The organism is Aliivibrio fischeri, from assembly GCF_009727955.1.
Lineage (GTDB): Bacteria > Pseudomonadota > Gammaproteobacteria > Enterobacterales > Vibrionaceae > Aliivibrio > Aliivibrio fischeri_A.
Genome location: NZ_WOBR01000007.1, coordinates 1 through 57,671 on the forward strand (window position 1 = coordinate 1; position 57,671 = coordinate 57,671).

Below are 57,671 nucleotides of genomic sequence, written 5' to 3' on the forward strand. Positions count from 1 at the left end.
GCTGAGCTACTAGCGCACACTAAATCTTTTGTATCGTTGCTGATTTATATCAACAACAATAAATAATGGCGGTGAAGGAGGGATTCGAACCCTCGATACGGGATAAACCGTATACTCCCTTAGCAGGGGAGCGCCTTCAGCCTCTCGGCCACCTCACCGTCTTGTTTTTCTGATAGAAATTCTATCAATTAAATTAATGGTGCGCCAGAGAGGATTCGAACCTCTGACCGCCTGGTTCGTAGCCAGGTACTCTATCCAGCTGAGCTACTAGCGCACAATAATTCTTTTGTGTTTTTGCTAATAATAAATATCAACATAAACAAATAATGGCGGTGAAGGAGGGATTCGAACCCTCGATACGGGATAAACCGTATACTCCCTTAGCAGGGGAGCGCCTTCAGCCTCTCGGCCACCTCACCGTCTTGAGGAGGCACATATTACGGTTTACCAAAAATATGTCAATCACTTCTTAGTAAAAAATAACGCTTTTTCGTTTAACCGTCTATGAAACGACCAAAATGGATAAAAATAAAACGTTATACCGAACTTGTGTCTCTTATTTTGTTCATTTTTATCAATGAGTAAAAGACAAAAACAAACAAGGCTGACAATGTCAGCCTATATTCATACGAAATTAAAAGTTGCCTTGCGAAGCCGCAGGTGTACCTTTTTCCGCTTGAATGCGCATATAAATCTCTTCACGGTGAACAGATACTTCTTTAGGTGCATTTACACCAATACGTACTTGGTTGCCTTTAACGCCTAGTACAGTAACTGTTACTTCGTCACCAATCATCAGAGTTTCACCTACACGGCGAGTCAAAATTAGCATTCGAATGCTCCTTGAGTTATCTCAGTATTATAATAAATGTATGTATCGTCCGTTATCGCTTATTTTCATAAACGTCTTTGCTCAAGAAACAGCGACCAAAAGATCATTATCTTGTGATTGCTCTGTAATAACAAACGTTTTATGTAAAATTTCGGCCGCTCGGTGTAAATCAGCTTGATTTACGATAACCGACACACTTTTTGGCTCAATATCATATTGATGAACATCAATATCATTTGCCAATAGTTGATTGCAAGCAGACTCTGCCATCCCTTCAACATTATCTCCGACTAACGTCAGAATTGATAAGCTACTAATATTGCGTATTTTAGTATTAAATGCCAGCTTCAATTGTAAAAAAGTCGCTTTAGGTACAACAATTTGAAAACAATCACATCTTTCATTTAACACCCTATACTGTTTATAGAGTTCTGCTTGCTCTTCGACTGAAATATTCTCACATTCAACCAAAGATAAATCTTGTTTTAGTGCTAATCCAGTTACAGCTAAAGGTTGTTTTGGATTCTCACAAATTAGCGTTCCTTCACCATCCTCAAATGAGGACAATACTCTCAATGCTACCGATGAATTCCAAGCATGAGCTACTGAGTGCTCTTGAAGAACTTTGGCTCCAGATTTCGCTAATGCGTGCATATCAGAAAAAGAGACTTCTTCTAAACGACGCGTATTAGATACAAAACGAGGATCTGAGGTATATACCCCATCAACATCAGTAAAAATCTGACACTCATCCGCATCTAGTGCAGCGGCAAGTGCTACTGCTGTGGTATCAGAACCACCTCGACCTAATGTAGTGATATTACCTTGATCATCTCGACCTTGGAAACCCGCTACAATAACAACATACCCCTTATCAACCCATTGAGTGATAAGGTTCGTCTCAATATGCTTAATTGTCGCATCATTGAATGAATTATTGGTATGAATTCCTGCTTGGTCAGCGGTTAATGATATTGCTTTTATGCCCTTTTGATTTAAAGACATTGCCAATAATGCAATAGAAACTTGCTCACCCGCTGAAAGTAGCATATCCAATTCACGAGGCTCAGGCACCTCACTTATTTGATTTGCTAAATGCAGTAGTCGATTTGTTTCTCCTGCCATGGCAGAAACCGCAACAACGACATCATGCCCTTGTTGCAGTGTTGATATGATACGTTCGGAAACAGATTGGATCCGTTCAACGGATCCAACTGATGTACCACCATACTTTTGTACGATTAATGCCACTGATACGACCTATTACAGACGCTCAGTTAGCCAAGCTTCAACAGAAGCAAGTGCATTTGGTAATGCTTCAGCATCAGTACCGCCAGCTTGAGCCATATCTGGGCGACCGCCGCCTTTACCACCAACTTGTTGTGCAACCATATTCACTAATTCACCAGCTTTAACTTGGCCAATAAGATCTTTTGTTACACCAGCAATTAAACCAACTTTACCTTCGCTAACATTACCTAACATGATAATACCGCTACCGATTTGGTTCTTAAGTTCATCAACCATGCCACGAAGTGCTTTATTGTCAGCACCATCTAATTGAGCAACAAGCACTTTTGTACCTGCAATTTCTTGTACTTTATTGATAAGACTAGCACTCTCTTGAGACGCTAATTTATCTTTAAGTTGTTGAATTTCTTTTTCAAGTTGTTTTGCTTTTGATGCTGCTTCGTTCAGCTTTTTATCTGCCGCTTTTTGTTGAGCTTCGATTGCATCTAGTGCAGCCTCACCTGTAACCGCTTCAATACGACGGATACCCGCAGCAATACCACCTTCTGATGTGATCTTAAACAAACCAATATCACCAGTGCTTGATGCGTGAATACCACCACATAATTCAGTTGAGAACTCTCCCATAGAAAGAACTCGAACTTCATCATCGTATTTTTCACCAAATAGAGCCATTGCGCCTTTTTCTTTCGCCGCATCGATATCCATTAGGTCAGTTTCAATGGTGTGGTTTAAACGAATTTGTTGGTTAACAATACGTTCAACTTGACGTAGCTCTTCAGCTTTAACAGCTTCAAGGTGTGAGAAGTCAAAACGTAGGTTTTCAGCTTTAACTAGCGAACCTTTTTGCGTTACGTGTTCACCTAACACTTGACGAAGTGCTGCGTGCAATAGGTGCGTTGCTGAGTGGTTCAAGATAATTGCAGCACGACGAGTCTCATCAACTTGAGCCATCGCATGATCTGCTTTAGATAGAACACCTTCTACCAATTTACCATGATGACCGATCGCATTGCCGATCTTATGTGTATCTGTAACAACAAACTTACCCGTTTCAACCGTGATAATGCCGGCATCACCACATTGACCACCTGACTCAGCATAGAAAGGCGTTTGATCTAGGATAAGAATAGCTTCGTCGCCTGCTGATAAGGCATCAACTTCTTCGCCTTCACGGAATAATGCAACAACTGATGCTTTTGCTTCTGTTGAGTCATAGCCATGGAATACAGTTTCAGATTCTACTTTAATTACCGCATTGTAATCAGTACCAAATTGGCCTGCTTCACGAGCGCGTTGACGTTGCTCTTCCATCGCCTTTTCAAAACCATCTTCATCGATAGTTAATTCACGCTCACGTGCAACATCATTAGTTAAGTCAGCAGGGAATCCGTATGTGTCATACAGTTTAAATACGGTCTCACCATCAAGCACAGTACCTTCAAGGTTATCTAATGCTTCATTTAGAAGTGCCATACCACGCTCAAGAGTACGACCAAAGTTTTCCTCTTCAATCTTCAGTACTTTTTCAACAAGCGCTTGTTGTTTTTTCAGCTCTTCACCTGCTGTACCCATGATTTCAGCTAATGGGCCAACCAGTTTATAGAAGTAAGAACCTTTAGCGCCTAGCTTGTTACCATGACGTACTGCACGACGAATAATACGACGTAACACATAACCACGACCTTCATTCGATGGCATAACGCCGTCAACGATTAGGTATGAACAAGAACGAATATGGTCAGCAACCACACGTAAAGATTGGTTTGATAAATCATCGTAACCAATTACTTTTGCCGCTTCTTTAATTAGCGTTTGGAAAATATCGATTTCGTAGTTTGAGTGAACACCTTGCATAATTGCAGCAATACGTTCAATACCCATACCAGTATCAACAGAAGGTTTTGGTAAAGGCTCCATCGTGCCATCAGCATGACGGTTAAACTGCATAAATACGTTGTTCCAGATCTCGATAAAACGGTCACCATCTTCTTCAGGAGTACCTGGACGGCCACCCCAAATGTGCTCACCGTGATCGTAAAAAATTTCTGTACAAGGACCACAAGGACCTGTATCACCCATCTGCCAGAAGTTATCTGAAGCATATGGTGCGCCTTTATTGTCGCCAATACGTACGATGCGATCAGCTGGAATACCCATTTCTTTATTCCAGATTTCAAATGCTTCGTCATCAGTTTCATACACAGTAACTAATAGACGATCAGCAGGTAGCTCTAGACGTTCTGTTAAGAATTCCCATGCGTATTTAATAGCATCTTGCTTAAAGTAATCACCAAAGCTGAAGTTACCTAACATTTCAAAGAATGTATGGTGACGAGCAGTGAAACCAACATTTTCTAAATCGTTGTGCTTACCACCAGCACGAACACAACGTTGAGCTGTTGTTGCACGAGTATAGTTACGCTTCTCTGAACCTAAGAAACAATCTTTAAATTGGTTCATACCGGCGTTAGTAAACAGAAGAGTTGGATCATTTGCTGGAACTAGAGAAGAACTCTCAACAATTTGGTGTCCTTTGCTTTCAAAAAAAGCAAGGAACGCACGGCGGATCTCGTCAGTGCTCATATACATGTGGATATTCCTGATTGAATCGTAGTTTAACTCACTCTTGTACTCATTAGGACAAGCAGTGTTTTTTAGACAGAATTTCGCACATTGTATACGCAAATGAGAGTGAAATATAGATAAGTACAGCGATCAAATGAGGAATAAGGAAGGATTTACAGAAACGTCTTAAGAATACAAATAGCTAGATATAAAAAAGCCAAACACTAAGGTTTGGCTTTTAAAAAATATTATTGAAAAACTATAACTTAAAACTCTTCGTTTTCTTCAATTTCTGGAGCTGCATCAGTCTCTGGCTTTTCTTCTGCTGGAGTCAGTAGCATTTCACGTAATTTCTTATCTAGCTCTGCTGCTACTTCAGTATTCTCACGCATGAATTTTGATGCGTTTGCTTTACCTTGACCAATCTTATCACCATTGTAGCTGTACCATGCACCCGCTTTATCAACCAACTTATGTTTAACACCTAAGTCAATTAATTCACCTTCACGGTTAAAACCTTGGCCGTACATGATTTGAGTTTCAGCTTGTTTAAATGGTGCTGCAATTTTGTTTTTAACAACTTTAATACGAGTTTCGTTACCAACAACTTCATCACCATCTTTTACTGCGCCTGTACGGCGAATATCAAGACGAACTGATGCATAGAACTTAAGTGCATTACCACCAGTTGTTGTTTCAGGGTTACCAAACATTACACCAATCTTCATACGAATTTGGTTAATGAAGATTGCCATACAGTTTGACTGTTTTAGGTTACCCGTTAGTTTACGCATTGCTTGAGAAAGCATACGAGCTTGAAGACCCATGTGGCTATCGCCCATTTCGCCTTCAATTTCAGCTTTTGGTGTTAGTGCTGCAACGGAGTCAATAACCATTACATCAACAGCCCCAGAACGCGCTAACGCATCACAGATTTCTAAAGCTTGCTCACCCGTATCTGGCTGAGAAACTAATAATTCATCAATATTAACGCCAAGTTTTTTAGCGTATACAGGATCTAGAGCGTGCTCAGCATCAATAAAAGCACATGTTTTACCTTCGCGTTGCGCAGCTGCAATCAATTCTAGAGTCAGTGTTGTTTTACCCGAACTCTCAGGGCCAAAAATCTCAACGATACGACCCATTGGTAAACCACCAGCACCTAGAGCAATATCAAGAGATAAAGAACCAGTAGACACAGTTTCAACATCCATTGTGCGGTTGTCGCCCAATTTCATGATTGAACCTTTACCAAATTGTTTTTCAATTTGACCTAATGCGGCGGCCAGTGCTTTTTTCTTGTTATCGTCCATTTGATTCTCCAGATTTCTAGATCACTAAATCAGTTAATGACCAGTAGTATACTGTCTATTTGTACAGTGTCTATAGCTTTGCTATTTTTTTTCTGCTTTTTTCTGAGCTATCTCACTACACAACAAGCTAAATAATTGAATTAATTAAACTCTTCTAAACGATTCTTGATTGTAAGAAATGCAAATTCTATCGCTTTCATTCTAACTTCACTGCGTTCACCAGTAAAATATACAGTAGTTTCTTTGGTCCACTCATTTTTATCTGCAAAACCAAAACATACCGTCCCAACTGGTTTATCTTTCGTTGCTCCACCAGGACCTGCAATACCACTAATTGATACTGTAATATCAGACTTACTGTTTAATAATGCACCGTCAGCCATTTCTCTTACAACTTCTTCACTAACCGCTCCATAACGTATTAAGGTATCTAGTTTTACTCCTAATGAGTCTTGTTTTGCCTCATTGCTATAAGTAACAAAACCGCGTTCAAACCAAGCGGAACTTCCAGCATTTTCAGTTGCACAAAACGCAACACCACCACCAGTACATGACTCTGAACATGACATCATTTTGCCTTGGTCTACTAATAATTCACCCACTTTTTGTGCTAACTGTATATTTTGCGTCATATCCATTAGATTCTTCCTATCTTAGTTCGAAATTTATCTATTCTATCTTTGATTGCCGTCTCGATTCACGTATTCTTAGCTGCAAATATATTCTTCACTTATTAGGTCTCGTTGTGGCAACAAAATCAACTGAAAAACATACCCCAATGATGCAACAGTATTTGCGTTTAAAATCTGAAAACCCTGATATCTTACTGTTTTATCGTATGGGCGATTTCTATGAACTTTTCTATGATGATGCCAAGCGTGCTTCACAACTTCTTGAAATATCCTTAACCAAGCGTGGTTCTTCCGCTGGCGAACCAATACCAATGGCTGGTATTCCTTATCATGCGGTTGAAGGTTATTTAGCCAAATTGGTTCAACAAGGTGAATCCGTTGCTATTTGTGAGCAAATTGGTGATCCTGCAACAAGCAAAGGTCCTGTTGAACGTAAAGTTGTACGCATTGTTACTCCGGGCACCGTAACAGATGAAGCTCTATTGCCAGAAAGATTCGATAACCTTATTGCTGCTATTTATCATCATAAAGGGCAATTTGGTTATGCTACGCTAGATATTACATCAGGCCGATTCAAAGTATCTGAACCTAATACTGAAGAAGCCATGCTTGCTGAATTACAACGCACTGCGCCAACAGAGCTGCTATTTAGTGAAGACTTTGAACCTGTTCACCTACTTGAAAAACGCAATGGCAATCGCCGCCGTCCTGTATGGGAATTTGAACTTGATACTGCAAAACAGCAGCTGAACAATCAATTTGGTACTCGTGATTTAGTTGGCTTTGGCGTAGAAAAAGCAGAGTTTGGGCTTTGTGCTGCTGGTTGTTTAATTCAATACGTAAAAGATACGCAAAGAACCACTCTTCCGCACATTCGTTCTATTATTATGGATCATCAAGATGACTCTGTAATTTTAGATGCAGCAACTCGTCGTAATCTAGAAATCACTCAGAACCTCGCAGGTGGTTTTAATCATACTTTAGCAGAGATCTTAGATCACACCTCAACAGCGATGGGCAGTCGCTTACTTAAACGCTGGCTACACCAACCAGTAAGAACGCACGATGTATTAAACCAACGCCTTGATGCTATTGGTGAGTTAAAAGAGAGTGGCCTATTTGCAGACATAGCACCTCAACTTAAAAACATTGGTGATGTAGAACGTATTCTTGCTCGCCTTGCTTTACGCTCAGCAAGACCACGAGATCTTGCTCGCTTACGTAATGCATTGCAACAATTACCAGAACTATCTCAAACTACTCAAGAATTTCAGCAAGCTCATTTATTAACGCTTGCGGCATCTTCTCAGCCTATTGACTCTATTTGTGAGTTATTGGAGCGAGCAATTAAAGAAAACCCACCAGTAGTTATTCGTGACGGTGGTGTTTTAGCGGATGGTTACAATGAAGAATTAGATCAATGGCGTGATCTTGCGAATGGTGCTACGCAATACTTAGAGAAACTAGAGCAAGAAGAGCGTGAGCGCCATGACATTGATACCTTAAAGGTGGGTTATAACAACGTACACGGTTTTTATATTCAAATCAGTAAAGGTCAAAGTCACAAAGCACCTGCTCACTATGTACGCCGCCAAACACTTAAAAATGCAGAACGTTATATTATCCCTGAACTTAAAGAGCACGAAGATAAAGTGCTTAACTCAAAATCAAAAGCGCTCGCAATTGAAAAGAGATTATGGGAAGAATTATTTGATCAACTGCTTCCTCATCTAGAACAGTTACAATCAATGGCGAATGCAATTTCAGAGCTTGATGTATTAAGTAACCTTGCAGAACGAGCAGATACTTTAAATTACTGCCGTCCAGTACTAACCAAAGAAACCGGCATTAATATTGAAGGCGGTCGTCATCCAGTTGTTGAACAAGTAATGAGTGACCCATTCATCGCTAACCCAATAAAACTGAACCCAGATCGTAAAATGTTGATCATTACCGGTCCAAACATGGGCGGTAAATCCACTTATATGCGTCAAACTGCACTCATTGCATTAATGGCTCATGTTGGTTGTTATGTTCCTGCAGACTCTGCAAAAATTGGAACGTTAGATCGTATCTTTACTCGTATTGGTGCATCGGATGATTTGGCATCAGGTCGTTCAACTTTCATGGTTGAGATGACAGAAACGGCAAATATTCTTCATAATGCGACCAAACACAGCCTTGTCTTAATGGACGAAATTGGACGAGGTACAAGTACTTATGATGGTTTATCTTTAGCTTGGGCAAGTGCTGAATGGTTAGCAACAAAAATCAATGCAATGACATTATTTGCGACTCATTACTTCGAGTTAACAGAGCTGCCAAACCTATTTACCGGTTTAGCTAATGTTCACCTTGATGCTGTTGAACATGGGGATGAAATTGCTTTTATGCATGCGGTTCAAGAAGGCGCAGCAAATAAATCTTATGGTCTTGCCGTTGCTTCTTTAGCTGGCGTACCTAAAAGTGTAATTAAGAAAGCGAAACAAAAATTACAGCATTTAGAAAGTGGACAAGTATCTGTTCCTGCAACAAGTGCAACGGTAAAAGAAGAGCATCAACTCTCTCTTATCCCTGAAATAAGTGAAGTTGAAGAAGCATTAGCGAATGTTAACCCGGATGATTTAACACCTCGTCAAGCACTTGAAGAGTTATATCGTTTAAAAGCGCTTTTATAAATTTAGCCCCTACTTTAGACACAATATTCTATTCCTAAAAGCCTGCTTTTATATGCAGGCTTTTTTATACCTATCAATCATCAAACTTTAGTGTAAATACTCATTTATAAAGTTCTCATTATTTTGATTAAAATTTGACTGATCTAACAAAACGATATTTACTTAACATTATATTAACAACAAATAATAATAATCGCAGGATGCAGCCATGAATCAGCCATTTTTTGACCACAAAACCAATCCTCAACTTCCTCATGAAGCTATGCTCGAATGGGCAGAGAAAAAGCCACATGACCTATTTCTTCGCCAAATAAAAAACAGAGAATTTACAGACTATTCTTTTGCTGATGTTGTTGATAAAGCATTGCGCCTTGTGAGTGCACTGCAAGAGATGGGAATTAAACCAAAAGACAGAGTCGCACTAATATCTAAAAACTGTGCCGAATGGTTTATCACTGATCTGGCCTTAATGTTAGGTGATTTTGTAAGTGTACCTATTTTTCCAACTGCCGGACTCGATACCATAGAACATTGTTTAACTCACAGTGAAAGTAAAGTACTTATCGTAGGTAAACTTGATAATAGTGAAGCAACGCAACAAGCAATCACTAACTTACCCAATATATTAACCATCGCCTTTGATTATGATTCGGCTGCCGAATGCCAATATCAATTTGAAGTTTTATTGGCCACTCATAGCCCTTCTAATTTTAAAGCTGAGCATAATGACAATACATTAATGTCTATTGTGTATACCTCTGGTACTTCAGGTTTACCAAAAGGGGCAATGCTGACCTTTGGTGGATTCAGTCACGCTTCAAAACATTTAATTAATCACATTGGTATGCAGCAAGATGATAGGCTCTTCTCTTATCTTCCTTTAGCTCACATCACTGAGCGAGTATATATTTTAGGTTCAGCTTTCTTTGGAGGGATCCAAACCGCCTTTCCTGAATCCTTAGATACTTTTATTGATGATGTAAAAATGCACCGCCCAACTTTATTTATTTCAGTTCCACGTTTATGGACGGTTTTCCAACAACGTATTCAAGATAAGTTACCACAAAAGAAATTAGCTATTTTATTAAAAATCCCATTTGTCAGTGGATTAATAAAACGTAAGTTAGCAGATGGCTTAGGACTTGATAAAGCACGTGTACTAGGCTGTGGTTCTGCTCCTGTATCTGCAAGTTTATTAAAATGGTATGAGAGTATAGGTCTAAACATTACCGAAGCGTGGGGAATGACAGAAACTTTTGCCTATAGCACACTAAATCATCCATACCGTTCAGATAAAGTCGGTAGTGTCGGTGCCGCTGGTCCTGGTGTTGAATTAAAAATTGCAAACGATGAAGAAATTTTAGTTAGAGGTGACAGCCTCTTTGCTGGTTATTATAAAAATGATGAAGCAACTGCTGAAACCTTTAATAAAGATGGATGGCTTCATACAGGTGATATTGGATCTATTGATTCAGAGGGATTTTTAACTATCCAAGGTAGAAAAAAAGACACATTCAAAACAGCTAAAGGAAAATTCGTTGCTCCTGTACCAATTGAAAAACGAATCTTTGATTTAAGTAACCTTGAAATGATGTGTTTAATTGGCTCTGGTCTACCTGGTCCTATTTTATTAGCTGTACCTCATGCTTATCCTAATTTTGATCAAGCTCGTTATGAGAAAACCGCTCTTAAAAACCTTGAGACAATTAATGATGGTTTAGAGTCACATGAAAAGCTAAAAGGCATCTTAATGATAAAAGAGCCTTGGAGCATTGAGAATGGCATTTTAACGCCCACTTTAAAAATAAAACGCCACGTACTAGAGAAAAAGTACCATGACTTTGCATCTAGCTGGCCTCAAGATAAAAAAATAATCTGGGAATAATCAAATAAAATCAACACTTAACACGTAAAAACAAGATGATAACTAAATAAAAACAACAAAAGCCTTAAAAACAATACTTTAAGGCTTTTATTTTCTCTATACCATTTAATACTGGCTAATAGCTCAGCGTTTTCCATTCTAAACGATCAGCTTTCATTAAAATAAAAAGCATCCTCGCCTCTTTTATACCCACAAAAGACAAAAAACAGGGCCAACAATCCATTTTTGATAAAATAAGAAACAAGGCAACCGTTTAACAAAAAACATAACCAATAAATCAAAACCAATAAACCATTACAATACAAAGAGATAAATAAAAAACACTCTAAAATAAAGCTAAAACGAACATTACATTATTGACAATAATATAATTTTCTTTAGACTCTCGTCCGTTTGTCAAAAACCTGACCAAAATACATTCAATACAGACGAGGATTGCACATGTCTCACGACAATGATTACAGCTTAGGGCCTGTACCTAAGACAGCCAGAAAAGGCGTCGTTTCCTTAACTTTAGTTATGTTAGGACTCACTTTTTTCTCGGCAAGTATGTGGACAGGAGGTTCACTTGGAACCGGACTTTCTTTTAATGATTTTTTCCTCGCAGTTCTTATTGGTAATTTAATCCTCGGCATTTACACTTCTTTTCTTGGTTACATCGGCGCTTCAACTGGTCTCTCTACTCATCTCCTCGCTCGTTTTTCTTTCGGTTCTAAAGGCTCTTGGCTTCCTTCTCTACTTCTCGGTGGTACTCAAGTTGGTTGGTTTGGTGTTGGTGTTGCAATGTTTGCAATCCCAGTACAAAAAGCCACAGGCATAGATACTAACGCTCTCATCGTTATCTCTGGTCTATTAATGACCGTCACTGTTTACTTCGGTATATCTGCTTTAATGATTTTATCTATGGTAGCGGTTCCTGCAATTGCCATTTTAGGTGGATACTCTGTATTTAGTGCCGTTGATAGCATTGGTGGCATTGCTGAGCTTCAAAAAATCCAACCAGCAGAACCGATGGACTTTTCAGTCGCTCTTGCCATGGTTGTTGGTTCTTTTGTAAGTGCAGGAACCTTAACTGCTGACTTCGTCCGTTTTGGCAAAAAACCAATGGGGGCGGTTGCTATAACAATGATTGCTTTCTTTGTTGGTAACTCTTTAATGTTCATCTTTGGTGCTGCAGGCGCTTCTGTTACTGGTCAGTCTGATATTTCAGAAGTAATGATTGCACAAGGCTTATTAATCCCTGCAATTATCGTATTAGGCCTAAATATTTGGACGACAAATGACAATGCGCTATACGCTTCTGGGCTTGGTTTTTCAAATATTACTGGTTTACCGAGTAAATATGTTTCTATGCTAAATGGTCTAATTGGTACTGTTTGCGCACTTTGGTTATACAATAACTTTGTAGGTTGGTTAACGTTCTTATCTTTAGCGATTCCACCTATTGGTGGTGTTATCATTGCGGACTTCTTTAGTAACCGTAAACGCTACCTAAATTTTGATAACGCAGCATTCCAAACCATTAACTGGGCAGGTATTATCGCAGTAGCCATTGGTGTTGCCGCTGGTAAATTCTTACCGGGCGTTGTTCCTGTAAACGCTGTATTAGGCGGAGCGATTAGCTACCTATTACTAAACCCAATGATGAACAAAAAATCAATTTCTGAAACAGAAACAGTATAGAAGATACAGCAATGACTAATTTATTAATAAAAAACGTAGCTCTACGAGATCAAAAAGGTTTATTTCAGATCTTGATTGAAGATGGTCAATTCAAAACCATTACTGACAATGAGCAAGCACTCTCCTATTCTGGTGACATTCTTGATGCTGAAGGTGGTTTAGCCAACGCCCCATTTTGCGAACCTCATATTCACTTAGATACAACTCAAACCGCTGGCGAACCAAGCTGGAATATTTCAGGTACCTTATTTGAGGGAATTGAACGTTGGGCTGAGCGTAAAGAACTATTATCTATTGAAGATGTAAAAACACGCGCTAAACAAACATTAAAATGGCAAATTGCTAACGGTATTCAGCACGTTCGTACTCATGTCGATGTGTCAGACCCTACACTGATTGCATTAAAAGCGATGCTTGAAGTAAAAGAAGAAATGAAAGAATGGGTTGATATCCAAATCGTTGCTTTTCCTCAAGAAGGCATCCTCTCTTACCCTAACGGTAAAGAATTACTTGAAGAGGCAGTACAACTAGGCGCTGATGTTATTGGCGCAATTCCTCATTTTGAGTTTACTCGTGAATACGGTGTCGAATCTCTTCACTATATTTTTGAATTAGCGAAAAAATATGACCGTCTAATTGATGTTCACTGTGATGAAATCGATGATGAACAATCACGCTTTGTTGAAACTGTCGCAGCTCTTGCTCATAAATTTAATATGGGGGAAAAGGTAACGGCAAGTCATACAACAGCGATGCATTCATATAATGGTGCTTATGCTTCTCGCTTGTTCCGTTTACTTCGTATGTCTGGTATTAACTTTGTTGCGAACCCACTCGTTAATATCCACCTACAAGGTCGTTTTGACGACTACCCTAAGCGTCGCGGTATTACACGTGTAAAAGAGATGCTAGCAAACAATATTAACGTTTGTTTTGGCCATGACGATGTATTTGACCCATGGTATCCATTAGGCACAGCTAACATGCTACAAGTTCTTCATATGGGACTACATGTATGTCAAATCATGGGATACGACCAAATTAACCAAGGTCTTGATCTAATCAGCTATAAATCAGCTCGAACTCTAAATATTCAAGATAACTACGGTATCGAAGAAGGCAAACCGGGTAACTTAATTATCTTACCTGCTGAAAATGGATTTGATGCCCTACGCCGTCAAGTTCCAGTTCGTTTCTCTATTCGTCACGGTAAAGTAATATCAGAAACTCAACCAGCAACGACTACAATTACGTTAGATAAAGCTGAGACTGTTTCATTTAAACGCTAAGTCATTATCACCTTCAGCAATAAAGGGAGCTATCGCTCCCTTTTTTATTGTTACTATCTTCATAGTGATATACTTACTTTATATTCTTATTCAATGGCATTAATTATGACCCAACAAAATAACCCACTACACGGTATTACATTACAGAAGTTACTTACTGAATTGGTTGAACACTATGGCTGGGAAGAGCTAAGTTATATGGTAAACATTAACTGCTTTAAGAAAGACCCAAGCATTAAATCAAGCCTTAAGTTTTTACGTAAAACCGATTGGGCTCGTGAACGTGTTGAAAATATTTATCTGAAACTACAGCGCCATAAAGAACGAAACCAATAAAAAAAGCCCCGTAAGTTTGCACTTACGGGGCTTTTTAATAACTAAAAGATTTAAGTGCTAATTACTTAGCCGCTTTCTCTTCTTTAGCTTTAGCGATTACTTCTTCAGCAACGCTGTTTGGACATGGTGCGTAGTGAGAGAACTCCATAGAGAACTGACCACGACCAGAAGTCATTGTACGTAGAGTACCGATGTAACCGAACATTTCAGAAAGAGGTACATCACCCTTGATACGTACGCCAGTTAGACCAGCTTGTTGATCTTTGATCATACCACGACGACGGTTAAGGTCACCGATAACATCACCAACGTGATCTTCAGGAGTGAATACGTCAACTTTCATGATTGGTTCTAGAAGTTGAGCACCTGCTTTAGGCATAGATTGACGGAATGCGCCTTTAGCTGCGATTTCAAATGCGATTGCAGATGAATCCACTGCGTGGAAGCCACCGTCGAATAGTTCAACTTCAACGTCTAGTACTGGGAAGCCAGCTAGAGGACCAGTTTCCATCATAGATGCGAAACCTTTCTCAACTGCAGGCCAGAATTCTTTAGGTACGTTACCACCAACAACTGAAGATGAGAACGTAAAGCCTGTACCAGCTTCACCTGGTTTGATACGGTAATCGATCTTACCGAATTGACCAGAACCACCAGATTGTTTCTTATGCGTGTAGCTATCTTCAATTGCTTGAGTAATAGTTTCACGGTAAGCAACTTGTGGTTGACCAACAACTAGATCTACACCGTAAGTACGCTTAAGGATATCAACCTTAATGTCTAGGTGAAGTTCACCCATACCTTTAAGGATTGTTTCACCTGTTTCTTCATCAGTCTCAACTTGGAAAGATGGATCTTCTGCAACCATTTTACCGATCGCGATACCCATTTTCTCAGAACCGCCTTTGTCTTTTGGAGCAACAGCGATAGAGATTACTGGAACAGGGAAGATCATTGGTTCAAGAGTACATTCGTGTTTAACATCACATAGAGTGTGACCAGTTTGTACGTTTTTCATACCAACGATAGCGATGATGTCACCAGCTTGAGCTGAAGTTAATTCGTTACGCTCATCAGCTTGCATCTCAACCATACGGCCGATACGCTCAGTTTTACCAGTTGCTGAGTTAAGAACTGTATCGCCCTTGTTCAGTTTACCAGAGTAGATACGTACGAAAGTTAGAGCACCGAAACGGTCATCCATGATCTTAAATGCTAGAGCACGGAATGGTTCGTCTGCAGAAACGATAGCAACTTCGCCAGTCTCTTCACCAGTATCTTTATCAGTTAGAGGTTGAGGCTCAACTTCGTTTGGAGCTGGTAGGTAATCAACAACAGCATCTAGGATTAGTTGGATACCTTTGTTTTTGTACGCAGAACCACAGAAAGTTGGGAAGAACGCTAGGTCACGAGTACCTTTACGGATACAACGCTTAAGCTCTTCGATAGAAGGTTCTTGACCTTCCATGTAAGCTTCCATTAGGTCGTCGTCTTGTTCTACAGCTGTTTCAACAAGCTCTTCACGGTAAGCTTCTACGTCATCAACCATATCAGCAGGGATATCTTGGATTTCGTAGTTTTCAGGAAGACCAGTGTCATCCCATACAAATGCTTGACGGTTTAAAACATCTACAACACCAACGAAGTCTTCTTCGCGGCCGATTGGTAGAGTCATAACTAAAGGAGTTGCGCCTAGTACTTTTTTAACTTGGTCAACAACGCTGAAGAAATCAGCACCCATACGGTCTAGTTTGTTAACGAAGATTAGACGAGATACTTCTGATTCGTTCGCGTAACGCCAGTTAGTTTCTGATTGAGGTTCAACACCACCAGAACCACAGAATACACCGATACCACCATCAAGTACTTTTAGAGAACGGTACACTTCAACTGTGAAGTCAACGTGTCCAGGAGTATCGATAACGTTTAGACGGTGATCATTCCAGAAACAGCTTACTGCTGCTGACTGGATTGTGATACCACGTTCAGCTTCTTGCTCCATGAAGTCAGTAGTAGTTGAACCATCGTGAGTGTCACCAATCTTATGGATTTTACCAGTAAGCTTAAGGATACGTTCAGTAGTTGTGGTTTTACCCGCATCAACGTGCGCGAAAATACCAATGTTTCTGTATTTAGATAAATCAGTCATCGTTTTACTCTATTAATAGGATATAAAATGCGCGCAGAGTATAACACAAACTGTCAATTGGTATATGCTTTGTTCTATTTTTGCATAGAATTTTCTACCAAAATGGCTCTAATGTGGCCTCTGCCCCTGAAAATTATAGATGAATTTCTGCATTTTCAAATAAAATAATACAGAAATCCGTATTCAAACTCTCAGTTAAAGTTCATCAAAAGCATCAATTGCTTCAGATAACTTCTTAACGCCATGAATTTGCATTCCTTCTATGCCACCTTTTGGCATATTTGCGGCTGGTACAATTGCTTTTTTGAAGCCGTGTTTATACGCTTCCATTAAGCGCTCTTGTCCACTTGGTACAGGGCGAATTTCACCAGCAAGACCAACCTCACCAAAAACCACCACATCCTTAGCTAATGGGCGATCTTTAAAACTCGATAGTAATGCCATAATAAGAGCTAAATCCGCACTGGTCTCAGCGACCTTAACGCCACCAACCACGTTAACAAACACATCTTGGTCTGCCATTTGCAAACCACCGTGTTTATGTAAAACAGCAAGTAACATAGATAAACGGTTTTGGTCTAAACCAACAGAAACTCGACGAGGATTGGAAAGTTGAGAATAATCAACCAATGCTTGTATCTCTACAAGTAAAGGACGAGTCCCTTCCCAAACCACCATCACTGAGCTGCCAGACGTTTCCTCTTCTCCACGAGATAAGAAAATTGCCGATGGGTTATTCACTTCTTTTAAACCTTGGCCTGTCATAGCAAAAACCCCAAGCTCATTCACCGCACCAAAACGGTTTTTATGACTACGAAGGGTTCTAAAACGACTATCAGCACTGCCATCAAGTAACACAGAACAGTCAATAATATGTTCCAACACTTTAGGACCAGCTAAAGTGCCGTCTTTTGTTACGTGGCCAACTAAAAAAATAGCTACATTATTTTGCTTAGCATAACGAGTTAAAGCGGTTGCTGATTCACGAACCTGAGCGACGCTGCCAGGTGATGATTGAACATCTGCAACATGCATTACTTGAATAGAGTCAATAACCATGATTTTGGGTTGCTCTTTCTCTGCAACCTGACAAATCTTATCTATATTGGTTTCAGATAACATTTTCAGATTATCTTTTGGTAACCCAAGACGAGAAGCTCGCATCGCTACCTGTTGCAACGATTCTTCACCAGTAACATACAATGTTGGCATTTCTGCAGCCAAACGACACATAGTTTGTAAAAGTAAGGTTGATTTACCAGCTCCTGGATTACCACCAATCAAAATTGCAGCACCAGGAACAATGCCACCACCAAGAACACGGTCAAACTCTTTAAACGAACTACTAAATCGAGGAACTTCTTGCAAATCAATACTTGATAGGGTTTGAACTTCAGAATCTGTAGTGGAGCCCGCATAACCACCAGATAAACGCTCATTACGAGCAACTTGTGGAGAAGCAGCCAAACGAACCTCTGTAATCGTGTTCCATGCCCCACAAGCATTACACTGTCCTTGCCAACGAGGGAAGTCTGCCCCACAATCATTACAAACGTAGGCGCGTTTTGCTTTTGCCATATATCACCGACATATAAATCAAATAAAAGTGATGGGTTATAACTATTTAACGTATCATTGTTAAATAAACGAGCAATTCTGCCGATAAACCCACTAGATTGTTATTACTGTACCAGAAATCATGCAGCAAGAAGAATATCAAAGCTACGTAGAACAACTTATTCCCGTATTTGGTGAACCTGATTTTAATCTGGTTTGCGAACAAGTTATGTCTCATGAACACCCATCAGTGCATTTAATTGTAAAAATTGAATTAAAACGCATTATGGCGCCTTGCACCAAGCATATTGATTTACGAGGTCGAGTAAAAGGCCAGTGTCACCAATATGAACTGGATGGATATACTCACTGGCTTGATGATGTTGCTATTAATACCTATCACAAAAGCATTGAACGCTTCGGTAGCTATACCGTTGGTGTATGGGAAGCCTTAACCAATACACGTAATAACTTCCGGGTTCTTCATAAAAATAAAGAACAATTAGCAACGACTGATGATAAAGACGAAAACAATCTATTCAAAGCCAAATTAATTCGATTTGGCCACTATCTAACCCGTAGTGAAAACCGTCTGCGCATGTCAACACAAGTTACGGTACTGCTACCTAATGGAAATTTAATCCATGGTACAAGTAGCGACCTATCTTCGTCTGGTGCTCGCATCAAAGTACCTACCGCTTTTGAATATGGTTTGGGACAAATCATACAAGTTAGCTTCCCTAACCTTGCAAAAGATACGGGCATAAAAGAACTCAATGGTGACTTCCCTTACCGTATTCTTGGTATTCACGACAGCGAAGAAAGTGATAGTTATCGATGGTTACGATTAAAAATGGAATCAAACCACGATGTTATTGCTCAAGCCATTGAAGAGAAACTAAATAAAAATAAACGACGAACCGTACATGATCAAAAAGATCAAATAGTTCGAGCTCGCACACAAGGTTATGAGCACTGTTTTTTAAAACATACCACTAATATCCCTCTTTTCTTTTCTGGGGATACCTTAAAGTATGCCGTTATTACTGATCATAATGAATCGCTTTGGAAACACTGGCACGATGAAAAAAACCAGCCTGTAATCCATCATTTATTTAAAGCTGAGCGTATGCAGTTCTTAACCAAACCGGGGTTAAGAGCCAGTCGTACTCATTTCTATAGTTTTAAACACGATCATGAAGATAAAGAACTCTTCTACTCCATGATGTCATCAGAAGCCACACAGCAGGAACGCCAACTCTTTTGGCATGTGGGAGCAAAAAGAAAGAGCTGGAAGGTCATTCGTCTTTCTCTTTTCGAATTAGAAAAAGGCGATAAAGAGCGTTTACTAACCGTCGCTCCTGAAATGGAAAACGTATTAGCCACATTAACGCATATGGGGATCTTAACTGAACTCAGTTTACCTGATACTCAGAAAGATTACTTATTAACAGAAAAACCAAACCTTGAAGCAAAGGTATTAAATCCATACCGTCACTCTTTGGTACCAATGACTCAAGATCCTGCGTTATATTACGATTCAACTCCTCGTAGAGCTGAACCAAGATTTAATTACGAAACCTTAATTACTCTCACTCATCCTACAATTGGTGAAATCAAAGGACGAACTCAAGATATTTCAACCAATGGTTTGTCGATATTACTCGATAAGCCTGCTTTGCTAACCAAAAAATCTGACGTGAGAATAACCTTTAATGAACTGCAAAGCCTCGATAAAAATACACCATTAAGCCGTATTACTTATCGAGTATTAAAAGTAAATTCTAATGGATTAAATATTCAATTACAGATTGAAGACAGCTTACAAACACAAAAAAGCAAAGCCTTTTTAAGTCGTTTGATACAACACAATATAGAAAGACTTCCTGTTGATTATGAACAGCTTCCATCAATTGATATGCTGAAAATAATGCATCAATTGTTGCTGAATAAACTAACAACGACACCTTTCTTTATTGAAAAAGATAATCATAAGATTAAAACGCGTTGTATTGGGGTTAATTTCCCTTTAAATCGACTTAATAAAATTTGGCTACAATTGGGAAATGAGCAACACCTAAATTTAGAGCCTATTTTTAAATCTAGAGTACAACAATTGTTAGTGAACCCATTAAAAACACCAGCAAATCAACGTTCTCACCACCATGAAATCTACATTGCTGTTGTTATCAAAGATGGAAAAATAAAATCAGTGTTCACCCGTATGCTGCAAGAGTTTTCGTCATACAATGATCGTTTAACTTTTATCAGAAAAGCAAAAGAACACGGCGAGTTTTTAGCGGTTCGTGTAACAACAACAGCGGTAAAAAATGCACTTTCAACCACCTCTGAAGTAGAGTTAAGCCAATTAGCTCAATACGCTATTCATTACGCGAGAGCATTAGAAGATGAATTATCAAGCATTGTGGGTTGTGGTGAAATCGCTGACATAACGGATGAAGTCTTAATTCGACTTGAGTTAGGGTAACTGAGGTGAATTAAATTTAATAAAGCCCATCAATTCATGGGCTTTATTATTTAAAAGCAAAATAATAAGTGTTATTAATGAGTATATAAACCTAAGGAATCAGTCGGTATATTATGCAAATAGCTCTTGTTGAAGATAATGAAATCTTAAACCATCACCTGTCTAGTCAATTAAAAGATCAGGGACACGTTGTTTATTCTGATAAAACAGCCTCTGCATTTTTACAAACCGTACAAAAAAAAGAACATATTGATGTCATGATTGTTGATTTAGGTTTACCTGATTTCGACGGTATCACCCTCATCAAGCAAATTCGCCGCAAAGAAATTAATAGCCCTATTCTAATACTTACCGCTCGTGGGAACTGGCAAGATAAAGTCGAAGGACTTGAGGCTGGAGCTGATGATTACCTAGTAAAACCTTTCCAATCTGAAGAATTAATAGCAAGACTTTATGCTCTAGCAAGACGAGCGGCCGGATTTACACAATCAAAAGTAACCGCTGAAAATATTGAATTAGATATAAAAGCAAAAACCATCCATGTAGATGGTCAATTTCTACAATTAACTTCATTTGAATATGATATCGCTGCTTATTTAATAAAAAACAGCTTAAAAATCATATCAAAGCAACAATTTGTTGATGCTTTATATCAAGAAGACTCTGAAGTTCAACTCAATAATATTGAAGTTATCATTTCACGTTTAAGAAAGAAATTTGCAGCCGTTGGTCATAGTGAACTGATTACAACGGTACGAGGCCAGGGCTATCAGTTTCAAATAAAGGCGAAGTAATCATGAAGCGTTTAGTTCAAAACCAATTTCGACGACGCATATTATTCAGTTTTTTAGCTGTCGTTATTGGTTTTTTAATACTAAACGGTTACCTTCGTTATCAAAAAGCTCGCTCTGATTTAATCACTGAATACACTCTTGATATCACTTATCACTTCCCATCTATTTTCAATGAAATGGTATCATCAAATTACATTATGCCATTACAAAAAGGGAATAAATCTCAATATTACAGTTCATCGTCTAAAGATATAACCATTGTTATCTGTGACAATAATGACAATTTGTTATGGGATAGCATGCAAAAAGGTCCACCTTCCCATGTAGAGAACATCTGTATTGATTTACCTAAAGATGAAAATAAACCTGTACTCATTGAAAAGCCAAGTGGCGCAGCCTTTATTTCTCATTCCATGAGTATTGAAAGTAATAATGACCTTCCGCCTAGGCGAGTAATATTGCTCAGTCGTATGGAAGATAAGATATCTCGCCTACACACACTAAAGCTCCAATTAGCCATTGCCTATACTACTCTTATTTTAATTGCTATTTTGGGCGTTTTATGGGGGTATAAGCGTTCTTTTTATCCTTTAAATAGACTACATAATGAATTAAAAAATATTAAAGATAGCGAGCAAGAAAAACTGATCTATAGCTACCCTGAAGAGCTAGAGCCTATAGCTAAAACGATTAACAGATTGCTTGAACAGCAAGATGAACAGTCAAACAAGTATAAAAAAGCCATGGATGATTTAGCACACAGTCTTAAAACTCGAATAGCGACCTGTGATGCATTGTTATATCAAAAAAAGCCGCCAATAGCTGATATCATGGAGCAACTTAATGATATGGACTCAGTGATCCAACATCAGTTAAAACGTGCGTTAATGGGTTCAAGAGGGATAAGTAAACATCATACTTTACTTTCTCCTATTGTAGATAAACTCACTAAAATGTTTATTAAGATCCATAAAGATCGTCAGATTGAATTCATTTGTAATTATAATAACACGCAAACTTTGCCGATTAATTATAATGACTTAATGGAAGTTCTTGGAAATATCCTAGAGAACAGTTATCGCTTTGCAAATAGCTATATTATTTTATCTATTGTAGAACGGAGTGAAGGCTTCAACATTCATATTGAAAATGATGGCGAACCTTTACCTCAAGATAAAATTGAATCAGTATTTCAACGAGGAATACGTGCTGATGAAAAAAATCCTGGTACAGGGATCGGACTCGCAGTATGTGAAGAGATCATATCCAGCTACAACGGACAAATCTGGTTCCATACACAAGATACAGGCTCAAGATTAGAAATATTTTTACCACATCAAATATAAGTAATAATGACAAACCTAAATAATAATTATGGATTTTATCGGATCTTTTTTTCTTTAATCCTAGGAACTCTACTCTTTAGTACTCCAATTTTGTTTCTAATATATAAGCAAACGGAACAACCAATAATATTAATTACGATGGGAACATTGCTAAGTTTCATCGTCTTTATTTACTTTAGTTACCAATGGGCAATTAAACCGATAAAGAAGAGAAAGCGAGAGTTAAAACGCATTCAAAACATGAAAGAAAGTTTCTTTACTCAACCAAGTGACACTGAATCAGAATTAACATCAATTTACCACTCAACTAACCGTGCCCTCTTTCAAGCAAAAGAAAAAGAAGAACAATACAAAAAAACACTCGATGATCTAGCTCATAGTTTAAAAAATCACGTTATCGCATCAAAACTATTGCTACAGGATCTGCAATCCGAATCAACAGGAAAGCTCTTTCAGCAATTAACTTTAATGGATGATGTTATCCAAGGTCAGTTACAAAGAGCCGCATTAAATATTAAAGAACTAAAACCAACAACAACTGTGGTAAGTGAGCCATTACAAGGATTACTCTCCATGTTTAGTAAGATCTACCATGAAAAAAACATTGAGGTTTACTGTCTTTTTAATGAAGAGCAAGAACTCCCAATAGAAAAAGATGACCTAATGGAGATACTAGGAAATACTCTAGAAAACAGCTTTCGATTTGCAGCAACAAAAATTATCATCACTATTAAACAACATAATGATGATTATATATTAAGCATTGAAAATGATGGTCCATCAATCCCTGAAGAACAAAAAGAATCGTTATTTTTACGAGGCGTTAGAGCTGATAAACTGAATGCAGGGACCGGGTTAGGCCTTGCGTTATGTGCTGATATTATTGAGAAATATAATGGAAGTATTTGGTTTGACACTCCAGATAATAAACGTTTAGGTGCACTACTAAAAATAAAGCTACCTATTTAGCAGACAAAGGCGGTATTCCAACGTTTCGTTAGTAACACCGCCTATCTTTAACTATCAATTAGTTTCGTCTGCTTTTTTCTCAATATCAACTCGACGATTATGATGCTGGCCTTCTAATGTGGTATTGTCATCAATCGGTTGTTGCTCTCCAAATGAATAAGATTCTAACTGCTCTTTGCTAGCACCTTGATCCAATAAAAATGCCTTCACGCTATTTGAACGAGCTAGACCTAAATCAATATTGTAACTTTCTCTACCTTTATCATCGGTATGACCATTAAGTAGCACCGTATCTTTTTTCGTCTCTAGCTTCTCAGTTACGTTTTTGAGAATATATTTTGAACGTTCAGTTAAGGAATATTGATCAAAATTAAATAGCACTCGTGCAAATAATTTTTGTTCTACATTATCCTCACCCACTTCAGCATAACTTAATAAATACTCACTGCATTGATTACTGAGATTTGCTTGTTGCATTGCATTACTGAATGTTCGTTTGATCACTTCGGGGGATAATTCAGTGTTCACCTGCATAAAAGGTCCTTGATGAAACAAGATTTGCTTTCCTTCACCAATGGTGACTTGTTCTTGAAACTCAACCTTTTCAGTTCCACAATAATAATCAAGTAACTGATTAAACTCTTGGTTATGACTTTGTTCCGCAGATAAAACATTGGCAGAAAATAAAGCCAACAATACACATATTTTTTTCATAATTTACTCTCGACTTTATTGAGCCAAATGCCCGACTTCTTCTGATACCAGTGACATGATTAAATTTAAAATTTCATCTTTATTATTTGCACTAAATGCGTTCTCTTCTCCCACACAATTTAGCAACCCAGTATTAGCATGAATATCATAGCCATCCCCAAAACCAATCATAGCAATCCTTACACTAGGATCTTCTCCTGTATTCGTCGGTAACCCTGAGCTACTACCGCTAGAGAAGACAATTTTATCTTCTTTGTTATCTTCAGAAGATACAGGACCACCTTCAATAGCATTACGTAAATTGTCACACATACCATAATCTACTAAGGTTTCTGTTTGTCCTAAATAGTGATTAAAATCCTCACCATCAGATAAAATAATAATTAACTGCTTAGGGTTGGCTTCTTCACCATCATTAGTTATATGATAAGAGACAATCTGGCTTGCTCGAATGATTCCTTGTAGTGATGCTGTGCCACCAAAGGCTTCAAATGATTTAATTTTATGATTAAACGAAGCAAAATCAGAGGTGTACATAATATCGGTAAACTCCGCTTTCTCATCGCCATTAGGAACCCTAGCAGCAGCCCCTTTAACCATAAATTGCTTATTAATGGTTTTCTTAGGATAAAACGTATCACCTGCGTCATAGCCATCAGAGTTATATTTAGTAATCCGCTGATCTCGTATAACAAACTTACCATTACTCGATTCGTTAACCGTTCGACGGTTATAACCTGTCATTGCGACACGATGCTTTGGGCCTGTCGTTGAGTTGTTATAAACTTGCAGCTCATCAGTCACCATTTGAACCACATCCTTTAAATCACTTAATCGTGATGGAGGAGAGTAACGTCCAGGAACTTTTGGAACCTCTTCTTCCATATAAGATGGAGCACGCCCTTCCCAGTCATAATTCATAGATCCTGAAAAATCGAGAATAAAAGTAATATCCATCGGCTGGCTGCTTTGAAACTTACGCGCTTTAGACATGCCTGTAGCATCAAATGATTCACCAAATCCAACGGTTACATCATTACCAGGAAACCATGATGTATGCTTTGTTCTTCCTGATACTCGATATTCAACAAATGGTCTATCGTTATCATCAGCAGTACATTCTGGTAACTCTGAACATTCAAGTTTCTCAACCTTAATATCCACCAAACTCGACATATCATGCATGTAATGGGCGACATAGTCTTTACCGGTTTGCGTTGAAACTTCATCCTCTTCGCCATATGCAGAAACGGCTAATACGGCAGCCTCCGCCGCATCTTCTAACCGAGCTTTTGATTGCAAGGCTCTTGCACCATCCGACGCTAATGTAAAAATGCCAAATAAAACAGGAATGCACATAACAAATAAAATAGCGGCATGGCCTGATTGTTGTTTTTTTAATTTCATTATCATCGCCCAATAACAATTGAATCAGACATCACCGTCGTATAGCTTTTATCTACCAAATCACCAAACCAGTTATCACTTTCATAGCAAAGCGCTACACGATACAAAGGCATAGTTCGCCCTCTTACACTAAGCACGGTAAGTTCTTTTAACTGACCGATAGATTTATTTACATGACATGTTTCTGCACCACGATGTTCACTAATGACTGGATTAGGCACATCCACTTCAGAAAAACTCAGTTCCTCTACTAACATGCCGTATTTATTAGCATCAAAATTACCAAACGTTCTTGAAAGCGAGTTTTTTGCTATCTTATTTAAGCTGTCTACTTCTTCAGATGTTAATTGATAATCCATACCATAAAGCTGAGTTCGCTCTTTTAGTACATTAACCAAAGAATAAGAAAGACGATCCAATTTACCTTTTATGGATAACTTAATAATCACATCCCCGCTAAAAGCGAGAAGTAAACTAAAGCAGATACCAACAATCGCGAATTCAATACTAAAAATCCCACGTTGTTTAGATTTCAAATTGCGATCGTTCATACTCTTGCACCACTATCATTTCACGGCTCAAATTAGCTGAGCGACTAAATACATAAGAGAAAATAGGATGAAAATCATAGTCAATTCGATAAATTGCTAGTGCATTATTCCCCTCATCTCCACACTCTCGAGTTCGTTTCCCTTCAGGGATTGGGCATCCTTTCTTCTCTGATTCTAAAGCTTCAATAGTCGGTAGATACTGGATTGATACTCTAAAATTATCCGCAGAGATCACCGTGTTCCAAATGCTGTTATCACGATATAAAACCTCATCAACAATATCTAAATAACGCTCTTCACCTTTCTTAGCACTTCGAGATACTTCTGAAATCGCAAGGTCGTTAATAGCTGAAATATAAGACATGTAACTCATTTCAACCCATGCCATACACATAAACCAAAACGCCATAAAACCCATTACAAATTCAATAGAAGCTGAACCGTTTTGTTTATTTCTCATACATCACCCTAAACGCTTTTCTTTGTATCAATATCTAAAGAATTAAATCGTTGTAATGATTGATAAATACGTTCAATTTCTTTTTTTGTGTGTGTATCACCTAACACTGCATGAATGAATTCAAGGTTCTGTTCTTTAGCCATGCTTAGTATTAAATTGGCCATCACTTGTTCATTGGCTTGTCCGCTACGATAAACTGGCAATAATCGTTGTGCGGCTTGTTTGTAATTGCCTTCGGCAATATCCAAAACCGCTAAATTATTGGCTATCGTATTGCTATCATAAAAATGCAACTGTGCTTTTTGAAAGTATCTACGTGACTTTTCATATTGATATTCATGGCCATATAAAATCCCTAATAAGTTTTCCGTTTCAGGATTATCAGGGTTTTCTTCCAATGAAAGTAAGGCTGCTTTTATCGCTTGAGGATATTTTCCTAAGTCTCCTAAAGCAGAAGCTTGAAGGTAATAGCTTTGAAAGCTTGCTCCATTTTCAATGTTTGGTTTTAAGTAGAACAACGCACTTTCAGGATCTTCTAAATGCAATAATGCAGCTGCAAGAGCTTCACGTATTTCTTCAGTATCTTCTTTTTTCAACTCCGCTTTATATAAATCAGATAAAGCGACGTAGTTTTGTGTTTGCTCGTAAATATCAATTTTTGACTGAGTTAGTGAACTTTCACTGTATTGACGAGAACTGCATGCCGACAATAAAAGAACAGTAGAAACTAGGAGTAGTTTTTTAAGCATTTAACATCAACCTCATCACACCTGGTGCTGCAATTAAAATAACAATAGGGATCATAATGAATACGATCAGTGGAACTGACATCTTTGCTGCTAACTTCCCTATCCGCTCTTCTAGTTCCAACATCTGCACCTCTCTAATATCTGATGCCAATGTGGTTAAAACGCTATAAATGGATGAACCGTAATGCATGCTTTGTGTCAATGTCATCACAAAACTACGCATTTCATTAGAAGGAATTTCGATATACATTTCTTCTAATGATTTCTCTAAACCAACCATGCGAGAGCGTTCATTCATTTTGGTTAATACTTGCGTTAAATCCTTATTAAAGCCTTTCATCTCTTTAGCTAAATAACTAAGAGAAGCTTCAACTGTCATACCTGTTTGAACACATACCGCCATTAAATCCAACAGGTAAGGCATTTGAGTGGAAACTCGATGGATCCTTGCTTTTATCTTTGCTTGTAAATACATATCGGGAGCAAGGATCACAAAAACCATCCATAATGATGCTGCTATAATCCAAGCAGTACTTGATAGAAATGATTGGTAGTAGGCAATCCCCAAGGTCACTTCACCAATCAGTAATACGCTGTATTTAATTGGCATAAATAGGTGTACATATTGAGTATTAGTCCAACCAGCTTGACGTAACTTTTGTTTAATTTCTTCTTCATTAGGATTAAGTTCAGAGGCTTTACTCTTTAGCCACCCACCTAACTCGTTCTCTTTTGTTTTTTGCTTACTACCACTTAATACTTGTAACTGCTTCTCTCTTAGAAAACTTGTAATGCCTAAATAAACAATAAGCATCAAGCCAAATGAAATAAGCGTAATAGATATAAATAAATACCAATCTGACATTACTTGGTTCCTTTTAATAAGCCCCAAATAATAAGCATCCCTATGGCTTCACTAATGAGTACATAATATAAAATGGGTCTACCTTCAGCATGAAACATGACAAATTCATAGTTTTCAGGGCTGAGGAACTGCAAAATAAACAAAAAGAAAAAAGGCATCGCACAAACTATTTTGGCTGAAATTCTCGCTTCTGATGTTAGAGCGTATTTCTTTCTCTCTACTGCTCGTGCATCAAACATCAAACGATTCAAGCGCGAAATTACATCTCTTAATTGCCCGCCTCGATTCATGTTTGCGCGTAATGTAATTACAAAAAAACGAAAAGCAGGATAAGGGAAACGAATACACGATTTTTTAAATACTTCATCCGGACTCTCACCAAGCTGCAAACGCTCTCCCATTATTTTAAATTCTTTACCAACATCGCCTTCGAGTTTCTTGCCAACAAAAGCAATTGCATGGGTAATGCTTTCACCCGCAGATACCGCACTCGATAACATATTTAAAGCATCAGGAAAACGCTCATTAAATTGTTTTTTCTCTCGTTCTTGAAGCCAAACGTATCCCCAAATCACTCCCACTACGATAGCAATAAAGACCACAATATAAGGTGAAGCATGAATCATAGTTCGGTTAATCAACAGACCAATTAAGGCAAATACACATACTGAAAAAACCAGTTTTAACGCAGCGCCATTACCTAATTGTCTCGCGATATTTCTCCAAATAAACTCCATTTTTTGTCGAAATGTTCGCTCTGTTAAGGACGCTAAATTAATAGCTTGTTCAGTGCTATTTAGGTCATCAACAAACTGAGTCACATTTGATTTTTCTAAATATTGACTCTTTTTTACCGGCTTATCACCAAGAGCAAGTCCCAATAGAATTAAGCCTATACCGATTGCAATCCAAGACATTGTTATACCTCTGTATAAGGGGTTCTAAATGCTGATTGTATTTTGTCTTCCATCCCAAAGAATCGTGCTTTTTCCATCAACACTGAGCGCTGCATTAAACCAGAAGTAAAATAGTTACCTTTTACTTTGCCATCTTCGTTTTGTTCTTTATTTGGTTTAAAAGCGAATATTTCTTCAAGAACAACGTTACTTCCTTCCAGTCCCACGACTTCAGAAATGCTCATCACTTTTCGAGTTCCATCGTGCAAACGACTGATTTGAATAACAATATCAACCGCACTAACGATGGTTCTTCTCACAGCTTCTAATGGCAAGTTATTCGTTGCCATCATCACCATGGCCTCAACTCGTGATAACGCATCTCTTGGTGAATTGGCATGCAATGTAGACATTGAACCATCATGGCCCGTATTCATTGCTTGAAGCATTTCAAACGCCTCTCCACCACGACACTCACCTACGATGATTCGATCAGGGCGCATACGTAGTGAGTTAATAACCAAATCACGCTGAGAGACAACACCGGTCCCTTCAATACCTGATGTTCTGGTTTCTAAACGAACAACGTGAGGCTGCTGTAGTTTTAATTCTGCCGCATCTTCGATTGTGACAATGCGTTCGCCTTCAGAAATGAACTGAGATAATGCATTTAGCATGGTTGTCTTACCTGAGCCAGTACCGCCTGAAATTAAAATATTCAAACGACAACGTGAAGCAACCATCAGTATTTGCGCCATTTCTTTGCTCATGGCACCAAATTCAACTAAGTCAGAAAAGCCAATACTCTGCTTTTTAAACTTACGAATAGAAATTGAAGTTCCATCAATAGCAATTGGTGGGATCACGATATTGACACGACTCCCGTCTTCTAAACGTGCATCACAAGTTGGACTTGATTCATCTACTCGACGGCCAACACGACTCGCAATGCGTTTTGCAATATCAATCAGTTGTTGTTCATCAATAAAATTAACACTGACTTTCTCGACTAAACCATCTCGCTCAATAAATACATTTTCGTGGCCATTGATCATGATGTCTGTAATGGTTTCATCATCCATTAAATTCTGCAGTGGCCCCAAACCAACAAGTTCATTGACTAAACTTTCTACGTACTCATTTTTCATAATAAGAGAGACGGGTAATTGCTCTCTATCAATAAGTAAATCTACCGCATTCGATAGTTGTTGAGTCAACTCTTGTTTAGTCAGTTTATTTAACGCTTCAGGTTCTAATGCATTAAATATTTGAGTTCTTAATTGAATATATAACGCTTTATTATTGTTCATTTTTTACTACCCTTTCTTTTTAAAGAAACTCAAAAATGAACGGCTTTCTTGCTTTGGTTCTTCACCTAAAATCAAAGCAACTAAATTCATAAGAGGCAGTGCCATAGCTGATTTAGTTTTTACGATTTGTAACCCTTCAAGTACGTATTGAGGTGCTTTATCATCATATGGAATACTGATGGTTGCTCTTTGCCCGCTGTATTTTTCAATTTCTTCAGCAGAAACCGAACCGCTATTGCTAGGACGTGATGAATTCAATACTGAAATAATACGAGTCTGGTTATCTAGATTATTCTTTTTTACTAACTGATTTAATCGGTTGTAATCACGCAATGAAGAAACCGTCGCATCAAAAACAAACACCAAGACATCAACCTGCTGTAAAAGCTTAATAATGTCATCTTCATTACGAATTAAATGAGCCTGATCTTCAATCATCACACTTGAGTTTTTAAGCGCCTGCTCTTGTACTGCTAGCGTATATTCTTTCAATTCTTGAGCGTTCAATTCATCAGAATCGATGGCTAACATAGATAACATTGGCGTTATTTTGCGAATTAAACCAAGAGCATAAGTACCATCGATATTTGAAATTAATGTTCCTTTTTGAACGATTCTTTTTTGGTGCTGCTTTAACCCCATAAAAATATCGAGATTTCCACCGTGATAATTATGATCAACAAGGAGAGTTGAAACGCCTTTATCAAATGAAAGCATTCGAGATACTTCACTACAAATAAGAGAAGTACCAACGCCACCTTTAACACCAACCATAGCGACTCGCTTAGATTTTCGATTAGCCATCAAACCACGATGCTGCTCATGATTATCAAGTACATGCTTCATAAAATCTGAACATTCTTGTTTGCTTACAGGCCAAAACAGATAATAAAAACCCATCTCTTTAAGTAAACGAATCGTTGAAATTGCGTCTTCAGAGCCAACAATAACTACGGATACTTGGCTTGGTAATAAATGAGCTAATCGCTGTGCATCTTGAACCACATCTTGACTGGCATTTAATTCAATAATCACCACTTCTGGTGGATTTAATAAATCAATCTGACGAAACTCTTCATCGCGGTTTTTAACGCATTTGGGTTCATCTTTACCATCAAATCGAAAAGATTCATTAACCAATGAACGGCATTCTTCTGTCTGGTAAAACAGCATTGTTTTTAATTTATGACTAAACTTACTTTCATTACTTTTGTTTGTACTTAAACGCTCTGCCAAATCAAACATAATAGCTCCAATAATATGATGTTAATTACGCTAACTCTTTGCGAAATAGCTACATTGCATTTTCAGGATTAACCATCGAATGCCAGCGATTACTTTCGGTATAACAACCGATATTATTAGAGCCGTAATAATCAATTTGCTCATAACCACAAATTTGATATTCAATTTGTTGAGTAATAAATGAAACCGTAACAATAAAGTAAGGTTTTTCTTTCAGTTCAACCGTTTTTATTTGATTAAGGGTATAACCAAATTCACCTAACAATTGTTGATATTTAATTTCTTGTTCTTTTATATCGTCTTTATATATTGATATTTCCCAGTGGCCTTTTTTATTTTCAAGTCCATGATGATGAATAAAAGTATCAAGCTTATTTTTTATAATGTCATCACTCTGACTATTAATTGAGAAAGAATATGTCACAGGAATAACATTAATATGAGTCCCCTGTTTTTCATTAATATGGTCAGCACAACCCGATAAAAATAAAAGCACAACCATTACATATAGTTTTTTCATTTTCTAAATCCACCCGCATTCAGAACTTCACTTGACCATTGGTCTTCTGCTCTTTCATAGTCACTTCCCATACCGAGGAAACGTCTTAACGTACTGGTTTTCTGCATGGTTGGAAGCTGGATTTGATTTGCTTTAACCGGTTGAACAAGGTTTACCGTTGCAACAATAATCAACTCGGTTTTATTTCGCTCCGTACCTGTATGACGAAACAAGGCCCCTAAAATAGGGATATCACCAACAAAAGGAATCCGAGTTAATGATTCTTTCTCTTCGCTATTCAATAAGCCACCTAACACAAAACTTTGCCCATCCCCTAACTCTACTGTCGTTCTAGCACTGCGTGTTTTTAATGATGGTAAGTTGTAATTATCATTAGCGTATTGCGTATCAAGAGAACTTACACTTGGCGCTAATGCCAATTTAATTTTATCGTCTCTCTCAACCTTAGCTGTCAGATCTAACTTCACACCAAACTCTTTATATTGAACGTTGGTTGCTCCATCAATCACGGTAATAACAGGTAATTCCCCCCCAACAAGAAAGCTGGCATCCTCACCGGAAATCACTGATAAATTTGGTTCAGCTAACACTTGCCCTACTGAATCTGTTCCTACAGCGGTAATTACAGAAACAATGTCGCTTGCACTAAAATGAACAAGTTGATCAACAAAGATCCCAGCTTGACCATTACTTCCTACCTTAATACCAAAATCCTGCATAAAAGAGTGGGAGACCTCTGCGATGGTCAGTTTCACATTTACTTGCTTAGTTCTCGCCACTTCAATTTGATTCACCACACCTTCAAAATTCAACTTATCCATGTAAGTCAGTTCAGTACGATCATCTTGGGCGTTGTTATCGGCGCTATCATCAAATAATAGGGTCGCTACCATTTCATAAATTTGGTCACGATCTTCTTCATTTAACACGGTGCCACTCACTACCGCATTAGTACCAATGGCAAAAATATCGATATCTGAGGTTGGAAATCGCAACTTAACCTGCTGCTCAATACCTGAGTAATTTCGGCTTACAATTATTTTTTTATTTAGTAGCTCTCGCCCTTGAACATCAAAAGCAATAAAAACTGAATCACCCACTTCTCGGCCAAACAAAACCACTTTGTATTTATCTATAATTTTATAGTCTGCTACTTTTGGGTTTGAGATAAATACTGAGCCTATTTCTGTCGTGGTGGTTATGCTTTTTGCATCACCTGCAGACAGATTTTCAACCTCTTTTGATCTCACGTTCAAAGAAACAATACTGAGTAAAACCGTTAATATAATAAGAATTCGATATTGCATTTTTTTAGCCTCTAAACTCTTGGATTGAATTGATCGGTTTTACTTTTTTAAATCCTGGGATCGTGATGACATCACTTGAATCTGCATGAAGTTCGTGAGAAAACTCAGCACCAATGGACTTATGAACCTCTAATTCAGCAATACGTTGAGCAATAACTAACTTTGCCAACTCTCGATTTGAAACTTCTAGCACCAAGGTGGTCACTGTTTTGGTTGATTTACTGTTTAATCGAACTGGCTTTTCTTGTTGAATGATGTCAAGAACCATTATCTGCGTGAGTAACGGTGCCATTTTTAGACTTTGCACATTTGAAATAGAAGCATCATTTGACAAGTTTTGCTCTGATGATGAGATAGAAGCAATATCAACAATATCACCAACAGAAATAGCACCACCAAGAATGGCATCATTACTCACTTCTAGATTAAAAGGCACTTTACCTTCTCTTATTACAAGGTTGAGATACCCTTCTTGCCCTGGGCTTAACACCATATCGGAGGTAACAATATCCCCTTGTAAAATGTCTTTTTTAATCAATAGTTTTTTATTGAAATTAAATTTAACATCATCAACGATACCGAAACGATCCGCTTGTGTTTGACTGATCCGCTGCACTTCAAGATCCGTTCTTTGTACTAACGAACCAAACATTAAATCTTTTTTAGCTATCCAGACCATCACCGTTGGCTCTGGAAGTTTATCGAATTCTTGTACTTTCTCTGTAATAGGTGACTCTGTCGTTGATGTCTTTGACATGCCGTATAAGCCAATCGAAATAGCAATTACAGCTAAAACCAATATTATTTTGGATTTCATTTTTCACCTATATTGATGCGAGAATACCGAATAAACTTCCTATAGAAATAGCGACACCATAAGGAACCCCTCTCTCTATCCAACGTTCGTTCCCTGTTAGCTTATATATACTGTATTGACAATAAGCTTGAAGGCCACCTAGACATAAAATAATGCAGGTCACCAATAGTAAATATTGCTGTTCAATCATTAAGGACATTGCTGCATAATATTTAATATCACCAGCAGCAATAATGTTAAATTTAAATAAGATAAATCCAACGAAGAGAATTATTAAAGGTGATAATAAATAACTAATATCACCTTTAACAAAGATAGAAAAAAATCCAATGAACATAATTACTAAAACAACGTTATTAGATATTTTTCTATTTTTAATATCATGAAAAATCACATATATATTTACAAATAGGATGATTCCTACAATATATATATTAATTTTCATTAACCACCAACACTTGAAGAACCATTACCTGCCGCAGTAATTGTATCGCTAATAGTTTTCATTGCACCTTCAAGAGCTGTTTGTAAAGAACCATTAAATACAGCAAGAACAATTGTTGCCATACAAACACCAATGATTGCATATTCAATTGCTGTTACGCCGCGCTCATCATTTTTAAAAGATTGAAGAGCAAGTTGAGACTTTACGAATAATTTAGTTAGCATAATAACTCCGCTATTGATTAATATGTGTTCGAAGTGAACAAAGCGAATATTATTCATACAATCAATCAGCGTCAATTTAATGACGACAATAAAACGGCTTCCTGAATGGATTCCTGCATTTCATTCAGATTCCGTTAAGGTTGAGATATAGATCACACTATTTGAGTTGTACGTAATCATTATTGCTGAATTTTACGCAAAAAAATGAGCTTTATAATAAAGCTCATTCTTTATATTAAACTTATAGAAGATTAAGCTTCTACCAGCTCAGTTTATTACTGAACAATAACGAAGCAGATAAGATACAAGCAACTCCACCTAAATCTGCGTGCCTAACTGCGGTTTGTGCTTGCTTTTGTACTTTAGGTTTTGCGTGATAGGCAATACCAAGGCCTGCCGCTTCCATCATGACTAAATCATTAGCACCATCACCAACGGCAACCGTATTGCTGATCTCTATGTCATATTTATCAGCAAGCTCAACTAAAATATGTGCCTTCGTCTCTGCACTGACAATTTCACCAAGAACCTTACCGGTAAGTTTGCCATCAACAATCTCTAGTTGATTAGATTGTGCATGTACAAGGTTGAGTTCTTGTTTTAAGTAATCAGAAAAATAAGTAAAACCACCTGATGCAATAGCGGGTTTCCATCCAAATTGATGCATGGTTGCAACCAGTTCTTTTATTTCCGGCATAAATGGTAAACTTGATTTCACTTCGGCAAGAATAGATTCATCAGCACCCGCTAATGTACCTACACGTTGAATCAGGCTCTCTTTAAAATCTAATTCCCCTTGCATTGCTCTTTCTGTTACTTCAGCAACTTGCTCACCAACACCGGCTAACTTCGCTATTTCATCAATACATTCGATTTCAATTGCCGTTGAATCCATATCAAATAAAATGATCCCAGGTTTTGATAAATCAGGAATATCTTTCATCTCTGCGTAGTCTAAACCGAGCGCATCAACAATCACTTTATGCTCTTCAGTAATCGCACCAGCTATAGCAGCAACTTCGTAATAGCCAACTTTCCAAGTTTTAATTAGTTGCGTTTTATAACCGACAAAAAAATCAATATTATCAAAATGACGAAGTGATAATTGAGGACCGTAAATAATCCAACCTGTTTTTTTAACGTCGAATTGTGTCGTTGTTAAGGTTGAACTAAAACGATTTAATAGTGGTATATGTTTCTTAATTGAAAACGGGGTTATCCTATCCATGATTTGTATCCTTACTCATCCTTGTTTAAAAAATACCGATTGAAGTGGGCAAGAGCAAGAGACAAATGACATAAACTGCTTTTTTTCGATAAATTCAGTATAATTACTGCATTCATATCTTATTAGGTGGTTGTAATGCTTTCTCAAAACTTTGTCATTAAAGGATTGATGCTGCTTTCTCTTATGGCGTTCAGTTACTTTATTTTGATCAACAGTACGATCATCAGTGACAGTAACCAAGTTATTCAAAACAAACAATTACAAGATCTTAGCCGAACAATGGCTCGACAAGCGGCTTTATTTGCTGTTGATAGCATTAAAGAAGATAACCATGAAGCATTATTCCAACTCACCAATAACCTTGCTAAAGAGCGTTTAGTTTTTGATGCCACAATATATGATGCTGAAGGTAGAATTTTAGGCAAAAGTGATAATGCACTAACGGCTTCTCAAATTACTGGATTAAATACACCGTTATCCATTGATGGTATTGGACGTCAGCAGTTAATAGAGCCGATCATTAAAGATGACCATCTGCTTGGATTTTTACGTCTGACATTTGAGAAATCAACTTTGACTGGTTTTGCAAACCACCACTATCGTAAAAGTGACCGTTTAATGTTTGGTATGCTCGCAATCAGTTTAGTTTCAGGAATGCTGATTATGGGATTATTAAGAAAAAGAAAAGACGCATCCAAACCAATCACCACACTGTTTGGTGGTAAAGCATAAAAAGAAAGGCGATGAAGTTACCCTCATCGCCTTTTTTATTTCTAACGATTTTCGTTATGCGTATTATTTGTCGCCAAGTAATACTGAATCCAATGCAATTAGCATCATTTCATCAAATGTCGTTGCACGCTCATCAGATGTGGTTTGCTCACCTGTTTTAATGTGATCAGATACTGTACAGATTGCTAATGCTTTTGCACCGTATTCAGCGGCAACACCGTACATGCCCGCAGCTTCCATCTCAACACCAACGATGCCGTATTTGTCCATTAGGTCAAACATGCTTGGATCTGGTGTGTAAAACAACTCAGCAGAGAAAAGATTACCCACTTTTACATCGATACCACGAGCTTGCGCTGCTAGCTCTGCATTACGAACCATTTCATAATCAGCAATAGCCGCAAAGTCATGGTCTTTAAAGCGAATACGGTTCACTTTTGAATCTGTACATGCGCCCATGCCGATAACTACATCACGAACTTTAATCCCTTCGTTTACCGCACCACAACTACCTACACGGATAACTTTTTTAACACCAAAGTCTTTAATCAGTTCTGTCATGTAAATTGAGCATGAAGGAATCCCCATACCGTGGCCCATAACAGAAATCTTACGACCTTTATACGTACCTGTGAAACCGTACATATTACGAACATCACATACTTGAACTACATCATCAAGAAATGTCTCAGCGATGTATTTAGCTCGGATCGGGTCACCCGGCATAAGCACTACGTCTGCAAAATCACCCATTTCAGCATTAATATGTGGAGTTGCCATAATTTATATCCTTTGTGTTTACTTAAAATAGAAAAAAAGCAGTAGAGAAGGCTCTACTGCTTATTTATTTTTATAGGAAAGATTTTCCATATTCCATATCAGAGGTTTCAAAATACTCTGCTAGGGTTTGACCGATATCGGCAAAGGTATCGCGACGACCTAATGAACCTGCAGGCACCTTATGACCGTACACAAGAACAGGAATGTGCTCACGAGTATGATCTGTACCTGGCCATGTAGGATCACAACCATGATCGGCAGTCAGAATTAAAATATCATCTTCTTGCAACATATCCATGATTTCAGGAAGGCGTCCATCAAAATATTCTAATGCCGCAGCGTAACCAGCTACATCACGACGGTGACCATATGCTGAGTCAAAATCAACGAAGTTAGTGAATACGATAGTGTTGTCACCCGCTTGTTCAATTGCTTCTTTAGTTGCATCAAATAATGCAGGGATACCCGTTGCTTTGGTTTTCTTTGTGATACCACAGCCAGCATAGATATCAGAAATCTTACCAATCGAATGAACTTGACCATCCTTCTCATCGACTAATTTTTGTAAAATCGTTGCCGCTGGTGGCTCAACAGAAAGATCGCGACGGTTACCTGTACGTTCAAACTGACCTTTACCAGGACCAATAAACGGACGAGCGATCACTCGACCAATATTGTAATCTTCAAGCTCTTCACGTGCGATTTGGCAAAGCGTTAATAGGTTGTCTAAACCAAACGTTTCTTCGTGACATGCAATTTGGAATACAGAGTCAGCAGAAGTATAGAAAATAGGCATGCCTGTTTTCATGTGCTCTTCACCTAAATCATCTAGCACTTGTGTGCCCGATGCATGGCAATTCCCTAAATAACCCGGAAGGTTAGCACGCTCTAAAATGCGATCGGTTAGTTCTTTCGGAAAGCTGTTTTCTTTATCCGTAAAGTAGCCCCAATCAAATAAAACAGGAACACCGGCAATTTCCCAGTGACCAGACGGTGTATCTTTACCTGAAGATAACTCTGCAGCATGACCGTAAGCACCGATAATTTCAGCGTTTGCATCTAAACCAGCAGAAAATTTACCCGTCGATTCTTTACCTGCCATCGCTAAACCAAGTTTAGATAAATTCGGAAGCGTTAGTGGTCCTTTACGGTTACCATTATCGGCTAATCCTTTATCACACTGCTCTGCAATGTGGCCCATCGTATCTGAGCCAACATCACCGAATTTATCAGCATCGCCTGCTGCACCAATTCCAAATGAATCGAGTACTAAAATTATTGCACGTTTCATGTTTTATTCCTTACACATCTTCAGGGCGAATTTTACGGTAAACTTCTGGAGTCGCTTCTGGTTGTTTTTCGCTAATCACAATCGCTGCTTTTACTGCATTTGCTGCTTGTTGCCATTGCTCTTCATTACGAGCATGGATCATTGCAAGTGGTTGTTGATTATCCGCAGTTTGACCTAAACGAATCATATCACTTAACCCTACTGCATAATCGATCGTATCGCTAGCAACACGACGACCACCACCCATTCCTACAACAGCCATGCCTAAATCACGTGTATCCATTGCATGAACAAAACCCGTTGTATCAGCAAAAACAGGTTTAATGATTTGCGCGCTTTCTAAATGATTATCGTAATTTTCGATAATATCGCTTGGTCCACCAAGACCAAAGACCATTTTACCAAAACACTCTGCAGCTTTACCGTTATCTAATACTGTTTGTAATTTAGCACGAGCGTCTTGCTCATCTTTTGCTAAGTTAGCAATCACTAGCATTTCAGCACAAAGTGCCATTGTTACTTCATATAAACGAGGGTTGCGGTATTCACCCGTTAAGAAACGAATTGCTTCACGAACTTCTAATGCGTTACCTGCAGTTGAAGCCAGTACTTGGTTCATATCAGTAAGCAATGCTGTCGTCTTAGTACCAGCACCATTTGCTACCGCTACGATTGATTTAGCTAACTCTTCTGATGCTTCGTAAGTTGGCATAAATGCGCCAGAACCTACTTTTACGTCCATAACAAGAGAATCTAAACCAGCCGCTAATTTCTTAGATAAAATAGATGCTGTAATTAATGAAATATTATCAACGGTTGCAGTTACATCACGAGTCGCATAAACACGCTTATCCGCAGGTGCTAGGTCTCCAGTCTGACCAATAATAGCAACACCCGCTTCTTTGGTTACTTTTCCAAATACATCGTTACTCGGTGTAATGTTGTAACCCGCAATAGATTCTAGTTTATCAAGCGTACCGCCAGTGTGACCTAAACCACGACCAGAGATCATTGGTACATAACCACCACATGCCGCAACCATAGGGCCAAGCATTAATGACGTTACATCACCAACACCACCTGTTGAGTGTTTATCAACAATTGGGCCATCAAAGTTCATGTGGCTCCAATCGATAACCATGCCAGAATCACGCATAGCACACGTTAATGCGATACGTTCAGGCATTGTCATTTCATTAAAATATACAGCCATTGCAAACGCGGCGATTTGACCTTCTGAAACCGTTTCTTTTGCAACGCCTTGAATAAAGAAGTTAATTTCTTCTGCTGTTAGCTCTTTATTGTCACGTTTTTTACGAATAATCTCTTGTGGTAGATACATTAGTGCCTCCCCAATCTTGGTTGGGTAATTAAAATAGGTAGGGTTGAGGTAGGTGAGACGAGTATGTCTCACCTAAGTCGATTTATTTCTTAGCTATAAATCAAGTAACGAGAAACTAGTAAGCTGATGGATCAGCCGTTTCTTCTGTTACTTCTAATGTATTTAATAGGTTAGTCAGTAGGCTTGATGCACCAAAACGGTAGTGCATATTATCAGCCCAGTCACCACCAAGAATATCATCAGCCATTGCTAGGTATGCTTGTGCATCTTCAGCAGTACGAACGCCACCAGCAGGTTTAAAACCAACTGTTTTAGCTACATCCATATCACGGATAACTTCAAGCATCATACGAGCATATTCAGGCGTTGCATTTACTGGCACTTTACCTGTCGATGTTTTGATAAAGTTAGCACCCGCTTCAATACAGATTTGAGATGCTTTTTTGATTAGCGCTTCTTCTTTTAGCTCACCCGTTTCGATGATCACTTTAAGAAGAACATCTCCACATGCTTCTTTACATTGCTTAACCAGTTCAAAACCAGTTGTTTCATCACCAGCAATAAGAGCGCGGTATGGGAATACAACATCAACTTCATCTGCACCATAAGCAACCGCTGCTTTTGTTTCAGCAACAGCAATCTCGATATCATCATTACCGTGAGGGAAGTTAGTTACTGTTGCAATGCGTACTTCTGGTGTGCCTTGTTCGCGCAGCGTTTTCTTAGCGATAGGGATAAAACGAGGGTAGATACATACAGCGGCTGTATTACCTACTGCTGTTTTTGCATTTTTACAAAGTGCAATTACCGCTTCGTCTGTATCGTTATCGTTTAGTGTTGTTAAATCCATCAACTTTAATGCACGTAGTGCAGCTGCTTTTAAATCGCTCATTGTTATCTCCGATAGATAGAATTCTTTGATAGTTTTGCTGTTCAGGTTAAGTACGTTCAACAGCAAATGAGCGGACTTGATTCCTTGAAGAATTGGACAATATATTAAGCCCAATCAATATCCATTTTGCCGCCAGTATTTATTCCATTTTCTAATAAATAAAATACTGATTTTGTTAACGTCTCATCATGAGACACCGTTGAAACATTGCTTCATCTTATCAATACTTCTTTTAAGGCACTAGAGAAACAATGTTTCCAGAGAAAGACACTGAGATTATGAAAAGAAACGCTCGACAATCCACTGATAACCTACTGCACCAGCGTAAACGCCGACAATTCCCATTACTCCAGAAAGAACGGGAGGAGCAGGAATAGGTAGCTTAATTGCAGAGAAAACAACTCCAACAATCAAACCTGCGAACATAGATAGTAAAACTTCATTCATAATTGACTCTCATTTTTAGGTTATGTGTGCTTTAACTACAGTGTAGACCATAGCTCATTTTTTTAACCTAGCAGTTCTTCTCTCTTTTATTATGGATTCATTATATCAATATAATTTAGCTTGATTGTTTTCGTGTGGTAACGCAATCGGTTTGCATCTCAAACTTTTTGCATAAAAAATGTGAGTTTAGTGCATTTATTCATCACACTTTTTCTTTATTTACAGACATAAAAAAACCCGCACATAATGCGGGTTTTTAATCATTATCTGTTCTGCTCTATACGATTATAGAGATAGGAATAGACCTGCAATTGTTGCTGACATTAGGTTTGATAATGTACCAGCAGCAACCGCTTTCATACCCATGCGAGCGATGTCGTGACGACGTGCTGGTGCAAGGCTACCTAGGCCACCAAGTAGAATAGCTACAGAAGAAAGGTTTGCGAAACCACATAGTGCGAATGAGATGATTGCTTCTGTTTTCTCAGAAAGAACTACTTCAGCGCCATCAGCTAGGTAAGGTGCAAAGTTTAGGTATGCTACGAATTCGTTAACTACCAGTTTTTGACCAAGGAATGAACCAGCAATTGTTGCTTCTTCCCATGGAACACCGATTAAGAATGCTAAAGGAGCAAAGATGTAACCAAGAATCAATTCTAGAGTGATATGAGGCATATCGAACCAACCACCGATACCACCTAAGATACCATTGATTAGAGCGATTAGACCGATGAACGCAAGAAGCATTGCACCTACGTTTAACGCAAGTTGCATACCCGTTGCAGCACCTGCAGCAGCAGCATCGATTACGTTAGCAGGTTTGTCATCGCCTTCGTTGTCTAGAGCATCAAGTTGTTCAATTGGTTGTTCTGTTTCTGGTTTGATGATTTTAGCAAATAGAAGACCACCTGGTGCAGCCATGAATGATGCTGCGATTAGGTACTCTAGAGGCACGCCCATAGAAGCGTAACCAGCTAGTACACCACCAGCAACAGATGCTAGACCACCACACATTACTGCAAATAGCTCAGATTGAGTCATTTTTGGAACAAACGGACGCACAACTAAAGGCGCTTCTGTTTGGCCAACAAAGATGTTAGCTGTAGCAGATAGTGATTCCGCACGAGATGTGCCAAGTGCTTTTTGCAATGCACCACCTAGGAAGTTAATCACGATTTGCATGATACCTAGGTAGTAAAGAACAGCTGTTAAAGAAGCAAAGAATACGATTACAGGAAGTACACGTAGTGCGAATACGAAACCGCCGCCACCAAATACTTCGAACATTTTACCAGAAACTAAACCACCGAATAAGAATTCGATACCTTGGTTACCGTAGTTAATTACGTTAGCAACAGCTTCCGATGCACCATAAAGTACATCACGACCCACAGGTACATAAAGTACAAATGCGCCTAAGAAGAATTGGATAGCAAAAGCGCCACCGACAGTGCGTAGATTGATTGCTTTACGGTTATCAGAAAGAAGTACAGCTATACCTAGCAGTACCACGATCCCAACCAAACTCATTAGCAGGCTCATAGTTAAAGTTTTCCCTAAATTTATTGTTGGCGTGTTTCAAATTAGCGGGGGCGATTATACTCATTGAACCACAAAGAAAGTAATGCTGTTGTCACATAATCGTGGCTGATACATGCTTTATTCATTCATAATTGTGATCATTATCACTAAGGTGTTTCTAAATAATCATCAATTACACCTAAAGAAATGACTGATAACTCAAATCCCAAACAAAGAGGTGGTATTTTTATAAACAGTTTCCGAAATCGTTTGCATTGATTCTTTTCTAATCAAAGACAGATATTCGAATATATTTTGTACTTTATCTGGGGTGTTTTTTTCACCTTGAAAGCCAAATACTGGCATGTCTGGCGCATCGGTTTCTAATAAAATTTTATCTAAAGGCAGCTGTGAAATGACCGTTTTGGTCTTCTTAGCTCTTTCGTAACTGATCACACCACCAACACCAATATAGAAACCTAATTCAATAAATTGATTAGCCTGTTGCAAACTACCACTGAAACCATGAATCACCCCGCCTCTCTCTGGCCGAATGTCTCTCAACAGCTTTAATACTATATCGTGGCTTTTACGACTGTGAATAATTAGAGGAAGTTGATGCTTTTTTGCCAATACACACTGTTGACGAAAAACAGAAAACTGTATTTCCTTATCACTTTCTTGATGCCAAAAATCCAGTCCACATTCACCAATCGCTACACATTTATTATTTTTTTCATCAAGCAACTCAACTAAGTTTTCTAACTCCTTTTCATAACTTGATGTAATAAATAATGGGTGAATACCTAATGCGTAGTAAATCTCATCAAATTGATGTGCCAACGCACTCACTTGATTCCAGTTTGATTGATTCACACTGGGGACAATGAACGTTGTAACGCCTTTATCTTTTGCCATTTGTAAGTATGACGCTTCATTATCTTTAAAAGGAGCAAAATCAAAATGACAATGAGAATCAATAAACGTAAAGGCCATTACTCTTCTTCTTTTTTATAAGGAACACAGCTGCGTTTGTTTTCTGGTGTCAAACCTAGCGACTTACACCAATCATCGTATTTCTTAATCCATAACTTAATCAGATTCAGCACCCTTGCCTTCCTTATCATTAATTACAGTCATTACCTCTATACTATAGATACAAAAACGGAGTCCGTTAAGACTCCGTTTTTATTTATTTGATAAGCAACTTATTAATTAGTGCTCACGTGTCGCTCTAAATTGAACATCAGGGAAACGCTCAGAAGCAAGGTTTAGATTCACCATTGTAGGTGCAATGTAAGTTAGATTGTCACCACCATCAAGCGCCAAGTTAGCTTGGTTCTTACGTTGGAACTCATCCATCTTCTTACCATCAGTACAATCAACCCAACGAGCTGTTGCAACGCTCACGCCTTCATAAATCGCTTCAACGTTGTATTCTGCTTTAAGACGAGCAACAACCACGTCAAACTGAAGCACACCAACCGCACCAACAATAAGATCATTGTTTTGCAGAGGACGGAATACTTGTACCGCACCTTCTTCAGATAATTGAACTAAACCTTTAAGCAATTGTTTTTGCTTTAGAGGATCTTTTAAGCGAATACGACGGAATAATTCTGGGGCAAAGTTAGGAATACCAGAGAACTTCAAGCTTTCACCTTGAGTAAACGTATCACCAATTTGAATGGTACCATGGTTATGTAAACCGATAATGTCACCAGCGTAAGCCGTTTCAGCACGTGAACGGTCACCCGCCATAAAGGTTACCGCATCAGAAATACTGACGTTTTTACCTGTGCGAACATGGTTCATCTTCATGCCTTGAGTATATGTACCAGATACAATACGCATAAAGGCAATACGGTCACGGTGTTTAGGATCCATGTTTGCTTGGATCTTAAAGACAAAACCAGAGAACTTATCTTCTGTAGCTACAACATCACGCTCATTCGCTTGACGAGTTTGCGGAGCTGGAGCCCAATCAGTAAGACCTTCTAGCATATGGTCAACACCAAAGTTACCAAGAGCAGTACCGAAGTACACAGGTGTCAATTCACCAGCAAGGAAAAGCTCATGATCAAACTCAGGACATGCCCCCATAACAAGCTCTAGCTCTTCACGAACACTTTCAGCCAAATCAGAACCAACTGCAGCATCTAGTTCAGGGTTATCAAGACCTTTGATCGTACGTACTTCTTGGATCTCATGACCATGACCTGATTCATATAAAATCGTTTCGTCACGGTGAATATGGTAAACACCTTTAAATTCTTTACCACAACCAATAGGCCATGAAATAGGAGCACAAGCCATACCTAGCTCACTTTCTACTTCATCAAGCACTTCCATTGGATCACGAACTTCACGGTCTAATTTGTTCATGAAGGTTACGATTGGTGTATCACGTAGACGCGTAACTTCCATTAATTTACGAGTACGATCTTCGACACCTTTCGCCGCATCAATTACCATTAGACATGAGTCAACAGCAGTCAGTGTACGATAAGTATCTTCCGAGAAATCTTCGTGTCCAGGAGTATCAAGTAAGTTAACCAAGCAATCATTGAATGGGAATTGCATTACTGACGTAGTAACAGAGATACCACGTTCTTTTTCCATTTCCATCCAGTCTGATTTTGCGTGCTGGTTTGAACCACGACCTTTTACGGTACCCGCTTTTTGAATCGCGTTTCCGAATAATAATACTTTTTCAGTAATGGTTGTTTTACCCGCATCCGGGTGAGAAATGATGGCAAACGTTCTGCGTTTACCCACTTCTTGTAAAAAAGACATAAGCGTTGATAATCCTGTAAGATTTCAGAAAGGATAGAACATGTAATATTAGGCGAGATTATACGCAAACTCGCCTCTTATCTAAAGTAAGGAATTTAGAAAAATATAAAGCTCATAATAATAGCGTCTTCTTTGCCATTATTTGTTGGGTAATAATCATGACGGCGAGTCACTTCATTAAACCCTTCAGACTCATATAATGAAATGGCTTTTGTATTGCTTTCACGCACTTCGAGCCATGCTGATTCAGCACTTTGTTCCATGCACATATCAATAAAAAATTCAGTTAATTTACGGCCGAATCCTTTACCTTGATGGGCAGGATCTATCGCAATATTCAATAAAGTCACTTCACCAACAACATTTTGAGCATAAAAGTAACCCACGACTTGTTCATCAACTAACATCACACGATGCTGAGCGCAGCGACTATCAAGCTCTCTAATCATGGATTCAGCCCAAGGATGAGAGTGAGCAGTTCTTTCTATTCGCCAAATATCATCTAAATGAGATTCAGAAGTTGTTTGAATTTTAATTGTCATAAGAACAAATTTGTCGCCATAAATCACGTCGTGATTGAGTATTAGAATGCATCTCTGACAATAAAGGAGAGGTTAATATTTTAACGCCTTCTAGCTCTGTGGTTGATACACCTGAGAACCAGCACCAATCTAAATGATGCTCACCAATATATTCTAATGACTCAGAGGAAAGAAATAACGCCTGCTCAGGCGACAGCTTCATACTCGCAAGCACTTTTCCAAATAGAAAAGCATCACGCTCTGTCGGTATGGCAGGAGCTACAAATAATAACTGACAAGTTTCAGGTAACGATAATATTGTGTTTTCTAATGCTGGAAAATAGCTTGTTTGACGAACTTGCCAAACCGAAATATCCATCTCATTTAAAAACTGTAACGCTTGCTGGGGCATATCATTCACCTACTTATCTAAGGTGGAGAATCTTATCAACATTCTAGATTTGATGCTACTGATACACACTCGGAACACGCACTCATCATTACTGAGTAACGCTACATTGTCTCAAGTGCGATACAAAAAGGCATTTTGACCTCTTCCTGACTTTGCATGTATTTTGATTCAATACTTTTGCCCCTCATTTTTGTATTAAGGCTATGGCTAATGAAAAAGCAATTGATTACTGCTACCACTTTCTCCTCTTTTCTTTCAACGATTGCGCTTGTTTTACTTATTAATGCCGTATCAATAAACATTGCTTATGCGAAAGATAATTGGGTACTTATTGGCGATAAGACGGTTAATTTTGAGCAAGAAGAGGATAAAGTAGAACCATTACCTTTTCTTAGTGAACGTAAATTTTCAAAGATAAAAATAAAATGTGTGCAAGGTACTGTCAGCATAAAAAGCATGAAAGTAACCATGACTGATGGCTCAACAAAGCAATTAAAAACCATGGGCACACTGACAAAGGGAATGAGCACTCGGACCTATAAATTACCAGGAACGGATAAATCCAAATTTGATTTTCTGGAATTACAATATAAGAGTTGGGGAAACCTGACATTAAATGCCGCGGGAATGGTGAAAAAAGCCAAAGTGGAAGTATGGGGATTAAAGCGCTAACTCCCAATAAAAATAGAATGCTCATAGCAAAATGAGCATTCTTTTCGTCTATTTATAGTAAATCAAATTCAGGACAGTACTCGATTAGCCCTGATTTTCCTTCAATAAATTCAGAAGAACAGGCTTTAATCATAAAAGCACCTTCAGGAACTTCCCATTTAGAGTGCATATCGTAATTCGTCGCTGATTCAAAACCAAAACGTTGATAGTAATTAGGATCACCTAATACGACAACAACTGGATACCCCAGTTCAGTCAGCATCTCTAGACCTTCTTTTACTAATGCCTCAGCAATGCCTTGTTTTTGATGCTCCTTTTTCACACATAAAGGAGCTAATCCTTGCCAGTTTAAATCGTCACCATTAAGGGTAACTGGACTAAACAAGCAATGACCAATCACTTCACCATCATCACTACATGCAACTAATGCAAGTGTTAAATGACTGTTTTCACGCAAAGACATCACTAATTTCGCTTCTGCTTCAGTATCAAATGCAGAGCGAACTAAACGGTCAACCGTCAGAATATCAGCTGGAGCTTCAGTTCTAATAAGCATTCATGGTCTCTTTAACTTCTGGTTTCTGCAAACCTTGCTGTACAAAGTTCGCCAACGTCATTAATGCTTGATTTAATGGTTTTGGTAACGAATCAAGATCAACGCTATCCATTAAGTTTTTCACTTCCAAACCAAGCTCTGTATCGCCTTCAATTTTTAGGCGACGTTGAAAAAACAAAGTATCAGGATCTTCTTTTCTGCCAGCAATTAAAATCAAATCATTTAACTGCCCGCTGAAACTCACATCATCATTCTCTGTTTTATTTGAGACTACCAGTTTTTCATCTTGATAGCTGATAAACCATTCTAATTCGAGATCAAGAATCGAAACTTTAAGCCATTTATCTTCTAAAAACTCAAAATCACCATCTTCAAGTGCTTCATGGAAAACTTGTTTTAATCCTTCGAGTAACATCTTCTGTTGGATTGAAACAGGAACTAATTTTGCAGGAGTTTTTAAAACAGAGGCCGCATTTTCTACTAATTTCGAACGAATTTGATTAATCACACTTAATTTCCATAACATTTGGTCGATAACTAGAGGCAAGTATAAATTGATAGAGTGATATCTAACCTGTTTATTATCAAAAAAAGCACTTATTACGATTAAAGGTAGAAAATAGGGATTCTTTCAATGTATATTTTACTGTTCGTCTTATAAATAAACATTATATCTCTGGAAGTTATTGGTCTTCTTTACTAAAGCGGTAACACTATGTCTCTCTCTCAAATACAACATTGGCTTCCTTTGCTTACAGATAACAGTCCATTTCTGTTTGCTATTTTGGACAAAGACCATAAATACATAACAGTAAACAACCGTTACTGTGAACTTAGTGGATTAAACCGTGAATCCCTTTGTGGTCGAAGTGACTCTGAAATTTTAGGTAAACATTTTTACTCGTCATTAAAAGCCTATTATGACCGAGCCCTAAACGGTGAAAAAATTGAAGCTGAAATTACGCTAGATGACCATCGTTTTGATACCAGTCTGCATTTTAGTCTCTTCCCTATTCATGAAGAAGATACCACTTATATTGTATTTCACGCTGTCGATACCTCAGAACGCCAACAACTTCTCAACTCTCTAAAAGAAAGCGAATCTAAATACCACAAACTTACAGAGCTATTAAGTGACTCCGTCTTTTTAATTGAAGGAGATATTATTGTCTCTGCTAACGGAGCATCAGCTAAAATGCTTGGGTTTAACAACCCAACAGAATTTATTGGCGAAAGCATTGAACAACTTTTACATTCCCCTTCTCGCACTCAATGCTTATCAGAGTTAATTTCAAACTTACCTTCTGAACAACAATTAACAGTAAGAACTACCGCTAATTGCTCCCTGCGTGCCGAATTAATATTAACGGTTGAAGAAACTCACATATTAGGAAGCCCTGCTCATCTTGTTATTTTAAAAGAAAACAAGAAGCAAATCGCAATGAGCAGTCATGTTGCAGCATCTCAAGTAGACCTACTAACTGGGATCTATAACCGACACGGTTTTACTCATGTTATAGAGAAGATGATTAAAGAAGATATTCCTTTTTTCATGCTTTATTTAGACATTGATAACTTCAAGAATATTAATGATTCACTTGGTCATCATATTGGGGATCGCGTCTTAAAAGAGATTTCCAATCGCTTACAGAAACTATTACCAAAACACGCCGTAGTAGGTCATTTAGGTGGCGATGAATTTGGAATACTATTTCCAAAGCCTGAGCATAACCAAGTTCTTGAGCAATTATCGGAAAAGATCATCAATTTAATCAATCAACCATTCGATCTTGTTCACTTCTCAAAACGTCTTGCTTGTTCAATTGGTAGTGTTCAATACCCAGCAGATGGCAGTGATGCTCGCAGTTTATTGCAAAATGCAGACACAGCCATGTATGAAGCAAAAGATCGAGGTAGAAACCGTTTAATTAAGTTTCATGACCAAATGAACAAAGAAGCACGTATGCGCCTCTGGTTAGAAATTGAATTACAAAAAGCACTTCAAAATAATGGACTTGAAGTTTGGTATCAACCAAAAGTAAGTGCTCGTGACTTTAGAATTAATGGTGCAGAAGCTCTGGTTCGATGGAAACACCCTGTGGAAGGCTATATCAGCCCTGCTCGCTTTATCCCTGTTGCTGAACGTTCAGGTTTAATTGAAACACTAGGAAAAGTGGTAATGCGAGAGGTTTTCCAAACCGTTAAGGAATGGAAGAATCAAGGGATTTTACCTGGTCGTATTGCGATTAACTTGTCACCAGAGCAATTTGGTAACCCTCAATTAATTGAGTACATGGAGCGACTTCTTAAGACCACACAAGTTGACCCTAACTGTATCACGTTAGAATTAACTGAAAGTGCGGTAATGAGTGATGGCGAACATGCAATTCAAATGCTTGATGCGATTAAAAAACTCGGTTTTACTCTATCAATTGATGACTTTGGTACTGGCTACTCTTCTTTAGCTTATCTAGCACGCTTTCCATTAGATGAGTTAAAAATCGATCGCGGGTTTATTAATGAAATAGACACATTACCCAAGCAAATTACGATCATCGAAAACGTAATTAATTTAGGTAAAAATTTAAACATGGATATCGTTGCTGAAGGAGTCGAAACAAGACAACAAGCGATGCTATTATCAAGTCTAAATTGTGATTCTATTCAAGGATTCCATTTCTACAAACCTCAACCAAAACATGAGATTGAAGCGTTATTAGTACAAAACAAACGCGCCAGATAAATAGAAATAATCGAACTTAATACCTAGATAAAACCCACCACTTTCTAGGTATTACAGTCGATTATAAATTTAAAAAGAGCAAAAACTCAGGTTGAACCTCAATCCATCCCAAGCCTTTATTTAAAACACAAAACAACTAAAAACCTGCCTTATATCAAGTTTCAAAATTTTGTTACTATTATCATAGAGCATCAGATTTTTGTAATTAGGTATTCTTATGGAACTCCTCTGCCCAGCCGGTAATTTGCCCGCACTAAAAACCGCAATTGATTGCGGTGCCGATGCTGTTTATATCGGTTTTAAAGACGACACAAATGCTCGCCATTTTGCAGGCTTAAACTTTACAGGTAAAAAGCTTGAGAAAGCAGTGCAATATGTTCACGATAAAAATAAACATATTCATGTTGCCTTAAATACATTTGCTCACCCAGATGGATTTAGCCGTTGGACAAAGGCCGTAGATAATGCAGCAGCAATGGGAATTGATGCGCTTATTATTTCTGATATTGCTGTACTAGAATACGCTGCAACAACCTACCCTGATTTAGAGCTACACCTCTCGGTACAAGCATCAGCAACCAATGTTGCCGCTATTGATTTTTATAAAAAGAACTTCAATATTAAACGTGTTGTTTTGCCACGAGTGTTATCTATTCATCAAGTTAAACAACTTTCTCGTAATTTAACCTCAGATGTTGATTTAGAAGTCTTCGCTTTTGGTAGTCTATGTATCATGTCTGAAGGTCGTTGTTACTTATCATCATACATGACTGGTGAATCTCCAAATACCGTAGGCGCTTGCTCTCCTGCAAAATACGTTCGTTGGCAAGAAACCGATAATGGACTGGAGTCTCGTTTAAATAATATTTTAATCGATCGTTATGGTGAAGGTGAAAATGCAGGCTATCCAACTCTGTGTAAAGGACGCTTTGATGTAGAAGGCAAAACCTTCCATGCCCTTGAGGAACCTACCAGTTTAAATACCTTATCTTTAGTTCCTGAATTATTTGCAGCCAATGTGGCATCAGTGAAAATTGAAGGGCGTCAACGCAGCCCCGCTTATGTTGAGCAAGTAACTCGCACATGGCGTGCAGCTATCGACAGCTATAAAGCAAATCCTGAAGGCTATGCTGTAGAACCTAAATGGGATGCAACATTAGCAAACGTATCAGAGGGGACACAAACCACTCTTGGTGCTTATCATAAGAAGTGGCAATAGGAGAACATCATGAAATACGCATTAGGTCCACTCCTATACTTTTGGTCTAAAGAAAACGTTGAGTCGTTTTATCAACAAGCTACTAATAGTGAAGCTGATATTATTTATTTAGGTGAAAGTGTTTGTTCAAAACGCCGAGAAATGAAACCTAAAGATTGGTTTGCTATTGCTAAGGATATTTCAGACTCAGGTAAACAAGTTGTGTTATCTACCATGGCGTTATTAGAAGCACCAAGTGAAGTCAATGTAATGAAAAAGTACATTGATAATGGTGATTTTATTATCGAAGCCAATGATGTGTCAGCGATTCAACTTGCATCAGAGAGCAAAGTTCCATTTGTTGTTGGTCCAGCTGTTAACTGCTATAACGCTCAAACTCTAAACCTCTTTTTAAAGCAAGGGATGACCCGTTGGTGTATGCCAGTAGAACTTTCTCGTGAATGGCTACAGAATGTATTAATTCAATGTGATGAACTTGGCATCCGCAATAAATTTGAAACCGAAGTATTCAGTTACGGTTATCTTCCTCTTGCGTATTCTGCTCGTTGCTTTACTGCTCGTGCAGAGAATAAACCAAAAGATGAATGTGAAACCTGCTGTATTAAATATCCAACAGGTATTACGGTTAATAGCCAAGAAGGTCAGGAAGTGTTCACGTTAAATGGTATTCAGACTCAATCAGGCTATTGCTACAACTTGATAAATGACTTACCAAGCATGAGTAACCTAGTTGATGTAGTACGCTTAAGCCCATTAAGTGTTGAAACGTTTGATGAAGTAAGTAAATTCAAAGCAAATGAAACAGGTTCTGAAAAGTTTGCTTTAAAAGATGCTCGTCATTGTAATGGTTACTGGCACAACATTGCAGGGTTAGACATTCAAATGTAATTTTGAATTTTCTTTTGAACACAAAAAAGCCTTATTCATATGAATAAGGCTTTTTTATTATATTAGTATAGCTAATTATTCTGCTGTTGCTTCCTCTTTTAGCATCTCTTTTTCAGAGCTTGTTTCCTGTGGTGCAACTGGTGTTTCTTTCACTTCTTGTACTTGCTGCTCTTTTATTTTTTGCTCTTGCAAATCACGTAAAGCTTTATAAATATTGCCTAACTCTACGAATGAATACCTATGTTCTACATACTCATAAACGTTGTTCGACATACTTAACTTATACAAAGCAATTGCGTTTGGATAATCACCTTCATATTGATAACGCTTAGCTAAGTAAAAATAACCTTCTGTTAGTTTTTCTGCCAATGCGACATTATTACGAGTTGTTGTTAAGATTTTTTTCAAAAACTCATCTTCAGAAGTTTCTTTTAGAATAAGTCCTGCAAGATCCCATCCAAAGTCTTCATCTGTTCTTTGTTGATATTGTTTTTGGAAGGTTTCTGTTGCAACTTTTGCATCCACTTCTAAACCAATCCAATATAGCCAAATTGCACGGTATGGATCGCGAGGTGCATCATTGTAATGCTTTTGAGCAATCTCATACGCTTGATCGTAGCGCTCACCATAATATAGAGCGATAGCTAAATTACGTTCCGCAAATTGATTGTTTGGATCTAACTCTAACGCTGAATCCAATGCTTCATAAGCCCCATCAAAATCCGTATTTTGCGTATAGTAAACACCAAGGATATTAAACACATCACTCTGATCAGGTTTTAACGTTAAAGATTGAGTAAAGTCGACACGAGCCAAGTCACGTAAACCTAAACTGTCTTTAATTAACCCTCTTTCATAGTACATTTTTGCACGAGTTACATCATCCACATCAGGGCGCTGTAGTAATTGGTCCAAACGAGATAATTGGATCTCTTGTTGGATACTTGGTTGTAAAGGAACCGCCATTGGAGGGTATCCCCACCCTGAAGTATCCCCTTTAGATGCACACCCAGACAACACTAATACTGCGCCAACTAAGGCTACTCGAATCCAATTCACTCATTTTCTCCTATGATAAACCTAATTCTTTTAATAAAAGCGACTCTATATTAAAAGAAAAGGGAGCATTTCTGCTCCCTTTATAACATGCTTTAAATCAAAAGACTGTAATCAATAAGATTATTCTGCGTCTTTTGCTTCAGCAGCAGGTGCTGGGTTTAGTTCAGCATTTGCTTCTTTAATACTTAGACGAATACGGCCTTGACGGTCGATTTCAAGTACTTTAGTTTTCACTTCTTGACCAACTTGTAGGTGATCAGCTACTTTCTCGATGCGCTCTTCTGCGATTTGAGAAATGTGAACTAGACCTTCTTTAGGACCAAGAACCGTTACGAACGCACCGAAATCTACGATACGCATAACTTTACCTGTGTAGATCTTACCCACTTCAACTTCAGCAGTGATCTCTTCGATACGACGAATTGCTTCTTTAGCAGCAGCACCTTCAGTTGCAGCGATTTTGATAGTACCGTCGTCTTCGATTTCGATAGTTGTACCAGTCTCTTCACAAAGAGCACGGATAACTGCACCACCTTTACCGATAACATCTTTGATCTTATCAGAGCTGATTTTCATTGTGTGGATACGTGGAGCGAATTCAGAGATATCTTCACGAGCACCAGAGATTGCTTCATCCATAACAGCAAGAATGTGCTTACGCGCACCTTGAGCTTGGTTTAGAGCGATCTGCATGATCTCTTTAGTGATACCTTCGATTTTGATATCCATTTGAAGTGCAGTGATACCTTCGTTAGTACCTGCTACTTTAAAGTCCATATCACCTAGGTGGTCTTCGTCACCAAGGATGTCAGAAAGAACAACGAAATCATCGCCTTCTTTCACAAGACCCATTGCGATACCAGCAACAGATGCTTTAATTGGAACACCAGCATCCATAAGAGCTAGAGATGTACCACATACAGAAGCCATTGAAGATGAACCGTTAGATTCAGTGATTTCCGAAACTACACGTACTGTGTATGGGAATTCTTCAATAGAAGGCATAACCGCTTGGATACCACGTTTAGCCAGTTTACCGTGACCGATTTCACGACGCTTAGGAGAACCAACAAAACCAGTTTCACCTACACAGTATGGAGGGAAGTTGTAGTGTAGAAGGAAGTGATCTTTCTTCTCACCCATTAGGCTATCGATGATTTGAGCATCACGTTGTGTACCAAGCGTTGCAGTAACAAGAGCTTGAGTTTCACCACGAGTGAATAGAGAAGAACCGTGAGTACGTGGAAGAACACCAGTACGTACGTCTAGCGCACGAACCATGTCTTTTTCACGACCATCGATACGTGGGTTACCAGCGATGATGCTGCGACGTACAACAGTTTTCTCTAGGTCGTGGAAAATAGTGTGAACTTCTTTTAGGTTCACATCTTCATTTTCAGATACTAGAACTTCGTTAACTTCAGCCGCGATTTCATGAATGCGATCGTAACGAGTCATTTTTTCAGTAATTTGGTAAGCTTCAACTAATTTAGCTTCTGCTAGTTCAGCAATACGTGAGTTAAGAACAGTGTTCTCTTCTGGAGCAACCCAATCCCATGCAGGAGTAGCAACTTCAGCAGCAAACTCATTGATTGCTTTGATAACAACTTGTTGTTGATCGTGACCGAACACAACTGCAGAAAGCATTTCTTCTTCAGTTAGGTTATCAGCTTCTGATTCAACCATTAATACTGCGCCTTCTGTACCAGACACTACTAGGTCTAGTTTAGAGTTTTCAAGCTCAGTGTTTGATGGGTTAAGAACAAGCTCACCATTGATGTGACCAACACGTGCAGCACCGATAGGACCGTTAAATGGAATACCAGCGATAGCTAATGCCGCAGACGTACCGATCATAGTGATCATGTCTGGGTTAACTTCAGGGTTGATAGAAACAACCGTTGCAATTACCTGTACTTCGTTTTTGAATGCATCAGGGAAAAGAGGACGGATTGGACGGTCAATTAGACGTGCTGTTAGTGTTTCAGCTTCAGAAGGACGACCTTCACGCTTAAAGAAACCACCTGGGATTTTACCTGCTGCGTATGTACGCTCTTGGTAGTTAACTGTTAATGGGAAGAAATCTTGACCAGGAACGGCTTCTTTCTTAGCAACAACAGAAACGAATACAGATGTATCGTCCATGCTTGCCATTACAGCAGCTGTAGCTTGACGAGCAATTACACCCGTTTCTAGAGTAACGGTATGGTTACCGTACTGAAATGATTTTACGACTGGATTCGCGAACATTTTTTTTCCTTTATTCTTATTTTCACATGGCTTGTTGTGCTATCAAAAATAAGAAATTTGTAGTTGATAATTCAACATACTACTAATCGCGACTAGTACAAATTGACTTCACTAAAGATAATTTGTAATAGCCGCGACCTAGTGGCCGACTTCGGTGACTGTAATATGATGAATTGGATAGTTTTATCAAAATTACTACTGAGCAATTTCAACGAGGCACAGTATACCTCAATTGGGGGAAGATGCGAGTTTCAGGAATGAAAAAGGAGATTTTAGAGCATAAAAAAAGGAGCGATAAACGCTCCTTTTCGTCAAACTGTCTTTACAGACATCGCAAATTAGCGACGTAGGCCTAGACGTTTGATTAGATCTTGGTAACGAGCAAGGTTTTTGCCTTTTAGGTAATCAAGAAGCTTACGACGGCTAGAAACCATACGTAGTAGACCACGACGGCTGTGGTGATCGTGCTTGTGATTAGCAAAGTGACCTTGAAGGTGGTTGATAGAAGCAGTTAGTAGTGCTACTTGTACTTCTGGTGAACCTGTGTCGCCTTCAGATTGTGCGTATTCAGCAACGATTGCTGCTTTAGTTTCTGCATTCAGAGACATAATTCTCTCCTGATAAGAGTAGTTTAATATTTGTAGTAGCCAATCTCTGATTCAGCCACTACGCGAAGGGCGAATTATACGGATGAACAATAATAAAGCAATAAAAAAAGAGCAAAAACCAACAGCTTTTGCTCTTTCTATTCTTTTGAAGCTCAGGATTAATTATTTTTCTTCTTCATCTCGAAAAACAACTAAACGCTTAGGAGCAACACGTCCATCATCATCAATGTGACCAACACCGATGAATAAACGCTCATCACCCGATGTCATACGAACGATGCCATCTTGTGGAGCACCAAACACTTGTACAGGTTGACCATGTAGAACATGATCTGCCAATTCAGGGATCATATTTACTTCAGGTAAATCTTGTACTGCTGAGTCCATTGGCATTAATAATGGATCAAGCAACTCACGAGGAGCTCGTTCTTCAC

Annotated in this window: 53 protein-coding genes and 3 tRNA genes (1 of these 56 running past the window's edge); 14 read left to right on the forward strand and 42 right to left on the reverse strand. The window is 38.4% G+C overall.

Translation table 11 applies throughout. The features are described 5' to 3' along the window. Positions 1-66: 66 nt before the first annotated feature. From GNP81_RS10675 to GNP81_RS10710, 8 genes are all read right to left on the reverse strand, one after another. Positions 67-158 (reverse strand) — tRNA-Ser (locus tag GNP81_RS10675). 39 nt (positions 159-197) lie between these two features. Further along, positions 198-274 (reverse strand) — tRNA-Arg (locus GNP81_RS10680). Positions 275-327: 53 nt separating this feature from the next. Then, positions 328-419: transfer RNA gene (locus GNP81_RS10685), tRNA-Ser, on the reverse strand. A gap of 215 nt (positions 420-634) precedes the next feature. After that, a complete protein-coding gene (gene csrA / locus GNP81_RS10690; RefSeq protein WP_005417777.1) occupies positions 635-832 on the reverse strand; it encodes a carbon storage regulator CsrA in 198 nt (65 codons plus the stop codon). 81 nt (positions 833-913) lie between these two features. Continuing rightward, the gene (locus tag GNP81_RS10695) at positions 914-2,083 is read right to left on the reverse strand and encodes an aspartate kinase (RefSeq protein ID WP_336495446.1); all 1,170 of its coding nucleotides are present in this window, start codon (positions 2,081-2,083) and stop codon (positions 914-916) included. A gap of 12 nt (positions 2,084-2,095) precedes the next feature. Beyond that, positions 2,096-4,675, reverse strand: a complete 2,580-nt coding sequence (alaS, locus tag GNP81_RS10700; RefSeq protein ID WP_146864301.1) for an alanine--tRNA ligase — start codon at positions 4,673-4,675, stop codon at positions 2,096-2,098. Positions 4,676-4,917: 242 nt separating this feature from the next. Further along, positions 4,918-5,964 carry a recombinase RecA gene (gene recA / locus GNP81_RS10705; RefSeq protein WP_005417772.1) on the reverse strand — a complete coding sequence of 349 codons (1,047 nt, stop codon included), beginning with the start codon at positions 5,962-5,964 and terminating at the stop codon, positions 4,918-4,920. Positions 5,965-6,104: 140 nt separating this feature from the next. Then, positions 6,105-6,602, reverse strand: coding sequence for a CinA family protein (locus GNP81_RS10710; protein WP_155671955.1), 498 nt, complete (start codon positions 6,600-6,602; stop codon positions 6,105-6,107). Positions 6,603-6,709: 107 nt separating this feature from the next. Between GNP81_RS10710 and mutS the strand changes: the two genes are divergently transcribed. The 5 genes from mutS to GNP81_RS10735 all read left to right on the forward strand — a co-directional run bounded on the left by mutS (position 6,710) and on the right by GNP81_RS10735 (position 14,467). Next, positions 6,710-9,274, forward strand: coding sequence for a DNA mismatch repair protein MutS (gene mutS, locus GNP81_RS10715; RefSeq protein WP_336495447.1), 2,565 nt, complete (start codon positions 6,710-6,712; stop codon positions 9,272-9,274). A gap of 208 nt (positions 9,275-9,482) precedes the next feature. Beyond that, on the forward strand, positions 9,483-11,159 hold the full coding sequence (locus tag GNP81_RS10720) for an AMP-binding protein (protein WP_155674721.1): 1,677 nt from the start codon (positions 9,483-9,485) through the stop codon (positions 11,157-11,159). 441 nt (positions 11,160-11,600) lie between these two features. After that, positions 11,601-12,842 (forward strand): cytosine permease, encoded by a 1,242-nt coding sequence (gene codB / locus GNP81_RS10725; RefSeq protein WP_155674723.1) that lies wholly within the window; start codon positions 11,601-11,603, stop codon positions 12,840-12,842. A gap of 11 nt (positions 12,843-12,853) precedes the next feature. After that, positions 12,854-14,131 carry a cytosine deaminase gene (locus tag GNP81_RS10730; RefSeq protein ID WP_155674725.1) on the forward strand — a complete coding sequence of 426 codons (1,278 nt, stop codon included), beginning with the start codon at positions 12,854-12,856 and terminating at the stop codon, positions 14,129-14,131. Positions 14,132-14,236: 105 nt separating this feature from the next. Then, positions 14,237-14,467: a VF530 family protein gene (locus tag GNP81_RS10735; protein ID WP_005417766.1), complete on the forward strand. Its 231-nt coding sequence runs from the start codon at positions 14,237-14,239 to the stop codon at positions 14,465-14,467. 61 nt (positions 14,468-14,528) lie between these two features. On the opposite strand, the gene fusA is transcribed toward GNP81_RS10735, so the two are convergent. Both fusA and radA read right to left on the reverse strand, forming a co-directional pair. After that, positions 14,529-16,616 carry an elongation factor G gene (fusA, locus tag GNP81_RS10740; RefSeq protein ID WP_005417763.1) on the reverse strand — a complete coding sequence of 696 codons (2,088 nt, stop codon included), beginning with the start codon at positions 16,614-16,616 and terminating at the stop codon, positions 14,529-14,531. A 195-nt stretch (positions 16,617-16,811) separates the two neighbouring features. Further along, positions 16,812-18,194, reverse strand: a complete 1,383-nt coding sequence (gene radA, locus GNP81_RS10745; protein ID WP_005417762.1) for a DNA repair protein RadA — start codon at positions 18,192-18,194, stop codon at positions 16,812-16,814. 121 nt (positions 18,195-18,315) lie between these two features. Between radA and GNP81_RS10750 the strand changes: the two genes are divergently transcribed. The 4 genes from GNP81_RS10750 to GNP81_RS10765 all read left to right on the forward strand — a co-directional run bounded on the left by GNP81_RS10750 (position 18,316) and on the right by GNP81_RS10765 (position 23,770). Then, the gene (locus GNP81_RS10750; RefSeq protein WP_155674727.1) at positions 18,316-20,661 is read left to right on the forward strand and encodes a PilZ domain-containing protein; all 2,346 of its coding nucleotides are present in this window, start codon (positions 18,316-18,318) and stop codon (positions 20,659-20,661) included. A 113-nt stretch (positions 20,662-20,774) separates the two neighbouring features. Beyond that, the gene (locus tag GNP81_RS10755; RefSeq protein WP_005417753.1) at positions 20,775-21,455 is read left to right on the forward strand and encodes a response regulator; all 681 of its coding nucleotides are present in this window, start codon (positions 20,775-20,777) and stop codon (positions 21,453-21,455) included. A 2-nt stretch (positions 21,456-21,457) separates the two neighbouring features. After that, complete coding sequence (locus tag GNP81_RS10760; RefSeq protein ID WP_155671966.1) at positions 21,458-22,801, forward strand: ATP-binding protein; 1,344 nt, start codon at positions 21,458-21,460, stop codon at positions 22,799-22,801. A 138-nt stretch (positions 22,802-22,939) separates the two neighbouring features. Then, complete coding sequence (locus tag GNP81_RS10765) at positions 22,940-23,770, forward strand: ATP-binding protein (RefSeq protein ID WP_196587434.1); 831 nt, start codon at positions 22,940-22,942, stop codon at positions 23,768-23,770. Positions 23,771-23,824: 54 nt separating this feature from the next. Here GNP81_RS10765 and GNP81_RS10770 read toward each other — a convergent pair whose 3' ends face one another. The 15 genes from GNP81_RS10770 to serB form a co-directional block, all read right to left on the reverse strand. Further along, the gene (locus GNP81_RS10770; protein WP_155671970.1) at positions 23,825-24,484 is read right to left on the reverse strand and encodes an OmpA family protein; all 660 of its coding nucleotides are present in this window, start codon (positions 24,482-24,484) and stop codon (positions 23,825-23,827) included. Between the two features lie 15 nt (positions 24,485-24,499). Further along, positions 24,500-25,891, reverse strand: coding sequence for a pilus assembly protein TadG-related protein (locus GNP81_RS10775; protein WP_196587435.1), 1,392 nt, complete (start codon positions 25,889-25,891; stop codon positions 24,500-24,502). Positions 25,892-25,893: 2 nt separating this feature from the next. After that, on the reverse strand, positions 25,894-26,442 hold the full coding sequence (tadF, locus tag GNP81_RS10780) for a tight adherence pilus pseudopilin TadF (RefSeq protein ID WP_063644882.1): 549 nt from the start codon (positions 26,440-26,442) through the stop codon (positions 25,894-25,896). Further along, positions 26,417-26,902: a TadE/TadG family type IV pilus assembly protein gene (locus GNP81_RS10785; RefSeq protein WP_005417740.1), complete on the reverse strand. Its 486-nt coding sequence runs from the start codon at positions 26,900-26,902 to the stop codon at positions 26,417-26,419. The genes tadF and GNP81_RS10785 overlap by 26 nt, the downstream gene beginning before the upstream one ends. 8 nt (positions 26,903-26,910) lie before the next feature. After that, positions 26,911-27,651 carry a tetratricopeptide repeat protein gene (locus GNP81_RS10790; protein WP_155671976.1) on the reverse strand — a complete coding sequence of 247 codons (741 nt, stop codon included), beginning with the start codon at positions 27,649-27,651 and terminating at the stop codon, positions 26,911-26,913. Further along, entirely contained in the window at positions 27,644-28,516 is an 873-nt protein-coding gene (locus GNP81_RS10795; RefSeq protein ID WP_155674731.1) for a type II secretion system F family protein, read from the reverse strand. The genes GNP81_RS10790 and GNP81_RS10795 overlap by 8 nt, the downstream gene beginning before the upstream one ends. Beyond that, a complete protein-coding gene (locus GNP81_RS10800) occupies positions 28,516-29,433 on the reverse strand; it encodes a type II secretion system F family protein (protein WP_155674733.1) in 918 nt (305 codons plus the stop codon). The genes GNP81_RS10795 and GNP81_RS10800 overlap by 1 nt, the downstream gene beginning before the upstream one ends. Before the next feature lie 2 nt (positions 29,434-29,435). Continuing rightward, a complete protein-coding gene (locus GNP81_RS10805; protein WP_155671981.1) occupies positions 29,436-30,722 on the reverse strand; it encodes a TadA family conjugal transfer-associated ATPase in 1,287 nt (428 codons plus the stop codon). Between the two features lie 6 nt (positions 30,723-30,728). Further along, complete coding sequence (locus tag GNP81_RS10810; protein WP_155674735.1) at positions 30,729-31,967, reverse strand: CpaE/TadZ family protein; 1,239 nt, start codon at positions 31,965-31,967, stop codon at positions 30,729-30,731. A 49-nt stretch (positions 31,968-32,016) separates the two neighbouring features. After that, positions 32,017-32,487 carry a hypothetical protein gene (locus GNP81_RS10815; protein ID WP_155671985.1) on the reverse strand — a complete coding sequence of 157 codons (471 nt, stop codon included), beginning with the start codon at positions 32,485-32,487 and terminating at the stop codon, positions 32,017-32,019. After that, positions 32,484-33,794, reverse strand: coding sequence for a type II and III secretion system protein family protein (locus GNP81_RS10820; protein ID WP_155674737.1), 1,311 nt, complete (start codon positions 33,792-33,794; stop codon positions 32,484-32,486). Before GNP81_RS10820 ends, GNP81_RS10815 begins: the two co-directional genes overlap by 4 nt. A gap of 4 nt (positions 33,795-33,798) precedes the next feature. Further along, positions 33,799-34,611 carry a Flp pilus assembly protein CpaB gene (gene cpaB / locus GNP81_RS10825; protein ID WP_155674738.1) on the reverse strand — a complete coding sequence of 271 codons (813 nt, stop codon included), beginning with the start codon at positions 34,609-34,611 and terminating at the stop codon, positions 33,799-33,801. A gap of 7 nt (positions 34,612-34,618) precedes the next feature. After that, positions 34,619-35,056, reverse strand: coding sequence for an A24 family peptidase (locus tag GNP81_RS10830; protein ID WP_155674740.1), 438 nt, complete (start codon positions 35,054-35,056; stop codon positions 34,619-34,621). Further along, complete coding sequence (locus GNP81_RS10835; protein WP_155674742.1) at positions 35,056-35,280, reverse strand: Flp family type IVb pilin; 225 nt, start codon at positions 35,278-35,280, stop codon at positions 35,056-35,058. The genes GNP81_RS10830 and GNP81_RS10835 overlap by 1 nt, the downstream gene beginning before the upstream one ends. A 259-nt stretch (positions 35,281-35,539) precedes the next feature. After that, a complete protein-coding gene (gene serB, locus GNP81_RS10840) occupies positions 35,540-36,508 on the reverse strand; it encodes a phosphoserine phosphatase (protein ID WP_155657749.1) in 969 nt (322 codons plus the stop codon). Positions 36,509-36,643: 135 nt separating this feature from the next. Here serB and GNP81_RS10845 point away from each other — a divergent pair, with 135 nt between their 5' ends. Beyond that, positions 36,644-37,240 carry a YtjB family periplasmic protein gene (locus tag GNP81_RS10845; protein WP_155657748.1) on the forward strand — a complete coding sequence of 199 codons (597 nt, stop codon included), beginning with the start codon at positions 36,644-36,646 and terminating at the stop codon, positions 37,238-37,240. A gap of 63 nt (positions 37,241-37,303) precedes the next feature. Here GNP81_RS10845 and deoD read toward each other — a convergent pair whose 3' ends face one another. The 11 genes from deoD to GNP81_RS10900 form a co-directional block, all read right to left on the reverse strand. Then, on the reverse strand, positions 37,304-38,020 hold the full coding sequence (deoD, locus tag GNP81_RS10850; protein ID WP_005417712.1) for a purine-nucleoside phosphorylase: 717 nt from the start codon (positions 38,018-38,020) through the stop codon (positions 37,304-37,306). A 70-nt stretch (positions 38,021-38,090) separates the two neighbouring features. Next, on the reverse strand, positions 38,091-39,311 hold the full coding sequence (locus GNP81_RS10855; protein WP_155657747.1) for a phosphopentomutase: 1,221 nt from the start codon (positions 39,309-39,311) through the stop codon (positions 38,091-38,093). Positions 39,312-39,321: 10 nt separating this feature from the next. After that, positions 39,322-40,653 (reverse strand): thymidine phosphorylase, encoded by a 1,332-nt coding sequence (deoA, locus tag GNP81_RS10860; protein ID WP_005417710.1) that lies wholly within the window; start codon positions 40,651-40,653, stop codon positions 39,322-39,324. A gap of 115 nt (positions 40,654-40,768) precedes the next feature. Then, positions 40,769-41,545 carry a deoxyribose-phosphate aldolase gene (deoC, locus tag GNP81_RS10865; protein WP_005417709.1) on the reverse strand — a complete coding sequence of 259 codons (777 nt, stop codon included), beginning with the start codon at positions 41,543-41,545 and terminating at the stop codon, positions 40,769-40,771. A 276-nt stretch (positions 41,546-41,821) separates the two neighbouring features. Beyond that, positions 41,822-41,992, reverse strand: a complete 171-nt coding sequence (locus GNP81_RS10870) for a XapX domain-containing protein (RefSeq protein ID WP_005417708.1) — start codon at positions 41,990-41,992, stop codon at positions 41,822-41,824. Positions 41,993-42,277: 285 nt separating this feature from the next. Continuing rightward, positions 42,278-43,534: a NupC/NupG family nucleoside CNT transporter gene (locus GNP81_RS10875; RefSeq protein WP_005417707.1), complete on the reverse strand. Its 1,257-nt coding sequence runs from the start codon at positions 43,532-43,534 to the stop codon at positions 42,278-42,280. Between the two features lie 198 nt (positions 43,535-43,732). Then, entirely contained in the window at positions 43,733-44,509 is a 777-nt protein-coding gene (locus GNP81_RS10880; protein WP_155671994.1) for a TatD family hydrolase, read from the reverse strand. Further along, positions 44,509-44,622, reverse strand: coding sequence for a DUF5363 family protein (locus GNP81_RS10885; protein ID WP_394135980.1), 114 nt, complete (start codon positions 44,620-44,622; stop codon positions 44,509-44,511). Before GNP81_RS10885 ends, GNP81_RS10880 begins: the two co-directional genes overlap by 1 nt. Positions 44,623-44,728: 106 nt before the next feature. Continuing rightward, positions 44,729-46,309 (reverse strand): peptide chain release factor 3, encoded by a 1,581-nt coding sequence (gene prfC, locus GNP81_RS10890; protein ID WP_005417703.1) that lies wholly within the window; start codon positions 46,307-46,309, stop codon positions 44,729-44,731. A gap of 95 nt (positions 46,310-46,404) precedes the next feature. Continuing rightward, the gene (rimI, locus tag GNP81_RS10895; RefSeq protein WP_155652769.1) at positions 46,405-46,851 is read right to left on the reverse strand and encodes a ribosomal protein S18-alanine N-acetyltransferase; all 447 of its coding nucleotides are present in this window, start codon (positions 46,849-46,851) and stop codon (positions 46,405-46,407) included. Further along, complete coding sequence (locus tag GNP81_RS10900; protein ID WP_065596580.1) at positions 46,841-47,242, reverse strand: DNA polymerase III subunit psi; 402 nt, start codon at positions 47,240-47,242, stop codon at positions 46,841-46,843. The genes rimI and GNP81_RS10900 overlap by 11 nt, the downstream gene beginning before the upstream one ends. A 210-nt stretch (positions 47,243-47,452) precedes the next feature. On the opposite strand from GNP81_RS10900, the gene GNP81_RS10905 reads away from it, so the two are divergent. Further along, complete coding sequence (locus GNP81_RS10905) at positions 47,453-47,914, forward strand: DUF2541 family protein (RefSeq protein WP_155657744.1); 462 nt, start codon at positions 47,453-47,455, stop codon at positions 47,912-47,914. 52 nt (positions 47,915-47,966) lie between these two features. Here the strand turns inward: GNP81_RS10905 and GNP81_RS10910 are convergent, their stop codons facing one another. Next, entirely contained in the window at positions 47,967-48,470 is a 504-nt protein-coding gene (locus GNP81_RS10910; protein ID WP_155657743.1) for a GNAT family N-acetyltransferase, read from the reverse strand. Continuing rightward, positions 48,460-48,978 (reverse strand): ubiquinone anaerobic biosynthesis accessory factor UbiT, encoded by a 519-nt coding sequence (ubiT, locus tag GNP81_RS10915; RefSeq protein ID WP_005417693.1) that lies wholly within the window; start codon positions 48,976-48,978, stop codon positions 48,460-48,462. The genes GNP81_RS10910 and ubiT overlap by 11 nt, the downstream gene beginning before the upstream one ends. Before the next feature lie 207 nt (positions 48,979-49,185). On the opposite strand from ubiT, the gene GNP81_RS10920 reads away from it, so the two are divergent. The 3 genes from GNP81_RS10920 to GNP81_RS10930 all read left to right on the forward strand — a co-directional run bounded on the left by GNP81_RS10920 (position 49,186) and on the right by GNP81_RS10930 (position 53,320). After that, positions 49,186-51,213 carry a sensor domain-containing protein gene (locus tag GNP81_RS10920; RefSeq protein ID WP_155657742.1) on the forward strand — a complete coding sequence of 676 codons (2,028 nt, stop codon included), beginning with the start codon at positions 49,186-49,188 and terminating at the stop codon, positions 51,211-51,213. 217 nt (positions 51,214-51,430) lie between these two features. Further along, entirely contained in the window at positions 51,431-52,432 is a 1,002-nt protein-coding gene (ubiU, locus tag GNP81_RS10925) for a ubiquinone anaerobic biosynthesis protein UbiU (protein ID WP_005417689.1), read from the forward strand. Between the two features lie 9 nt (positions 52,433-52,441). Next, positions 52,442-53,320 carry a U32 family peptidase gene (locus GNP81_RS10930; RefSeq protein WP_155657741.1) on the forward strand — a complete coding sequence of 293 codons (879 nt, stop codon included), beginning with the start codon at positions 52,442-52,444 and terminating at the stop codon, positions 53,318-53,320. Between the two features lie 75 nt (positions 53,321-53,395). On the opposite strand, the gene nlpI is transcribed toward GNP81_RS10930, so the two are convergent. The 4 genes from nlpI to truB form a co-directional block, all read right to left on the reverse strand. Continuing rightward, a complete protein-coding gene (nlpI, locus tag GNP81_RS10935) occupies positions 53,396-54,379 on the reverse strand; it encodes a lipoprotein NlpI (RefSeq protein WP_336495448.1) in 984 nt (327 codons plus the stop codon). A gap of 120 nt (positions 54,380-54,499) precedes the next feature. Further along, positions 54,500-56,629, reverse strand: coding sequence for a polyribonucleotide nucleotidyltransferase (gene pnp / locus GNP81_RS10940; protein WP_155657740.1), 2,130 nt, complete (start codon positions 56,627-56,629; stop codon positions 54,500-54,502). 338 nt (positions 56,630-56,967) lie between these two features. Continuing rightward, positions 56,968-57,237 carry a 30S ribosomal protein S15 gene (gene rpsO, locus GNP81_RS10945; protein WP_005417682.1) on the reverse strand — a complete coding sequence of 90 codons (270 nt, stop codon included), beginning with the start codon at positions 57,235-57,237 and terminating at the stop codon, positions 56,968-56,970. A 162-nt stretch (positions 57,238-57,399) separates the two neighbouring features. Continuing rightward, positions 57,400-57,671 carry the end of a tRNA pseudouridine(55) synthase TruB gene (gene truB / locus GNP81_RS10950; RefSeq protein ID WP_005417681.1) on the reverse strand. The gene runs 679 nt beyond the window's last position, so 272 of the gene's 951 nt are visible here — the last part of the coding sequence; its start codon lies off the right edge, out of view; it ends in the stop codon at positions 57,400-57,402.

Coding starts and splice junctions, on each gene's coding strand:
- csrA (WP_005417777.1), bottom strand. CDS start 832: ATGCTAATTTTGACTCGCCGTGTAGGTGAAACTCTGATGATTGGTGAC.
- alaS (WP_146864301.1), bottom strand. CDS start 4,675: ATGTATATGAGCACTGACGAGATCCGCCGTGCGTTCCTTGCTTTTTTT.
- recA (WP_005417772.1), bottom strand. CDS start 5,964: ATGGACGATAACAAGAAAAAAGCACTGGCCGCCGCATTAGGTCAAATT.
- GNP81_RS10710 (WP_155671955.1), bottom strand. CDS start 6,602: ATGGATATGACGCAAAATATACAGTTAGCACAAAAAGTGGGTGAATTA.
- GNP81_RS10720 (WP_155674721.1), top strand. CDS start 9,483: ATGAATCAGCCATTTTTTGACCACAAAACCAATCCTCAACTTCCTCAT.
- codB (WP_155674723.1), top strand. CDS start 11,601: ATGTCTCACGACAATGATTACAGCTTAGGGCCTGTACCTAAGACAGCC.
- GNP81_RS10730 (WP_155674725.1), top strand. CDS start 12,854: ATGACTAATTTATTAATAAAAAACGTAGCTCTACGAGATCAAAAAGGT.
- GNP81_RS10735 (WP_005417766.1), top strand. CDS start 14,237: ATGACCCAACAAAATAACCCACTACACGGTATTACATTACAGAAGTTA.
- fusA (WP_005417763.1), bottom strand. CDS start 16,616: ATGACTGATTTATCTAAATACAGAAACATTGGTATTTTCGCGCACGTT.
- radA (WP_005417762.1), bottom strand. CDS start 18,194: ATGGCAAAAGCAAAACGCGCCTACGTTTGTAATGATTGTGGGGCAGAC.
- GNP81_RS10750 (WP_155674727.1), top strand. CDS start 18,316: ATGCAGCAAGAAGAATATCAAAGCTACGTAGAACAACTTATTCCCGTA.
- GNP81_RS10755 (WP_005417753.1), top strand. CDS start 20,775: ATGCAAATAGCTCTTGTTGAAGATAATGAAATCTTAAACCATCACCTG.
- GNP81_RS10760 (WP_155671966.1), top strand. CDS start 21,458: ATGAAGCGTTTAGTTCAAAACCAATTTCGACGACGCATATTATTCAGT.
- GNP81_RS10765 (WP_196587434.1), top strand. CDS start 22,940: ATGGGAACATTGCTAAGTTTCATCGTCTTTATTTACTTTAGTTACCAA.
- GNP81_RS10770 (WP_155671970.1), bottom strand. CDS start 24,484: ATGAAAAAAATATGTGTATTGTTGGCTTTATTTTCTGCCAATGTTTTA.
- GNP81_RS10775 (WP_196587435.1), bottom strand. CDS start 25,891: ATGAAATTAAAAAAACAACAATCAGGCCATGCCGCTATTTTATTTGTT.
- tadF (WP_063644882.1), bottom strand. CDS start 26,442: ATGAACGATCGCAATTTGAAATCTAAACAACGTGGGATTTTTAGTATT.
- GNP81_RS10785 (WP_005417740.1), bottom strand. CDS start 26,902: ATGAGAAATAAACAAAACGGTTCAGCTTCTATTGAATTTGTAATGGGT.
- GNP81_RS10790 (WP_155671976.1), bottom strand. CDS start 27,651: ATGCTTAAAAAACTACTCCTAGTTTCTACTGTTCTTTTATTGTCGGCA.
- GNP81_RS10795 (WP_155674731.1), bottom strand. CDS start 28,516: ATGTCAGATTGGTATTTATTTATATCTATTACGCTTATTTCATTTGGC.
- GNP81_RS10800 (WP_155674733.1), bottom strand. CDS start 29,433: ATGTCTTGGATTGCAATCGGTATAGGCTTAATTCTATTGGGACTTGCT.
- GNP81_RS10805 (WP_155671981.1), bottom strand. CDS start 30,722: ATGAACAATAATAAAGCGTTATATATTCAATTAAGAACTCAAATATTT.
- GNP81_RS10810 (WP_155674735.1), bottom strand. CDS start 31,967: ATGTTTGATTTGGCAGAGCGTTTAAGTACAAACAAAAGTAATGAAAGT.
- GNP81_RS10815 (WP_155671985.1), bottom strand. CDS start 32,487: ATGAAAAAACTATATGTAATGGTTGTGCTTTTATTTTTATCGGGTTGT.
- GNP81_RS10820 (WP_155674737.1), bottom strand. CDS start 33,794: ATGCAATATCGAATTCTTATTATATTAACGGTTTTACTCAGTATTGTT.
- cpaB (WP_155674738.1), bottom strand. CDS start 34,611: ATGAAATCCAAAATAATATTGGTTTTAGCTGTAATTGCTATTTCGATT.
- GNP81_RS10830 (WP_155674740.1), bottom strand. CDS start 35,056: ATGAAAATTAATATATATATTGTAGGAATCATCCTATTTGTAAATATA.
- GNP81_RS10835 (WP_155674742.1), bottom strand. CDS start 35,280: ATGCTAACTAAATTATTCGTAAAGTCTCAACTTGCTCTTCAATCTTTT.
- serB (WP_155657749.1), bottom strand. CDS start 36,508: ATGGATAGGATAACCCCGTTTTCAATTAAGAAACATATACCACTATTA.
- GNP81_RS10845 (WP_155657748.1), top strand. CDS start 36,644: ATGCTTTCTCAAAACTTTGTCATTAAAGGATTGATGCTGCTTTCTCTT.
- deoD (WP_005417712.1), bottom strand. CDS start 38,020: ATGGCAACTCCACATATTAATGCTGAAATGGGTGATTTTGCAGACGTA.
- GNP81_RS10855 (WP_155657747.1), bottom strand. CDS start 39,311: ATGAAACGTGCAATAATTTTAGTACTCGATTCATTTGGAATTGGTGCA.
- deoA (WP_005417710.1), bottom strand. CDS start 40,653: ATGTATCTACCACAAGAGATTATTCGTAAAAAACGTGACAATAAAGAG.
- deoC (WP_005417709.1), bottom strand. CDS start 41,545: ATGAGCGATTTAAAAGCAGCTGCACTACGTGCATTAAAGTTGATGGAT.
- GNP81_RS10870 (WP_005417708.1), bottom strand. CDS start 41,992: ATGAATGAAGTTTTACTATCTATGTTCGCAGGTTTGATTGTTGGAGTT.
- GNP81_RS10875 (WP_005417707.1), bottom strand. CDS start 43,534: ATGAGCCTGCTAATGAGTTTGGTTGGGATCGTGGTACTGCTAGGTATA.
- GNP81_RS10880 (WP_155671994.1), bottom strand. CDS start 44,509: ATGGCCTTTACGTTTATTGATTCTCATTGTCATTTTGATTTTGCTCCT.
- prfC (WP_005417703.1), bottom strand. CDS start 46,309: ATGTCTTTTTTACAAGAAGTGGGTAAACGCAGAACGTTTGCCATCATT.
- rimI (WP_155652769.1), bottom strand. CDS start 46,851: ATGACAATTAAAATTCAAACAACTTCTGAATCTCATTTAGATGATATT.
- GNP81_RS10900 (WP_065596580.1), bottom strand. CDS start 47,242: ATGCCCCAGCAAGCGTTACAGTTTTTAAATGAGATGGATATTTCGGTT.
- GNP81_RS10905 (WP_155657744.1), top strand. CDS start 47,453: ATGAAAAAGCAATTGATTACTGCTACCACTTTCTCCTCTTTTCTTTCA.
- GNP81_RS10910 (WP_155657743.1), bottom strand. CDS start 48,470: ATGCTTATTAGAACTGAAGCTCCAGCTGATATTCTGACGGTTGACCGT.
- GNP81_RS10920 (WP_155657742.1), top strand. CDS start 49,186: ATGTCTCTCTCTCAAATACAACATTGGCTTCCTTTGCTTACAGATAAC.
- ubiU (WP_005417689.1), top strand. CDS start 51,431: ATGGAACTCCTCTGCCCAGCCGGTAATTTGCCCGCACTAAAAACCGCA.
- GNP81_RS10930 (WP_155657741.1), top strand. CDS start 52,442: ATGAAATACGCATTAGGTCCACTCCTATACTTTTGGTCTAAAGAAAAC.
- pnp (WP_155657740.1), bottom strand. CDS start 56,629: ATGTTCGCGAATCCAGTCGTAAAATCATTTCAGTACGGTAACCATACC.
- rpsO (WP_005417682.1), bottom strand. CDS start 57,237: ATGTCTCTGAATGCAGAAACTAAAGCAGCAATCGTTGCTGAATACGCA.